The sequence below is a fragment of the Paenibacillus mendelii genome, assembly GCF_024498075.1.
Classification (GTDB): Bacteria; Bacillota; Bacilli; order Paenibacillales; family Paenibacillaceae; genus Paenibacillus_Z; species Paenibacillus_Z mendelii.
Genome location: NZ_JANHOF010000006.1, coordinates 115,343 through 173,013, shown reverse-complemented (window position 1 = coordinate 173,013; position 57,671 = coordinate 115,343). Strand labels below are relative to the sequence as shown.

Sequence of the window (57,671 nt, the reverse complement as noted above, 5' to 3'; positions counted from 1 at the left end):
ATTATCCCGGTCCGCTCCGTTGATGTAAGCAAATTCCGCGAACGGGATGTTGGAATCAGCGAAGATCAGATGGAGCGCCCAAGGCTGAAGCCCTCCCGCATGAGGAATAACCGGGATGTGCATGGCCGAAGCCATCGCCGATATCTTCTTCGCTTCGGTAATCCCCCCGCACCAACAGATGTCCGGCTGCAGGATCTCGGCACCGCGCACTTGAAGCAGCTGCTGGAAGCCGTATCGGGTATATTCATGCTCTCCGGTGGCGATTGCGCTATGGGTTACCTTACGGTTCAGTTCACCATAGCCCTCGTAATCATCCGGCGGGAGCGATTCTTCAATCCACTTCACGCGATAAGGGGCAAGGCGTTCCGACATTCGGACGGTATAATCCACGTTCCATGCCATATAACAGTCGAGCATAATTTCTTTGTCCGGCCCCAGCGTTTCTCTTGCCTGCCGGACGAGATCCACATTCTTGCGCATCCCTTCTTCTCCGGAAGCCGGGCCGTATGGCATAGCCAGCTTCTGTCCGAGAAATCCCCGTTCCTTCGTCTTATCGAAGTCATTGCCGGTTACATACGCCTGAACCCGTTCCTTTACGGGGCCGCCGAGCAAACGGTATAACGGTTCATTCCGCGCCTTCGCGCACAAATCCCACAGAGCAAGATCGACGGCGGACATCGCCATGACCGGAATCCCCTTCCGGCCGTAAGGGAGCGCAACCCGGAACATGACGTCCCAGTGCCGCTCTACCGCAAACGGACTCTGACCGATGAGAAACTTGCTAAAGTGCTCCTTGATAATCGCTGCGCCGGCCATGCCTCCGGTGCTCTCGCCGATGCCGGTTATTCCCTCGTCCGTCTCCACCAGGACGATGATACGGTTTCCCATACCCAGCCAGGAGGAGCGCTTGGCAAAATACTCGGGATATCCGGACATCGGATTTGCAATAACAGTCTCTGATAGCCACGATCCCTGCTGCTTTTCTACCGCCTGTCCCTTTGGTTCTTCTTTGACAACCTCAGGCTTAGGCGGTTCCGCATTCTTCTTCTTACCGGTTACGAACACTCTCACTTGCGTGATTTTCATGATCGTTCTTCCTTTCCGGAAACTATTATTTGCGGTTTAATATAGCAAGCAAATTGACGGCAATTGGATCCGGAGGAATAACCATCCCCCCATAAAGTCCCGTCACGCTATTATGGGTATCTGCATAGCAGTCATCGAGCAGCCCTTGATTGTATAGATCCAGCGTCCATGGCAAATTATGCGGCCGCCATTGGTTGTCGCGGTGATCCACCATCCAGCGGAGCGCCGCCACGGTAATGCCTTCTTGGAAACGGTGCCAATCGATCTCGGTGTCCCATTCATTCCAATCGATTCCGAGCGCCTCGGAGGAAGCGAAGGTTTCCAGTACCTCCCATTGTACATGATCCCGCACCCAGTTGGCGAAATACCAGTCGCTTGAACATAGACAAGGCTTGGTGTTATACATCATCGGAACATCCTTCGGCTGCCACAGATGCGTGAAGGGAATTAAGCAGCGCAGCCAGTAAACCGCCTTGGCCTTATACCTCTCGTCGCCGAACGCCCTGAAAGCCATTGCGTATGCGTTCGCAGCATGCCCGGCCGCTAGCAGGTTCGGGCTGTGAAGCGGCGTCTCCCAGAAGTCGCCGCCTTCAGGCCGGCGCATCGGCATGCAGAACTCGAGCGCCCGTATGGCGGCTTCTTTAAACGACTCTTCGCCCGTCTGCTCGTAGAGCGCGATTAAATCGGCAGCCGGCGTGATCGTAATATCAAGCGCCGTGTCGCCTGCAAGCCCCATCGGCTCCAAGTATTCACGCGCCACGACAAAGTCATCCTTCATATAGTGGCGGCCATCCGGATCGAATGGGAACGCGCCGTCCTCGCGTTGATGGCTCATCAGCTTATTGCCCTGTTCCAGCAGCTTCTCGCGGGCCATTGTCGACGCTGCACCCACAATTCCGAGCCGATGATGCGGCTTCCGGTAGCCGGTCTGTTCACGGCACCAATCGACGCGTTGTTTCAGCGCCGCCGCTGCAGGCCTGTCCGACCTCGTAGCCAGATAAGCTTCAGCGAATCGCGGCTCGGCCGGGCTGCCGCTTCCCGGATGCTGAGCAAAGCCAAATCCTTTGCCCTCTACCCAGAAGCGGTTAGCATAAGCGTTCGCAATTCGGTCCAAAGCGTCCTCAAGCGGCCATCTTGGGGCTGGCGGTTCCGGCAGCTCGTTGCGCTTCACCCAATCCGTAACAGCATCCAAGCTGCTGCCCTCCGACAAGAATACCTCCCCTTCAAATTCAACGACCTGATCGGGGTGCAGCTCGAGAGGTGCAGCTGCTTCCACCTGATTCTCGCCATTCTCACCAGAAGCATCCGGTATCATTAATCCCATCAAATGATTGTTCATCCGGTCGATGAAGTTCGGGGATGCGAAGACCGGCTGCTGGCGGTGAATGCGGTAATTGAACCATCTCGTCGCATCCGAGTTCGGATTCCACGACAGGCCCACGGCTAACCCCTCGTGGCTGATCGCCATGACGGGAATAGAGACCTTGTTCGGGTGCGGAACCGTCCGCAATGCCCATGGATCCTTAAACCAGTCGCTTCCGCTGGACCATTCATCGCCTTCGAGCCATTCGACACCCGGCAGTATCCCGTCTGTTTTACTGCTGCCATAGGAATCGGCGCCGGCTTTGATCCAAGGCCCGCGGCAATATTTGGCGAATAAATTCGCTTTGGCTATCAGCTTGAATTGATATTGCAGAGGTGCTTTGCCCGGAGGCAGCGTAAGGACAACCTCGCCTTCCATGCATGGCTCCTGAAACGGATAACGGATCCAAGAATCGAATGAAGTACCGCGCAGCTTATCCTGCACGACCAGCGACTTCACGCGTAACGTCAGACGCTCCCCGAATGCCCCGCTCTCCCTCTCGATCGTGTCGGCTTCCAGTCTCATGGGCATCTCTTGGTCGCGCAGCATCAGCTCGCCAAAATGTTCAATGACCGCGGCGAACTTACCATCCGGCGAATAAATTTCGCCCCATCCCCAGCCTGTAGGCCGCTTATGAATCTCTAAACGCATCCCATCGTTCTCGATTACGATTGACTCTCCTGCGTATGCGGCATGCCTGTAACTTGGCATTCTTCCTTCATCCTCTCCGGTACCCTAATCTGATTGCCTGCCCTAGTAACCCAACCCACTTATACCTACGCGCTGAAGAAACAACTCATGCCTGGCTTGGACCATCCCTGGCGAAACCCGCCCTCTCAGCGGGTTGTTCGGCGGTCTTGTTGCTGCGAGAGTAACCAGTAACCCGCGACAACAAAACCGCCGGCCGCACGCTACTCCTGGCCTGAGATAGACGTTGGCTCGCTTACTTGAATGCCGCCGCTGCCACCAGATCCGATCTGGCCCGTCATGCGGACCGTATCACCCAGCTGCTCGACCTGAACATCATGAAGACCATTACCTGTCCATTTCAGTCCGCTCGGCATCACCGCCTCATAGCGAACCTGACCATTATCCTCCGTGCGCCAGCTTGCATGGATATCTCCCATAGGAGTCGGAACAACGCCCTCTACCCATGTTACTCCGCTTACAATGGTCGGGCTCAATGTGACTACTCCGGTTCCAAGATTGGCGACGTTGACGCCAAGCACCTCGCTGGTCAGCAAATTGGTCGGTGACGCTCCCCAGCCGTGCGAATGGCTAACCGGGATCGCATCCTGCAAGTATGTCGGCGTATGACCCTGGTACGGGCTTGGTATTGTGCAGAAGGGCAGCTCGGGATCAAACGTTTCCCACCATGTTTTTGCGCCTCTGTCCAGCATGGCTCCCCAGTAATAACGAATTTGTTCGACCGCTTCGCTGGCAAAACCGTGGTTGAACAGCGTTTCCAGCACAATGTGGTAGAAGAACGCCCCTCTGATGCGCGGCAGCCGTCCCGTCAAGTAGACGTCGCGAATGAATTCGGCAGCCTCGTCGTCCTCGGTAATGCCGGACCAGACAGCGGCAAAGTTCGTCTGTGCGGTAACGCTGCCGGAAAGTCCCTCATCCGTCATGCAATCCGCGAACAGCTTGCTGCCGGGAATACGAAGACGGTCGCGGATGGCAGCACGAAGACGCACAGCTTTACGGCTGAACTCCGCGCCTCTTTTCTCGCCGAGCACGTCCGAGATCTCAGCCGACAGCTTAAGAAACTTGTAATAGAAGCAGGAGATCGCCGTTACCCGGTCCTTCCGCTCGATATCTTCCGACCAATCGATAAAGCACCACCAGCCGTTCCTGTCTGCCCGGCTGAACAGGCCTTCCGAATCCTCTTGGGCGGCGAACCATTCGGACAGCTTCACGATATTCGGCCAAACCTCTTGCAGGAAGGATACGTCGCCGTTGTATGCGTAATATTCCTTCACGCCGTACAGCCAATGAGCGCAGAAATCCGGCAGCACGAATGTATTCTTCTCCGGACCCGTTCCCGGGATGGAGCCGTCCTCATTCTGATTGCGCGCGCTTTGCAGCAAGCTCTTCCGGACGATGGCCGTTTCGCCGAACACCTGATAAGCAACCTTCGCCATGACCACCGCATCGGCAACCCACAGCGCTTTCTCGCGAAGAGGACAGTCTTCAAAGTGGTCTTGGCTGTTCACCAGCGTCGTATATTTGCCTGTTTCCCAAATTCGGTCGAGCAGCTCGTCGCTACTGCGGAAGCTTCCATGCTCCGGGAACGGATAATGGACGAACCGCAGATTCAGCTCTTGAATCGTAATCGGCTGCAGGGTAGACTGAACGGCCAGCTTCAAATAACGGAAGGCACGGCGTCCGAATGGAGAGAGCCGGTTGGTCCCCTTCTTGAGCATGAACGTATCGAGCAGCTCCAGCTCCAGCGCCTCCCCATAGAAGAGCTGCAGAACGCCGCCTTCCGGCGCCTCCACGACGAGCTCCGTATACCCGACAACCTCGCGGTCGAAATCATACGTAACCTGCGGATAGGAACCGGGAACGGAGGCATCGATCGTCAGCCCCTTATTCTGCGGCTCAACGTCAGCACCTTCCAATAGTGAATCAGCCGAGCTGATATGGCCCAGGAAAGCTTCGCAGCCAATGAGCGCCTTCGGCTGGCGAAGGCTTTCCTTCAGGCGTGGAATCTCCCTTGGAAGGAGCCGCGGCCATGGTGAATCCAGCTGCTCAGCTTCAGCAACGACGCGAGCGGCCGGCCATGCCGCATCGCTATAGCTTGCCTGTTCCCAGCCGTCCTCTGCCGATGCCAAATAAATTTCCCGGAACCCTCCCCAGTAATGCTGGCGGCTCGTGCCCGCCACCCATCTCGGCGAACGGCGGCATTTCCAGTCTGCGCCGCTGGCGATGGTTATATCGGCTTGGGCCGTATCGCTGTTATAGATGTCGAGCTGGAGTAAGATTCCCCCCGGTCCCTGCATCTGGTTGGTTACGATTCGTTCCGTGCCAAAGTTGTATGCCGTAACGGCTATAATGTTATCGCCCGACTGTAAATAAGGAGCTGCGTCATAGCTGTCAAAATATTTCCACTGATTGTCGCTGGGAGATGGACCTCTTCCCACTTCCTTACCATTAATAGAAAGCTTATAATGCTGATTGGCTGTTATTCGAATATCCGCCTTCGCTGCGGGCGAATCCAATTGAAATGTCTTACGCGCCTCGGCATACACATTGTTCTCCGATTCATGTCCGGCTGTCCAAATCCACTGAGCTTCCCAATTTTTCAACCTTATCACCCTCCCGGTACAATAACTATCAATCTTTCTTATTATGTATACTTAATGATAAATGCATATACTTTAAATGTCTATTGAAAGATTGCAATCTTGGAATAGTATTTAGACGTATAATTCCACCTTATCCAGATCGTTAAGACCGTACAGCCATATGACGAGGTATATAGCCGTGCAAGAAAGCCGCCCCCAGAAGCATGCTCCCGGGGGCGGCTTTAGAATGACTCATTATTTTTACATATACGGAACATCTTAACGCAGCCCGGAGGGTGCCGGGAGCTCCCGTTTCCATACCAGTCTCGGCGCTCCAAGAAGTCCTGACGGAAGCAGAACATCGGCCTCCGAGAATGACGCGCCTTCCGTCACCCAATTGTCCGGTCCATAATGCGGCGTATGAAGCGGCAGTTGGTGGAGCGGTCCGAATGTATTGCGGCGCGTAAGCACCATGTCGAACTCCGCTTCTCCTGCAGCTAGATCCGCCTCATAAGGCTGCCACGCCATCATGGATGCTTGGTCTCCGAACCTCATATTGATGCAGGCTGCATCGAAGGAAGGGAAGGCAATGACAGCTTTCCCGCCTCGGCCGGAGTCGTCGCCGCCGATTGCGTCAAGAGCCTGCTGCAGCTGCTCCGCATCAAGCTTATACGTCACCGTACCGCCATAGAATGGAAGTCCTTGTTTGGTGATGTCTCCCGCATTCAGGCGTTCAGGAAGCCTCTCGATGGTTCGAGTCGTACCCTCGGTCCGGACACCGAAGTTTCCGAGCAGGTACATGGCCTCCAAATCAAAGCCAGGGTGGAACTCCAAGGATACGTCCAGCTGATTCTCGCCAGCCACAAGCACGCCAGACGGAATAACGAGTTTGACAAAGCATGGGTCGATCCACTCTTCATCGTTCACTTGTGTGCCCAACGCTTGACCATTCAGACGGATGTTCAGACGCTCCGGCCGTTCTACCGCCAAGTAAACGCTGCCCTGCGGCAATTCATCTACGTTAAGGGTAAAGCGCAGTGCAAGCGGCGTACCCTGCTGTACCGTTTCCTGCATGAATTTTTCTCTGTACCACGGTTGTATCATATCACCGGCGCGATAAGGCATCCCTAGCTCCCGGCGGATTGCCCGGTCTGCTTTCAATATTTCGAGCGGCGCGCTCCAGCTGCCGCCGTCGATCTGATAGGCCGCCCGATCGAGCACATACACATTTGGTTCGTTCAAACGGTAAGCATAGGAGCCGCTTAGCTCAGCCGTCTTCGTCTCTTCATACCGGATCAACGAAGGCAGTGCCTTGGCTGCGGCAGCTTCCGGCGAAGCAGCGGTACGAATCACATACACATGCTCGCCCGTCGGCGCAAAATCGGTCACGAATGCGGGTATGCCGCCTTCGCTCGCGTAAGGAACCGCCAGTCGTTCGCCTGTTGCACAGAACCATTCCTCTACAGCGGCGGCTGACTGACGAATCACGATCTCAACGTTCCGATGCCATTGTTTGCGGTTCATGTTCATGATAACGGCATATAGATTGCCTTCATCTTGACGGACCTGTACGAAGATATCCGCAATCGGCTTCCCTGTTTGCGCATCCCGCACCGTTACAGGCAGCTCGATTTCAGAGGACACCGCTTGAACCAGCTCTCCTTGCACGAAAGGCACATGCGTGGATCGGCGAGCCAGCTGCTCGGCCGCTTCCGATGGAACCGCATCGATATAATGCGGAGCTTCGCCGGCCACAATGACCGAACCGCCCGCTTCACGGAACGCTTCCAGCAGACGCAGGGTCGTTGCGCGCATCGTTGTCATGCCCGTCACGAGCACCGTCCGATAGACCGCTTCGCCGACACGCAGAATCGCCTTGCCGTTCTCATCGCGCTCGATGCTGCTAAGCCGGGACATCATCTCCTCGTCGCCGTAATCGAAGTCGATTTGTGCGCCGGAGAGCCAATGGAACGTGGTCTGATAATGCCGCTCCAGCTCGATAACAGCAGGCGACTGTGCGCCAAGACCGCGCGACCAGCCCGGATAGATTTGGCACCATACGCTTTCCACTGGATTCAAGACCAGCAGCTCACATACAGGCGTCCCCTGCGAAAGAATGACCCCTAACCGCGAGAAGTAATCCTCCAGCCCTTCATATTCTCTCCACCAGCCCGATTGACGGAAGATGCTTGCCGGATAGTCCCGCTTCGCCTCGCCCTCCATCGAATACCAGGATAAGTGATGGCAGCGAACATTAATGCCGAACAGCGCCTGCCAATCGCCCACGGCTTTATGCCCTTCCAGCGGCATCTGCCAGCCGGTGCAGCCGTACAGCTCCGAGAGCAGCCATGTCTTGCCGAGCTGGCGGGCTGCCGAAGAAAGCTGCTTCACGATCCAGAAGTTCATGTTGCCTTCTGACAGCACGTCGACACCTGGATAATCCATATGCTCATAATAGCGCATGACCGAGCCAATCATGGCCGATTGGGCGGCTAAGCTGTCTTCGTGAAGCACATGTCCCGTTAATTTCAGATTATGATTTCTGCACCATTCCTGAATCGGTTTCGCGAAATTATCGTGGAACATATCCTGCAGGAGGTCTGTGTAATGCCATTTGACCGGCGAAATGCTTCTTCCCTCAGGCTGCAGGAACAGTTCAGGCAGGAGAGGCACCAAATCATAGCCGTATTTCTCCTTGAACTTGTCAAATATCGTATACGTCCATGGCGCAAGCCAATGAGGATCGGCGTTGTTCCCCCCAAAGCCATCCATCAACGAGCCCCGGTGCGGCTCATCGGTGAAGATGCCTTGAATGGCGCGGCCAAAATGTTGTTCTGAGTTCAATTTATATTTCTCATGCGTTAATTCCAGAAATCGGTCTACCGCTTCCCGGTTCATCGTATCCAGGTACGTATAGCCGTTATAGAAGCTTTCCTTCTCCTGCTCCTCAATGGTGAACAGAAGGATTTGCTGCCCTTCCAGCGCTTGGGTATCGCCGGCAATATGCTGCCACTCCTCGGCACTGCTCAGCTTGCGGCAGTCCGTGTAGGCTAATCCGTCCAGCTTGCATATGAATGCGGCAACCGCTTCCGGGTTCCATTGAAATTCCACAGCCGGAACAACCCGCAGCCGGATATACTTCAGTCTATATTTGGGCTCCTCCGTAACAAGTCCGCCCGCTGTGCCGCTCGGCCACCGGTCTTCATCGTATAGCCAAGCCTCCATGCCCAGCTTCTCCGCTTCTTCCGCACAAGCATTGATCAGTTCAAACCATTCCTCACCCAGATACTCGGTCTGCAGGCCTGTACGGGAATGCATGAAGAAGCCGCCAAATCCCATCTCTTTGAACATGTGAATCTGGCGAAGCAGCTCTTCCTTCTCCAGCCTGCCGTTCCATGACCAGAACGGCTTTCCCTGGAAAGCGGGAGTTGGTTGTTGAAATTGTTCTAACAATTTACGATCCATCGTCTATTCTCCTCTTCTCTCGTTCCGGTAAGGACCGGTTCGACTGGTCTTTGCTCCGTATTTTGAAGTATATACCATGACGTTTTACGTATACATTATAAAACTATAATATACTTTTTTAAAGAGTTTTGGTGAAAGTTTTTATCCGTTCCACTGTTTAATGCAGGCAAGAAGTGTTAAGTGAAAGCTGATATTCGTTCTAACTCGAACAGCGGAAACTCGAGGGTTCTGTAACGGTACGGAGGAGCGCGGCAGCGGGGTACGTTGGCGGGAGGCGCCGCTGTAACGCCCTTTCCCGGCGTTACGGCGGAGCACTGGCCCGGCAGCCGGGATCCGAGCTGTAACGGTACAAAACGGCGTACAGCTCGGCAGGACTGCGAATTGCCTAGCTGTAACGCCCTTTTCCGGCATTACAGCGACGGAGCGCTGGCCCGGCAGCCGGATCTGCGGGCTGTAACGGTACAAAACGGCGTTACAGCTCAGCGCGACTGCGAATTGCTTAGCTATAACGCCCTTTTCCGGCGTTACAGCGGCGGTGCACTGGCTCGGCAGCCGGATCTGCGGGCTTTAACGGTACAAAGCGGCGTTACAGCTCGGCACGACTGCGAATTGCTCAGCTGTAACGCCCTTTTCCGGCGTTACAGCGACGGAGCGCTGGCCCGGCAGCCGGATCTGCGGGCTGTAACGGTACAAAACGGCGTTACAGCTCAGCGCGACTGCGAATTGCTCAGCTGTAACGCCCTTTTCCGGCGTTACAGCGGCGGAGCGCTAACCGGGCAGCCGGATCCGCGGGCTGTAACGGTACAAAACGGCGTTACAGCCGCGAAGCGCTGACCGGGCAGCCGGATCTGCGAGCTGTAACGGTACAAAACGGCGTTACAGCTCGGCGCGACTGCGAATTGCTTAGCTGTAACGCCCTTTTTCGGCGTTACAGCCGCGGAGCACTGGCCCGGCAGCCGGATCTGCAGGTTATAACGGTACAAAGCAGCGTTACAGCTCAGCGCGACTGCGAATTGCTCAGCTGTAACGGTACAAAACGGCGTTACAGCTCGGCACGACTGCGAATTGCCTAGCTGTAACGCCCTTTTCAGGCGTTACAGCGACGGAGCGCTGACCGGGCAGCCGGGATCGCGAGCTGTAACGGTACAAAACGGCGTTACAGCTCGGCGCGACTGCGGATTGCTTAGCTGTAACGCCCTTTTCCGGCGTTACAGCCGCGGAGCGCTGACCAGGCAGCCGGATCCGCGGGCTGTAACGGTACAAAACGGCGTTACAGCTCGGCACAACTGCGAATTGCTTAGCTGTAACGCCCTTTTTCGGCGTTACAGCCGTGGAGCACTGGCCCGGCAGCTGGATCTGCGGGCTGTAACGGTACAAAGCGGCGTTACAGCCGCGGTACACAGTTGGGGCAGACGAAATTCCAGCTGCTGCAGCAAGATGCTCACCAAACCACAAGAAAAAGCGTTCAGACCCTGCCAAATGGCAGTTGTCCAATCGCTCTTTCTCGTGGCCGATCTATTGATAAGTCGGTTTTTCGACGGTTCATCGTCGGTTCGTCAGTTCATCGTCGGTTTCTCGACGGTTCTACGACGGTTCGACGGTTCATCGTCGGTTCGACGGTTCGTCGGTTCTTCGCCGGTTATTCGCCGATCCATTCAATCTTCAATCAACCGGCGGCATTTTAAACGGAATAGGCACCGGTCGATGTCGTAATCTTCGTAGTGGACACTTCGACCTCGGAAGGAGCAGCCGCTGGGTCGCCCTGCTGCAGCTGGTACATCTGATAGTACTTGCCGCCGCGCGCGATCAATGTGTCGTGGTTGCCGCGTTCCACGACTTCACCGCGGTCGAGGACGAGGATGAGATCCGCGTTCTTAATCGTAGACAGCCGGTGGGCAATCACGAATGTCGTTCTCCCTTTCTTCACTACCTCGAGCGCATCCTGGATCATAGCCTCGGTCTCGGTATCGATATTGGACGTCGCCTCATCCAGAATAAGAATCGCTGGGTCGAACGCAAGCGCCCGTGCGAAAGAGATGAGCTGGCGCTGGCCTGCCGAAAGCGTGCTGCCTTTCTCGATGACCGGTTCGTCGATCCCCTTCGGCAGATTCTTCAGCACCCGATCGGCTCCGACATCCTTCATCGCCTTCTCTACGCGCTCGCGGGTGATGGACGGATCATCCATCGATATATTAGAAGCAATCGTTCCCGTAAACAGGAACGGATCCTGCAGCACGATCCCCATATGCTCCCGCATCGTCTGGCGCGGCATCGTGCGAATGTCAACGCCATCGATGGTTACGCGTCCGCTGTCGACATCATAGAAACGGAATAACAGATTGATGATCGAGCTTTTGCCCGATCCTGTATGCCCGATCAGTGCAACGGTCTGGCCCTGCTTGGCTTCGAACGAAATCCCCTTGAGGACATTCTCTCCTTCGTTATAAGCAAACCACACATCCTCGAAAGTCACATTGCCGTTGTACCGCTTCATGTGCTCGTCGGATACGTCCTCGCCCTTCTCGTCCAGAAGAACGAATACCCGTTCTGCCGAGACGAGCGCCGTTTCCAGGTTAGGCAGTTGGTTCACGATATTAACGATCGGTTGGAACAACCGGTTCAAGTAATCGACGAAGGCGTACAGCACGCCAAGCGATACAATCGCCTCCGGGCCGGACAGCGAGCCGCTGCCGAAATAATAGATGAGTGCGACGTAGGCTGCGTTCCGGATTACATTGACCAGATTGTGGCCGGTCCACGCATTCAGACTAAGCAGCTTACTCTTGAAATTGAAGTTCTCTACGTTATAATTCTCGAACTCCTGTTCCATCTTCTTCTCTTTGCGGAATGCGCGGATGACCGCCATCCCTTGAATCGTTTCATTAATGCGGCCGTTAATTTCGCTTAAGGTCGAACGGATAATCCGGTTATACCGCTTGGCAACTTTACCGTAGAGGATAATCCAGATGACCAATACCGGAAGGATAAACAAACAAATCGTAGCGAGCTTCACATCGAGGATGAACAGCGCCGCGAAGATCCCCGCCATATAAATCGTACCTGTAAAAAAGTTCGCAAGCACCGTCACATACAGCTCACGGATCGACTCGGTGTCGTTCGTAATCCGCGATACAACCTTACCTGCTGGTAAATTGTCAAAGTACCGTACCGGCAGCCTATTGATGTGCCCGAATACTTCGTTACGCATATTGCGGATAATGCGGTTTGCGGATGCCTGCAAATAATAGCGCTGGCCATAAGAGAACAACGCCGACAGCAAGACCAGGCCGAAGTAAAACCAGCAGAGCTGCAGCAGCCCGCCGATCTCCGGCTGGAAGAACCGGTACAGCTCTCCCTTGCTCAGCTTTGCAGCTTCGTAAGAAGCGGATTCCGTGCCCTTCGTAATGGTAACCTTACCGTTCTCTCCAACGGTCCGAACCCCATCGAAGGCAATCGATGACGGAACGAAATAATAATCCTGGTTAACCTGAAGCACCCTTACTTCCGGGCCGCGGGCTTCTCCTTCTTCAAAATGATCGGCGCGTTTATACGCACTGCCTTGATACTCCACAGCATGTTTATCGTCCGCATCCGCTCCGTACCACGGCTGCTCAATGCCCGTTATATGAACGTCGATCAGCCGTTTCGCGACCAGCGGTCCCGCTAAATCCGTCGCAACCGCGACAGTCAGCATGAGGATCGCAATCAGCAGCGGTCCTTTAACCCGCATCGCATAACGCACGAGCCGCTTAACCGTCCGCTTCGTGTCCGCCGGCGGGAGATCATGATCCGGATCCCCTTGTGCCAGCTCTAATTCCAATTCCTTTTCCTTTTCCTTGCTCACGTGCCTTCACCGCCTCTATTCGTCCGCCGCTTCAATCTGCTGCCGCACATATTGCTCACTGTACCAGCCTTCTTGCCGCATAAGCGCTTCATGTGTCCCTTGCTCTATAATTCTTCCTTCATCCAACACGAGAATCCAATCGGCGTGCTGGACGGCGGACAATCGATGTGTCGTAATCAATGTCGTCTTACCGGCGCGTTCACTGCGGATGTTGGCGATAATCTCCGCCTCTGTCCGCGCATCAACGGCGGACATCGCGTCGTCCAGCAGCAGAATGTCTGGATCTGCGATAAGTGCTCTTGCGATGGATACCCGCTGCTTCTGTCCGCCTGATAACGCAACGCCCTTCTCTCCAACCAGTGTCGACATGCCGCTCGGCAAGAAGGTTAAGTCCTTCTTGAATGCCGAGGCCGCAATCGCGCGATCCAATTCCGCATCCCCCGCTCCGTCGCGTCCGAATAGAATATTATTCTTAACCGTTCGCGAGAAGAGGAACTGCTCCTGAGGCACATAACCATACCAGGACTTTAAGAGATCCATCTCGATCCGGTCGATCGGCGTACCCGCAATCGCAATCTGTCCTTGGCCGAGCGGATATTCCCTCAGCAGCTGCTTGATTAGCGTCGTCTTACCGCTTCCCGTCCGTCCGACGATGCCCAGCGTCTGGCCGTGCTGCAGCGCGAACGAAACATCGGTTAAGTTATCGACAGACGAGGATGGATACCGGAACGTCACATTCCGGAACTCGATCTGCCCTGCTGCTGCGACAGGCACAATATCCACCGGATCCGGAACATCCGGTTTCGCTCCGAGCGTCTCATTGACGCGATCCAATGAAGCGTTGCCCCGCTGCATAATGTTAATCATTTCGCCAATGGCGAACATTGGCCAGATCAGCATGCCGAGGTAGACGTTAAAGGCGACCAGGCCGCCAATCGTCAGCTCGTTGTGATAAACCAGATTAGCTCCGTAACCGAGGCCAATCAGGTAGCTGGCCCCGACAAATATTTTGACTGTCGGTTCGAACAGCGCATCGATGCGAACGACGGCAATATTTTTGCGCAGCACATCATCGGTGACTTCCGCGAACCGTTTCTCCGAAGCTCTCTCCTGCACATAAGCCCGGGTAACCCTTGTACCGGAGATCGTCTCAAGTACACTTTCGTTCATCGTTCCGAACGCGTCCTGCGCATCAGAGAACCGGTTATGGATCCGTTTGCCGTAGATCGAGACCAACAGAGCCATGAATGGGAGCGGCAGGATCGAGACGAGCGTCAGCTTCCAGGAGACGAACACCGACATCGTCACGAGCAGCGTTGCCATCCATAACGTCGAATCGATGAAGGTGAGCAGACCGAAGCCGGCTGTCATCGAGAGGGCCTGAAGGTCGTTCGTTGCCCGCGCCATCAGGTCTCCCGTCCGATTCCGCTCATAGAAAGACGGGGTCATGCGCAGAAACTGCCGCATTAATTTGGAACGCATCATTTTCTCAACGACGAATGCCGCTCCGAACAGCTTATACTGCCAAATGTAAGATATCGCATAGGTCAGTATGGTTAGAATGGCAAGCTGCAGCAGCGTTGTGGTCATACTCCCCCAAGTCAACGTGCCAAGTTGAATGGAATCGATCGCGCTTCCGACCATCATCGGCGGAAACACTTCAAGGATGCCGCAGATGATCAGCAGTGTGATCGCCACGATATATCTCTTTTTCTCGAGCTTGAAAAACCAGCCCAGCTTATGCAAAACCGCAATCATGAGGTTCTGTCTCCCCTCTCACTCTCCAAAATGTAGAAAAAAAACAAAGCACACCGCTCTAGAGACGGTGTGCCTTGGTCCTGCTTTATTAAAAAAAGCGCACGTCACGAGGATTCGTGACCTGCGCCTTGATTACATTACATCTAAGAACATTACCGATGCGACAGATCAATCGCCGGTTTGTTCGTCAAGGAGGCCACGACATGTATGCAATTGTACGATCGTTTGACGAAACTTTTCGGCAATTTGACGAATATTCGCATTAAACATGTCTAAGTCACTCCCTTTCTTCATCTGGCTTGCAATTCGATACTTCGTAAGTTAACACGCGGGACAAACCGTTGTCAACCCTATTAATGGTAAATTATTATGCCAATATCACCCTAATTATGCAGATTCGCTTCACTTCAACCCGCGCCATCTATTAAACCTTCACCAAGCCATGCGGGTCGATGACGAATTTTTTGGAGGCGCCTTTATCGAACTCAGTGTAGGCAGCAGGTGCCTCCGCCAGCGAAATTTTCGTCGCGTTAACCGCTTTGGCGATTTGCGCTTTGCCGCTGAGAATAGCCGCCATTAGATTGCGGTGATACTGCATGACCGGCGTTTGACCCGTTACGAACGTATGGGACTTCGCCCATCCGAGGCCAAAACGTATTTTGAGCGTGCCGATTCTTGCATCGTCATCGACGGCCCCAGGGTCGCCTGTTACATAAAGTCCGGGAATACCCAGACGTCCGCCAGCCCGGGTGACCTGCATAATCGTATTCAATACCGTAGCAGGTGCTTCGCCATGCGCATGGCCGTGGCCGTGCGCTTCGAAACCGACGCAATCCACAGCGCAATCCACTTCGGGTTCACCGAGAATCTGCTCGATCTGTTCGCCCAAGTTCGGATGCTCCCGCAAATTGACCGTCTCGCACCCGAAGCTGCGCGCCTGCATCAGCCGTTCAGCATTCAAGTCGCCTACGATGACGACCGCCGCACCCAGCAGCTGGGCTGAATGCGCGGCTGCCAAGCCGACCGGACCGGCACCGGCTATATACACCGTAGATCCTGGCTTAACACCAGCGCTTACTGCGCCATGATAGCCCGTCGGGAAGATGTCCGAGAGCATCGTGAGATCGAGAATTTTCTCCATCGCCTGCTCTTTATCCGGGAACTTCAGCAGCTGAAAGTCCGCATACGGCACCATCACATATTCCGATTGTCCGCCGACCCAGCCGCCCATATCGACATAGCCGTAAGCCGAGCCCGGTCTGTCGGGGTTCACGTTATCGCAGACATGCGTGTTGCGCTCCTTGCAATTCCGGCAGCGCCCGCAGGCAATGTTGAACGGAACCGAGACGAGGTCCCCTTTCTTGATGAACTCCACGTCACGCCCGACTTCAATGACTTCGCCCGTTATTTCATGGCCTAATACGAGACCGCTCGGGGCTGTCGTACGGCCTCTTACCATATGCTGGTCACTGCCGCAAATATTCGTGGTCACTACTTTTAGAATAACGCCATGGTCGCATTTGCGCCCTACGTTCAACGGGTTCACACCTGGTCCGTCCCGAAGCACCAAATCCGGGTATGCAATATCCCTTACCTCCACCTTGCCTGGTTCCACATAGACGACTGCCCGATTGTCCATCATTCCTTCACTCCTCGTTCTGGGATAGGCCAAACGTAAGCGTATTCATGGATCGTAAAAGATATAGGACTATAAGTGAAAAACGACAGAATTGCCCTGCCTCTATTACCGCCACTATTATACAGGGGTTGTCCTCGTTTTTTCCAGTATCTATTTTGCTGAAAATTCATGTGATCCTGCTGGTTCTGACATTGATTTCGCCGAATCGATCCGCTATAATTTGGTCCATTATCCACTTAGCTGAGGACTTGGTCAACAAGAAAGATACGTACGAGGAAAGGCAGGTTATAGCCGTATGGCTCTTGGGATAACAAGGCAAGAATTGAACCAATGGAAAGCCGCGGTCTCCCGTGGAGAGATCGCTTTTCTCACCCATTATTGGTTAGACAACCGCTTTCCGAATATTCGTACCGTTACCAAAGTCGGGTGCTCCGACCTGGATCGCTTATCTGGCTGGTGCTGGGACAACGGGCTCAATCCTACGTATATTCACCATCGCCAGGACTACCCCCACTTCGACCTGCTCGGTTCCAAGCAGCTGGAAATTCTGCAGCGCGAAGGACTGCTTTCCCATATCGAACGGTTTCGATTATAGAAATGCAAAAAAGCCCGGGTCATCCCGGGCTTCTAAACTAGCCTTCCTCCAAAATAACGGTCTCCAGCTCGTTGACGAACCGTCGCAGCTTGGCGGCGATTTTCCGATTGATCTCGCCTTTCTCATAAAGCGACTCCACATAGTCACGCTGCCCCTGCACCGCATTGATCTGAAGATCAAGCTCACGCTCCTCCGTTAAACCTTGCTCATTCGAAGAACCTGACCCATCCCGCAGCCCTTTCTCCTTCACAGCCTCTAGCTGATTCGCATGTCTTTGCTCCCTGCAGCCCTCCTCGGTACTGCTTACTCTTGCCTTGAGCAGCTGGTAATGAGCGATGACGACATCAGCGGCCGTTCGATTCTGATCATTTCGCGAAGCTTGAACGGCTTTGAGGGCTGCATCTGCCATGAACGATTTGGCTTCCAGCGCACTTAGCCTGTCGGGGCAGCTCGAAGCATCGGCACCATTCCCGGTAACGGCGAACAGGCTGGATACCAAGCGGCGCACCTCTGTCCATGAGCTTATAAATTTCTCGTCCAAGCGCTCGACTAACAGCACTTCTGTCCGGTCGATGATATCACCTAGCTGATCCGCCAATTCCGGCGATAATTTTCCCGCCTGCTCCAGACGATCCAACTCCTCGCGTTCGGCCCGAAGTCCCACTATGCGGAGCTCCGCCTCAAGCCGGCGCATGAAGCCATTCTCGCGCCTCTCGTCTACGCGCTGCAAGCGATGGATCCGCTCCATGAACTCGGCAACCATTGAGGAGATTTGAGCCGAATCCTTGCCCTTCATCGCCCGCTTCAGCCGCTCTACACCCGCGCCGACCATTCCTTCGAAAGCCGCCTTCTCCGCCTCCTCCGGCCCTTCCGAAGCTTTCAGCAGAAACGGAAGAACGACGCTTGCGATAATAAGCGACAGCAAGATGACTCCCCCCGCCAGAAACAGAATCAAATCCCGCTGCGGAAAGGGCTCCCCATTCTCCAGAAGGAATGGAATCGACAATGCGCCGACCAGCGTTACCGCGCCGCGCACGCCCGACAGTGACGTAACGACTGCAGCCCGCAAGGTAGATCCGCGTGAGATGAGCAGCAGCCATGCAAACCGGATGACGATTAATAACGCGGTAATGGCCACAACGTACCCGATGACCTTCAAATTATCGAATGCTGCGCTTTGAAAGACGGTGTGAAATAAACCTGGAATAACGGCGCCCAGAATCACGAAGACCAGGCCGTTCAGTACGAATATGACGACTGACCACGTGCTGGCCGATACTACCTGCAGCTTGAAATGCGGCGAGGCGGTCCGATCCTTCTCGATGGCATGAATAACGCCCCCGGCGACAACGGCCAGGATACCGGATAGACCGAGCTCTTCACTAATGATGTAAATAAAGAATGGCGTTAACAGCTGCAGCAGCATATGCGTCGTAACATCCTCCATCCCAAGCCGGCGGAGAACCACGCTCAAGCGAATGATCAAGAAGGCGAGGATGGCGCCAACCAGCAGCCCGCCTACCGAAATTAGGACAAAGCTGCCTGCGGCCTTCGGCAGCGAGAACGAACCCGTCATGGCCGCGGCAAGCGCAAACTTGAACGCCACCAAGCCGGAGGCGTCATTCATGAGCGCTTCCCCTTCGAGCAGACGAAGCACCCGCTTGGGCAGGCGGATCCGTTTGGCCATCGCCCCGACGGCGACGGCATCCGTCGGAGACAGAATAGCCGCCAACGCAAAGGAGGCGGGAAGTGATAGCGACGGAATCATCCAATGAATCGCATACCCCGCCACGAGAACCGTTGCAAAGACAAGTCCCAGCGCCATTAGCAGAATAGGTGCGCGAAGATTCCAGAGCTCTTCCCGCGGCGTTCGCTTGCCGTCATTAAACAGCAGCGGAGCGATAAACAGGACGAAGAAAACCTCCGGCTCAAGCTCCAGATGAATGCCAGGCGGGACAATGGCAACGATCGCACCCAAGGCCATCTGAATGAGCGGAACGGGGATAACGGGGAGAAAACGATACAGAACGTTGGACAATCCAATAAGTGCAATAAAGATGAGTACGATCAACAATAATTCCATCTGTCCAACTCTTCCCTTCGTACCAGAACTCTCTTTTACCTTTTTACCCTTTCCTCCCCGATATGATACAGCGAATCTCTATCCATGTTTCAATATGGGTAGGATGGCCGCTAATCCCGCTCCCGGCGTCCATAAATTCAGATTTCATAGCTCTGTGCCTATTTATGTGACAACGAAAACAAACCTTATACAAAACATTGACAACAGCTTCTTACAAGTGTAATGTTCTTATCAAGCGATAACGAAATAACCTTAATGGATGGGAGGAATATGCGATTTCTAAGGCGGGAAGCAAGAATGCATCTCAAGAGACGCGCGCCACTATCATCAAGACCGCCAAGAAGCTGTTCATGGAGCTTGGCTATAGAGCTGTTTCCACCAGGCAAATTGCCGATGCCTGCGGTTTGACGCAGCCTGCCCTGTATCATCATTTTTCCGATAAGGAATCGCTCTATGTGGAGGTTCTGCAATCCGTTTGCATAGAGACGCAGCATGCGCTGGAGAGGATCATTAAGCGTGAGCAGCACATTCGGGACCGCCTCGTCCAAATTGTCTATTTCATGATGGTCAACCATCCGGATGATCTGGGCACGATGTTTCACGATATTCGGCATGAGCTTAGCGCTCCCTCTCAAGCCATTCTTCTGCAATGCTGGCAGGAAGCCTATCTTTTTCCTGTAATCCGCGTATTCGAAGCCGGACAGCAGAGCGGCGGGCTGCGCGATCCCCGTCAATTCGGCACGGATGCAGCCATGTCCGCCCGATTGTTAATGGGGCTAATCAGCCAATCCCTTCAGCGTCCGCCAGTCCCAGGCCAAAGCCAAGGACTAGGCCCGAGTGTCACCAAAGGCTTGGAGCAGCAGGCAGGCACGCTAGTCGATATCCTTCTGTATGGATTAGCATCGCCTGATGATCGTTGAAATCCGTCAACTGCGGATTTTGCGATTCATGCCGCCCTCAGCTTATCAGTTGATAAGGAACTTCTTGACTTGCCATTCCACTAATATTGCGGAGGATGAGTATACCATGTCCGTAGGACCGTTCGAGAAATTTGCCCAAGCGGTGGGCGGAAACAAAGGCAAGTGGATCACGCTGGCCGTATGGCTCGTGCTAGTTGCTTTGCTGAATGTGCTGCTGCCGCAGGCGAACTCGCAGGAAGACAATACGATGAGCAATTTTGATTCCAGCAAGCCCTCCGTTCAAGCCGAGATGCTTGCGGAAGAACAATTCCCATCGGGCTCCGGCTTTCCCGCCCTGCTGACCTGGTATCGCCAGAGCGGCATTACCGACGAGGACCTCTCTAATATTCAGAAGCTGTCGCAGGAGCTCGGCGCCAGCCCCGTGCCTCATCAGCAGTTCGTCGTCCCCTTTGATCAGATGCCCCTCCCTGCGCTCAAGCAGCAATTATCGGAGGATGGCACCACAATCGTACAGACGGTACTGTTCGATAAGTCGGTCGAGTCCTCCGAGCTCAAGCTTGGATTAGAGGCGATTACAGCCAAAGCCGAGGCCATCTTCAAGGTCGATCCGACCCAGGTCAAGCTGGGAGATGCAAATCAGATCGCTGTCCGGATGACCGGGCCCGTCGGCATTGCTGTGGATGCGAGCGGATTGTTCAGCAGCGCGGACGTATCACTGCTTATCGCCACTGTGCTGCTCGTCTTGATTTTCCTGCTGCTCATCTATCGTTCACCGGTACTGGCTCTAATTCCGCTTATAGCCGTTGGCTTTGCATATGGCGCTACGACACCGCTGCTCGGTTGGATGGCTGAACAAGGCTGGATCGCCTTTGATTCACAGGGTCTGTCCATTATGACCGTTCTGTTATTCGGTGCCGGCACCGACTACTGCCTGTTCCTCATTGCCCGCTTCAGGAGCGAGTTGAAGGAGGAAGGCAGCAAGCTGACCGCTCTTAAGCGGGCATTCAGCGGCTCATCCGGTGCCATTGCCATGAGTGGATTGACTGTCGTCTTCTCACTGCTCGTGCTGCTGCTCGCCCAATACGGGACGATTCAACGGTTTGCCATTCCGTTCAGTCTGGCGATCCTCATTATGATGATTGCAAGCTTGACGCTGGTCCCTGCCTTGCTTGGCATATTCGGGAGAATGTCCTTCTACCCGTTCGTTCCGCGGACGAAAGAGATGCTGGTGGACAGAGCGAAGAAGAAAGGGAAGCCTGCTCCGGTATTCACATCGAAGCCGACCTTCGGCGATCATCTTGGTAACAAGGTTGTCAAGAAGCCATGGACGATTACGATCATTACCCTGGTCGTACTTGTCATCGGTGTCGGATTTGCCACACAGATCAAATACACGTTCGATACCCTTTCGTCCTTCCCGGCCGACACGCAATCCAGAGAAGGCTTCTCCTTGATCGCGGATCATTTTAATCCAGGTGATCTGGCGCCGGTGCAAGTGATGGCGCAAACCGAGGGCAAGGCGGCTGATGTAAAGGAAAAGCTGGCTGCACTGCCGTTCGTGAAGGTTGTATCGGATGCCCGCGAGGGGGAGAAGGATCCTGCCCTGCTTCTATATGAGGTACAGCTGGCGGATAATCCTTACTCCATCGCCGCGATGGACAGACTGCCGGAGATTCGCAGCACGGTGCAGGCGTCCCTGGAACAAGCCGGCGTCGCAGAAGCGGCAGATAAGGTTTGGATTGGTGGCCAGACGGCCGATCAATTCGATACCCGCGAGACGACAAGCCGCGATGCGCGGGTTATCATTCCCGTCATTATCGTTATGATTGCTCTCCTGCTGCTCGTCTATCTGCGCTCGATCGTTGCCATGGCCTACTTGATGATAACCGTTCTGTTATCGTACTTCAGTGCACTTGGCTTAGGCTGGCTCCTGCTTCACTATGGCTTTGGGGTGGATGCCATTCAAGGGCTTATCCCTCTGTATTCCTTCGTATTTATCGTTGCGCTTGGCGAGGACTACAACATCTTCATGGTATCAAGCATCTGGAAGAAGAGCCGCGTGATGCCGCTTGCCCAGGCGATTAAAGAGGGCGTGTCGGAGACCAGCTCTGTGATTACGTCTGCCGGGCTCATTCTGGCCGGTACATTCGCCGTGCTGGCTACACTCCCTATTCAAGTGCTCGTACAATTCGGGACGGTAACCGCAATCGGCGTCCTGCTGGATACGTTCATCGTAAGGCCGTTCCTCGTCCCTGCACTGACGGCTATTTTCGGAAAGCGGGCCTTCTGGCCGGCCAAATACGAGGAGCCGACGCTGCAGCCCGATCGGAGCTGATCTGGAGCTAGGTCGAGAGCTTGAGCGGGTGTCCCGACGTACATTGCGGCTGCGGCCCCGCGTTATAATGAAGAGCCTTCGAGCCCACTATATCGCGGGTTGAGGGTTCTTCTTCTGTGCGCGCAATATACGATACGATGTGCTGTTCGGCGCATCGTTGACCGCTATGGCTGCTCATTCTTGCGGATGACGTCGAACAAGTGAAATAAATGCCATGAATGTACGACGAGTCACAAAAGCTGCAGCAGTGAAATTGCTTGGCTACAAGCCGCTCTAGCATTGACAGCGGAATGAACAATCGCTTATTCTAAGGCCGGGCATCAAAGGATTAGAGATCAGGGAGGTTGGATCGGTGATTAAGGCGGTTTTATTCGATTTCGACGGCCTTCTGCTGGATACGGAGACGACAGAATTTCATTCGTTCCGGCAGTTGTACCGCAGCTACGGACAGGATATCGGGATTGAGGAATGGAGCGGATGGGCCGGGGCGGTCGGCGTACGGGAGAAAGCGTGTCTCCGGCTCGAGGAATTGCTCGGGGAACCGCTCGCTCGCGAGGAAGCCATGCAAGTGCAGCAACGCATGTACGGGGAATTGATCGCCGGGCAGCAGCTGCTTCCCGGCGTCATCGACATGCTGGAGGACGCCAAGCGAATTGGGCTGAAGATCGCGCTGGCCAGCAGCGCCACCTCCGAATGGGCTGTCGGCTATATTCGCCAATACGGCATCGACCATTACTTCGATGTGTTCCAGACAAGGGACGGTGTCGGCCGGGTCAAGCCGGACCCCGAGATTTACCTGCGCGCGCTGGATCGGCTGGGCGTATCGGGCCACGAGGCGATCGCCTTCGAGGATTCCCCGATCGGCTCTCAAGCCGCGACGGCCGCCGGCATTCATTGCGTCGTCGTCCCAAGCGCGATTACGAAGGGCTGCGTATTCAATCATGCCAAGCTGCGGTTGAACTGCATGCTCGACATGCGGCTGGAGCAGATCATCGCGTCCGTCACCGCCGTCGCGTAAGGCAAGACGGCCGAACGCCCGCCAAGCCGGTTTCGGCTTGGCGGGCGTCTTTACGTCTTCCCGACAGATCGATTCATCCCGACCTAAGTGAACGGCCCCCGCTGAATATCAGTCGAATCTTTAGAGAGAACCAGTCTGATCCCCATGGCTAGAAGGTCAAAAAAAGCCCGAACAATCGCATCGCGACTCTTCGGGCTTTCGTCCGTATTCCATTCGATTGCCTTACACCTTGATGCCGTAGAATCGCGCGGCGTTGCCGCCATATACGTCGGCGCGTTCCTCTTCGCTCCAATCCCCTGTCAAGCATGCCTCAAACAATCCCACGGTTTGGTCATAGGTCGCGGATAGCGTGCATACCGGCCAGTCCGATCCGAACATGACCCGTTTCCTGCCGAAGGCCTCAATGGCCCGCAAGGCGAATGGTTGAATCCCCTCGTTCGTCCACGGCTCATCCAGTGTCCCGGGTACCATGCCGGACAGCTTGCACATCACATTCGGGAACGAGGCGAGCTGCTCCATCTGAGTACCCCACGGTTCCAACGCACCTGATGGAATGTTCGGCTTCGCCAGATGATCCACGACAGCGCGCAGATGCGGAATCTGCTCCAGCAGCTGCACGAGAAAAGGCAGATGCCGCATGTTCGCCTGCAAATCGAGAGGAAACTGTGCATCCGCCAACACGCGCAGATTCTTCACGACGATGTCTTGAAGAATCCATTCAGATGGCAGATCTTGAATCATCGGCCGGATTCCGACGAAGTAAGGATCCTCCCGAAGCCGCAGCCACACCTGCTCGAAATCCGGAGCAGTCAGATCCACCCAGCCAACGACGCCTGCTACGGTCTCTTCCTCTCTGGCGATGCCAAGCATAAATTCGGTTTCGGCTACAGTCGGGGCAGCCTGTACAATTATGGTCCTATCAATGCCGTGGGACTTCAGCAGCGGCTTCAAATCCTCCGGCATGTAGTCGGCATATAATCGTTTTACGGAAGGCTGCAGCCATCCGTAGTCGGTACGGGAGGTCAGCCAATAGTGCTGGTGGGAATCGATCTTCATCCTATTTCCTCCATGTTTTTACTTTTATCCTACCATGTAAGGCAGCCCATGAGAATACATCTTACGCTAATCAGCTCGAAGCAGATGTTGAGCGGTCCCCGTCGTTTAGAATACAAAGGGACTGTCCCAGATCATTCCCTCTTTGCATTTTATATCGATCATGGTTATGGGGATGCGCTCCTACAGGCGATACATCCTCTCATTTCTTTATCGATGGTGGAAGAGGAAATCGAACAGGGGTGGTGCGGGAATATTCCCTGCGCCACCCCCTTACTAGTATACAAACAGCCTTATTGTTCGGCAGCCGGATGCCCGAGCATGTCCGCAAACGCCAAGTAATATAAATAATGGCCATAATCATTCGGATGGTTAATGTTGTTAAGCAGGAGACTCTCCGGCGTCTTGCCTGCTGCAAGCTCGCGCTCCCATACCGCAGTCACGTCTGCTACGCCCAGCCCGTATTCGATGCCCAACTGCCTGATGACGGCCGCATATTCACCGGTTTGTCCGCTAGTGTGGCGCCATAGCGGATTGGGTGCGCACGGAGTTACAAGTACGATGTCGCTGCCGGCTTGATCGCGGAGCACTTCAATCATGCGGCGTAAATTTTGGTCAAAGTCTGCTAACGGAACACCATTGCCATGCTCAAATTTATTCTGGTCGTTCATGCCATAGCCGATCGTAACGAGGTCGGGATTAAGGGGCAGCAGATCTTCCTCTACCCGGCCCGCTCCGCCATCACTGGCCTCGCCGCCAATCGCCTTATTAACGATGCGGATGCTCCCCTTCGGATACAGCCGCTTGAGATGGTCGGCAAACCGATGGAAGTAGGTGAACTTGTCCTCGCTTGCTTCGCCTCCGGTGCTGATGCTGTCGCCATATACCGCATAAAGCACTTCTTCACCGGCTTGCAGCTTACTCGCAATACGCTTCAGTATATCTGCCTGGCTGCCGCTGGATTTCTGCTCAGCATGTCCCGTTTCCTGCCCGGAATCATAGGAATATCCGGCATACACCGTATAATTCCGATTGCTGTAATCCTCAAATAAGGTATGGTTGAAATCTTGAATACCGCATAAGACGTGCTTCGACCAATCGGGAATCCGGCTCTCGGCTGTCCGGCCGATTAACCCGTTCTCATAGTCGACGATGTAATCCACGCCTTCCTCGTACAGTACCCGGTCCGGATGCAGCGCATCCGCATGACTGCTGACTTGAACGGAATCGCTTTTGTTGGGCAGATGCCTCAGCTTCAATAATTCCTCGCTTACGAATACGAACGATTCAGCCGTTTGTCTCCTCATTGTCATCGACGAACCTTCTCCTCTTCCGATGGCATTCATGGCTTCTTCGTCTGGGCGACACTTGTTGCGGTCTGTTTGGCGTCACCCAGCGGAATTTAGCCTTCACTTCTCCAGTCTAGCACAATGCCCAGGAAAAATTCGGATTTTTCCAAGATCAATTTCCATGCCTCCGCGCCCTGACTAGCCGGCAGAATATGTGTAATCAGCGGAGTTGTTTGCAGCCAGCCTTCCCGAATGCCCTCAAGCGTCCCATCCATCCGCTCCTGTGACCAGCCGGACGGGGAATGCAGCGTCATCTCCAGCGGCCGCAGCTCCTGAATATCAACCATGCCCGTCGTCCCGAGGAAACCGGCCGATACGAGATGGCTGTTATGCTGCATGGCAGGCATCAGCTGACGGAACGTATCCATGGCACCGATCGAATCGACAACGACCGCAATGTCGCGCCGGTCCCCGATCGCCTCCTGAATCGACTGCTTCCGGACATTGACCCCGCGTATTCCTTCAGGAAGAAGGGCCAATCTGCGATCATGGCGGCCGAGCAGCAGCACCTCCGCACCGCGGTGGGCAAGCGTCTGAGCCGCCCATTGGCCGACCATCCCGTCACCGATCACGACGGCGAATTCCCCTTCCTTGATCGTCGGACGCATGCCGCAATTATAGCCAACCTGCGTCAGAACGAGCCCGCTGTACGCGATCGGGTCGGCGCCTTCGGGAAGCTTCCATACTTGGCTCTGGTGGGTGACGGCCGGATTCACATGCCCGCCGTGGTCGAAGGCCATTCCTTCGACACGGCTGACCGATGCGAATACCCGGTCGCCCGGCTTCAGATCCCGCACTTGATCGCCGACGCTGCGTACGATACCGACCTTCTGATAACCCGCAACTTGAGGGAAGGGCAGGATGTCCTCCGGACGTGTCACCTGCTCACCCGTCACGCGTTCCCCCTTCAGGAAGGAGGATTCGGTACCGTTGCTAATCCATGAATATTCCAGCTCGACGGTGACCTCCTCGGGTCCTGGTGAGGGCACTTCGACATCCTCGAAGCTAACTTGATTTACATCCGTAAACACGACGGCTTTCGCTTTCATAGAGAACCTCCTGATTCAATTAGGATTGGATTAAAAATCGGTCGGAGGAAACGCATACACTTTAATCGCCTCTTGTCTCCGAAGAAGTGCAACCGTCTCTCCATAATTGCGAAGAGGGACATGGTGAGTCTGCAGGCATTCCGTGTTCAAGCCGCGGTTCGCAACCAGATCGAGCAGAAGCGCCTGATCCTCTGGGCCGAATTTGCGGTAGCGGTACGATTCAAGCCGGGTGCCCAGGAACCATAGATGCTCCCCGTAACGAACCTCGCCCTTCAGCACCCCGAATACGATCAGATGCTTATCCACGCGATCCAGAAGCCCTTGGACGGAAGGAGCCGCGCCGACACAATCATAGCCTAATTCAAAGCGTTGATCGCCCAGATCATCCACATGCACCGCATGGCCAATGCCCAGTTCGTTGACGTAGGCGATGCGATCCCGGTTGATATCGATGGCCGTTACGTTCGCCCCGAGCAGCCTGGCTGCTTGAATCGCCAATAGGCCTGCCGGCCCTAAGCCGGATACGAGCATCGACTTGCCCTTCAGGTCGTCGAACTGCAGCAGCCCGATCATCACACATTTGAGCAGCTCGAAGGAAACGGCCTGCTTCCATGACACGTTATCCGTCAGCTTGATCAGCTCATCCTCACGGTAATTCAAATATTCGGCATATGACCCATTGCCGCTCAGATGCTCAAGTGCGGCAACCCGGTCGCCGACCTTGAGCGATTGGACGTTAGCGCCGACAGCCGTGACGGTTCCAGCCATTTCATGCCCTGGAAATCCCGGAGGAAGCGGATAATCCGGTTCACGGTCAGCAACGAACATATCTTTGCCTGCCATCATGCTCATGTCCCAGCGGGGACAGGTCGATACAATCTCAATACGGACCGCTACTTGATCGTCTTGAAGCTCCGGCTGTGGAATATCGATAATTTCGAAGGTTTCTTTACCAAGAATTTGCAATGCCTTCATACCATCAACGTCCTCTCATATTTGGATTCATATTCTTTTTCCTGCATTCAGTGTACAATAAGGATTGTCTAACGTCTTTGCACGACATGTTCCAGTATGTCATCATGAGGTCTTTATTTTCCAAGTCATCCTGAGGGATTTCACAATATTCGATTGAACAATATTGACTTTTCATCTCACGCATTGGAGGGACTCTGTTGAAAATTCGTGTATGCGGTGCGGGTACCCAGGTTCGGTCGGACGATGTATGGGCAGGCGGTGTCCATGCCGCCAACTATGAAATGCTCTATATCGTCTCCGGCAAAGCAAGATTCCATTGGAACGGGCGTGTTTGCATCGCTGAAGCGCCTGCCATGTTCCTGCTGCCGCCTCTGACACCGCATCAATTGGAAAGCATCACGACAGAGGTCAAATACCGCTTTCTCGAGATAACGGACATCGAGGATAGCCCGTTGGATCGTCAAACGATGGATGAATGGAATGAACTTCAAGCTCATAACGATATCTATTCCAGAACCGTATTGGCTGCCGCCATATTGGAATCCTTCGACTGGATCTATCACCTGCACCTTACCGGCGAAGCCCGTCTTCATCCCGATCTGGAGCAGGTGTGCTTGCTGGAGGTGAGCAAGATTTACCGGCTGATTGCATACACCCTTAGCAGCTCACCCCTGCCGGCAGGCAATCCGGATCAAACGGCAGGCCGGGACGTCGAACAAACCGTTGACCGGCTCGTCGACTTTATGGAGTGGCGCTACAAAGAAGAAATAACGCTAACCGCGCTTGCAGATCTGGTCCACCTCAATCCTTCGTATCTCATTCGCATGTTCAAGAAACACAGAAAGGTCACACCCTTCGAATTTTTGCGTGATTTGCGCTTGAAGGCCGCCGTCAGCCTGTTGTCGGGAAGCAGCATGCCCGTGCAGGAGATCGCTCATGAAACCGGCTTCGGAAGCGTTCATTATTTTTGCCGGCTGTTCAAGCAAACCTATGGACAAAGCCCAGCAGAATGGCGCAAGCAGCTGCGGAAGGGTTAATATTCTTTCCCTGAAGCAGCGGGCCTTAACTAAGGCTGCAGATCCGCGAGCTGGCGTTGAGGCTATAGGATCCAAGAGCCACAAAGACCGGCATTCCAAGGAATATACTCCCTTGGAATGCCGGTCTTTCGCCTAGCCGATGCGATATTAGCTACGTATCTGCGATTCCCTGCCAATCGAACAAAATAAACAGCTCTGGATATTTGCCGTCGGCGAGATCGTTATACACCTCATTCACATTGCGCGGGGAGACTTTACGGGTGAAGACGGATAAGTCGGTTAACCCCTCGGATAGCCATCTCATCCCCTTATGCAGGTCCGTAAAGATGCTGTGCGGTTGAAAGTGTCCAGGGCGCAGCGGAATTTCCCACTCCCATCCGCTGCGGATAACCACATATTGATGGAAGATAACCGAGAGCAGCTCATGGGCGTAATTATCCGTCCGACGCTTCCAAGGGACACCAATAAGCACGACCTCTCCTTTAAGCCGGGCAAATTTGGCGCCGGCCAGAACGGCAGCTTCATGGCCCGAGCACTCCAGAACGAGCGCCGCCCGGCGATTGCTCCACGCGGGATCATCAATCGGAGGCTCGGCATAGACATGCTCAATTCCGGAGGCCCGTGCGGCCTCCTGACGTCTTGCATCCGGATCGCAGATCATCACTTCATAGCCGCAGCGCTTGAACAGATGCGCGGCAAGGAAGCCGACCGGTCCGGCACCGGTAACGAGTACAAGCTCGCCGGGTCTGGCAGCCGTCGTCATTAGCGTGGTCATGCTCACATTCAATAACCGGGCAAGCACACCCTGGTCGGGATTCAATCCATCCGGGAGCCTAACGGTATCCCCTGCCGGGACATGCTGGCTGCTCTGATGCGATCCCATGCAGAGCACATGATCGCCTACCGTCAGATCGGTTACGCCTTCGCCCACCTCATCGATCCGGAATACAGTGGCGTATCCCGTACGGCGGGGCTCCTCCAGCTCCACCATGAATCCCGACATCAGCTCGGTTCCGGGACTTATTAAGGAATAAACGGATTGGCCGCGTACATGTCCAGGCTCACACCGCTGAATGCCAGGCTCGCTCACCAGCTCCGCCTGACGATTACCATTGATTTGGACTGCATAATTCATTGTGCATACCCGCCTTTACTATAGTTTATTGGCCGTCCACAGCACGCTTCTTCGCAGCATTTCCCTGACTTCCTCGACTTCATAAGCCGCCCGGTCATGCCCAAGCAGCGTCTGAAGCACCCGCCCTCTGCGATATCTCGTTGTCCACGCCAAAGGTTCGTGCTGCCCTGTGTTTACGGAGTCCGCCCCATAGAGCACATGAACGCCCTCACTATTCTCTGCGCCTTCTAGATGACTGGCCTCTTGCCGGTAGTAGAGCTCATCTTGGATGTCGAAATCCGACAATCCGCTCGTAATCGGATGCTCGCGATCGGTAATTTCCACCTTAAACGAACCATAGTGGTCATGCGCGCTATCGCCATGATGGTTCCATACATGCGGGACCAGCTTCCGGTATTCCGGCCAATCGGAGCCGCCTGCTTCCGGCAGCGAGAAGTGGAAGGCGCCATTGGAGAAGTGCAGCACGACCAGGCCGCCGCCTCTCTCCATGTGCGCGATCAATGCGGACTTCGCCTGCTCGCTCAGGCCCAAGGGGTCTTTCCAATTGCAATAATTCAGCACGATGGTGTCGAATTCGGACAAATCCCATTGTCCAAGCGCATTCGCATCCAATGTCAGTGCCGCCGTTATGCCGGGATTCTCGTGAAGCGCTTCCAATATAAGCGGAGTCGTCTCCTCCCAATTATGCCACTTATGCTCGTCATTGCCGGCCAATACCAGCGCCCTGACCGTATGCTCGGATACAACCGCCCGGCCATCGCTGCCCATTGCCGCGAATGCCTGGTCAACCACCTCATCCGCATAGAATCGGCTGTGGATCCCGCCTGCGGGAATCGCGAAGCCCGCCGCCCATAACAGCGCTTGAAGGTGAATCCTTCGGAAGCCTTCATCCTCCCAGAGCGAGTAAGAATGCCCTGCGGTCGTCACGAAGGAGCGTCCACCGTTCTTCCGTTCAAGCGTCCATCCCACAAGGTTTGCCTCCGGATGATCACCCTTCAGCTCCGGAATCGTCCAGATCGGGGTCCGTCTAGGATCATCGGGGATCATCCTCAGATGAAAATAAACCTCGTCCTGGAGCGCAATCGTGTCCGCTACTCCGGTACAAACTGGATGCTCCCGGGAAGACAGATCAAGCTGGCTGCCCAAATCGATTTTGGAATACCAATTCCGCTCGCCCTGCTCATCCTCCCATTCGAAATATCCGCCTGCCCATTCCAGAACGGACTTCCCTTCCTCCCTGGTGAAGAAGGTGGAGAAATGCAGCAGGATCAGACCGCATCCGCGGTCCATCAGCCTCTTCATGAGAGACATCCGCTGCTCGGTGGCCACGAACGGAACATCCCGATAGAGCTCACCGTCTCTGCCATCTGTTACAAACAGCAGCAAATCGGCATCCTCCAGCACCTCGTCGCGCTCCGGCCATCCCCCGCTTACCGCATGCACCTGCAGCCGGTCACTATAAATCGATTGGTCGAGCAATACCTTGAGCAAGCGCACCGTCTTATCGTACTCATGCGCCCCAGGTCCATGACTCGGTTCACCGGCAATCAACACTATTTTCTTCACGTTATTCAATTCCACATTACCGTCCCTTTCACTCATGAAATGGCTTCCTCTAATTTGTACCAAAATTACCGGGCAATGAACATGATTGCACGTATGAATATATATCTGAGAGTCCAATCGCGGCCCTGCCGATTTTTTAGGATGATGTTTGGGACGGGTCCATGGTAAAGTATAGGCGGGGGGTGTAATCATGCAAAACTGGGGCGATCTGCTAACGGTACCGATACGGCTGGAGCACTTAGACGTGGGATGCGGAGACAGTCCGCATGAATGGATTCATAAGAAGACCGTTCCCTTCGGCATCATTGCTCAAGCCGTCGAAGGCACCTACATCGTACATACACCCGAAGGAAGCCAGAGGGCAACGAATGGGGGCGTGTTTATTGCACCGGCCAACCTTCCCCTGGAAATCATCCACAGAGCTCAAGATGGAACGGACATTATGAAATTTCGTTTCGTCCACTTCCGCTTTACCTATATGGGTACGATCGATCTGTTCGATTTATACGATCTGCCCACGCAGACCGATGAGATAACAGACCGGATATACGGCGATATCATTCAGCAGATGCTGGACATTAAGGAGCAGGAGAACGGTCTCTCCATTGCCTATTGGGCGAAGAAGAACGAGCTTGCCTATCGGCTGCTTGCCGTTCTGCTCGAGTCCTCCGTCCCCAAGGAGAAATACGCCTCCCGGGTTGCTCTGCTGAAAGAGCTGCAGCCTCTGCTCAGCTATATCCATCTTCACCTGCAGGAGTCCTTGGATATCGATCAGCTGCTGAAGGTATTCCCTTACTCCCGTTCCTCGCTCTTCATGCAGTTCCGCAATCTGTTCGGCCAAACGCCGATGGAATACATAAAGACCGTACGATTGGACCAAGCGTTTCTTAAGCTTTGTTCCACCTCGCTAACCGTAGCGGAGATCGCGGAGACAACAGGCTTCTCCAACAGCTTTCATTTTAGCCGAGAATTTAAAGCCCGTTACCATGTCCCCCCTACATTGGCCCGCAAGGAATATCGACACTGGGAAGAAGCTACGACATCATCTTGAACCGAATGATTGGGATAGTTGCTTCTATGCAAAAAAAAGCTCAAGCAGAGAACGGCAATCACCGTTTCTCGCTTGAGCTTGTCATAATCTGATTACGTACACAGTAGGAACAAGCGGCTTGCGCCTTCCTCTTGCGTCGTAGTTTAATTCTTCTATCGCTGCCCGACCTTAACGGCAAGATTCTCGATCAGCTGCTGCAAAATCTTCAGGCCATTCGGATCCGTGAATGCGCCTGACTCGTCGAATTTCAAATGAGCTTGGGACAGCTGGAATTCCGGACGGTTGACAGGGTCCATATTAAGAGCAAACAGCAAGTTGCGCAAGTTAATTTGAGCACGGGCGGTGCCGCCCATCCCCATCGTCGATCCCATGATCGCAATCGGCTTTAAGGCCAGCGGAGTTTGGACGATGGGGCGGGATACCCAATCGAGCGCGTTTTTCAGTACGCCCGAGATTTGTCCGTTATACTCCGGCGTACTGATCAGAAATCCGTCTGCAGAACGGCAGAGCGCCGCAAACTGCTCTACCGCAGCAGGCAGATTGCTCTCGTCGTCCTGATTATAGAGTGGAATTTGCGATATATCGGCAAGCGTGAATTGATAGTCTTTGGGTAGAAATTGTTGGGCTTGTTGTAGCAGCAGGGTGTTATGTGAACCCTTACGCAAGCTGCCCGAAATACCGACGATATGTTTTGTCATTGTGAACGCTCCAATCTCATCATGTTGTTATTGTACTCGTTATCCCTTTAGTTGTGCTCTTCGCCCCAAGCCTTCTGCAGAGCTTCTAGAAAAACCTCGCTCGGCTGAGCGCCAGACACCGCATACTTGCGGTTAATGACGAAGAACGGAACACCTTTAATGCCAAGCTGGCTGCCTTCTTGTTCATCGGCTCTTACATCCTGAGCATATTGATCACTGGCTAACACCGCTGACGCTTCATTCCGGTCGAGCCCAATTTCGGCCGCTAACTGAGCCAAGGTTTCCCGGTCGCCGATATGAGACGAGTCGGTAAAATAGGCTTGGAATAACCGCTCTTGCATTTCAGCACCCTTCCCCTGCGCAGCCGCATAATGGGTCAGGCGATGGGCGTCAAAGGAATTGGTGGGAATCATCGTGTCGAAGTGGTAGGTGAGCCCCACGGTTTGCGCTTGCGAGGCTACATTATCGTTAGCCGCCTTAGCTTGTTCGAGACTCATCCCGTACTTGGACGCCAGTATCTGATCCATAGAGAGTCCCGGATCTTTAGGCGCATCAGGCCCCAGCTCGAAGCTGCGGAAGACAACCTCCACATTGTCCTTGTGCGGGAATTGCACCAATGCATTCTCGAACTTGCGTTTCCCGATATAACAGAAGGGGCACAAGTAATCAGACCAAATTTCAATCTTCACTCTATCATCTCCTTGAAACCATTCTACAACTTGAACAAGTATAGATTAGTGTAACTCATTTGGTTGCAGTTAAACAAGTTGTGCGGAGGTCGGGAGTTCTCACTCTAAAATCTGATTCATCAAATCATTCTCCTCGATGAGCAGGTCCAAGTAGAGTGATAATAAATAATTCATATCTTTCAAATGATGGCCGGTTATTTCCGAGATTCGATTCAGCCGGTAGTTTAATGTGTTCACATGAATGTGAAGCATGGAAGCGGATTGCTTGGGATTGCAATTGCAGGACAAGTAGACCGAGATGGTTCTTATAAAATCGCTCTTATGCTCCTGATCATGTTCTCTGAGCAGCGCTACGTAAGGATTGGGATAATCATTCGTCTTCTTGTGCTCTATGATCAGGGGGAGATGCATGAGAAATCCGAGATCATCGTAGTGCCATATATTCCGGGTATGGTAGGGCAGCATCCTCTTGATCGTTAAGACGGCATTCACCTCTTTATAGGCAATAACCGCACTTGTGTATCGTTTGAACGCCGCGCTGCAGCCCGCGAGCGTGACGATCAGCTCGTAGTTCTCTTCTATTTTTCTGGTGAAGGATTCGATAAAGGCGGAAATGAGCTTCTTGCTGGCATGCGGGGAAGTAAGCGAGAATAATCCGATGGCTTGATTGCCATCCGATGAGAGAAAAGACAAGCGCACTTGAGAGAGCGACGCGATCATGGAACGGATTTTGTTCAGAGTCTCGGCATTCAACGGCTTATGGAACGCGAATATAATCACGTAATAGGAGTCAGGGAGCACGATCGACAGCTTCTCTGCATCCTGTTTGATGACCGATTCGGATGACGTATAACCGGTGAGCAACTTCCAAAAGAATTCATCATGCGTCTTTTCCAGCTTGGTTTTGCGGCTGCGCTGCTTCAACAGATAGAACTTCGCTGCCTCCGCAGCCTTGGCCAGTAAGGCCTCCGCATGGTCTTCGTTCAAGCTGCCGGAGTCTACGACCCATATATAACCAAGAATCATATCCTGATTCTTAATGCAGATCGCCAGCCGCGGCCCTAAGCCGACCTCCATCAGAGCCGGAATCCGAACCGCCTGCGATGAGGTTTCGAGCAGATGCATGACGCCTTTCTTCCGTAATCCGGCGATGACGGTATCGGGCACCCGTCTGCCGACAATGGTCGCAATTCGTGCCGGATCGCTCTCGTATTGGTGCGAGCTGTAGGCGATGACATTATGATTGGCATCTTCGATCGTTAATTGGGATTGAACCATTTCGCTCAAGGCATCCGCTAACGATTCCAAGCTATCGAATGAACGTTCAAAAGAGGTATCCGGTCCTGTCATCTGTCTTTTCTCCCAACGAGTAGTATGTATTAAGCTTAGTATACTATGCTTCATAGGGCTAAATCACGGCAGGGAAACATTTAATGGTAGCGCCTTGGCACACGGCTGCCGATCGTGCAGACGACCTCATAATTTATCGTGCCCGCAAGCCTTGCAATATCATCGATGTTCACATTCAACGGCGCTAACCCGTCACCGATGACGACAACCTCGTCACCCGCCTCGCAACCCGTTACAACAGCGGTTACATTCACTATCGTTTGATCCCTGCCTATCTTGCCGGCAATCGGCACCTTCATTCCGTGAATTGCGACCGTTTCAACCTTGGATAACCACAGGAATAATCCATCCGCCCAGCCGATGTCCAAGGTTGCGATAACAGCTTCTGGAGTCGGCCGATAGCTGCAGCAGGCGCGGCTTACGGGCTGAGAAGCGGATATTCGTTCTAGTGAAGTTATCCTTGTCTTCAAGCTCATCGCCTGCACAAGCCGAATCCCGCCGTGCCGATTCTTCATATATTCACTTGGATACAAGCCATATAGCGCGATCCCGACCCTTACCATATCCAGGTGCATCTGCGGAAACCTCATCGTCCCCGCACTATTACAGCAGTGCTTCAAGGCAATCGGGATGCCCTGCTCCTCCAAATAATCCGTAATCGACCGGAACCGCCCGAATTGCTGAAAGGTATACGACTCGTCCTCCTCATCTGCATTCGAAAAATGTGTGAATACGCCTTCCAGCCACACATAAGGATGCCTCTGTGCCGGCTTGGCTAGAGCCAAGGCTTCCTCCCGGGTCCGGACGCCTAGCCGCGACATGCCGGTATCGATCTTCAAATGAATGATTGCGGTCAGCATCAAATCAGAAGCTTGGACGATCGTTTCGTCAATAGCTTCACGATTATAAACAGTCATCGCAATGTCATTCATGATCGCTTGTCTAATCGAACGTATTGGCGTACAGCCCAGCACCAGGATAGGCGCTATAACGCCGGCATCCCTAAGCTGCAGCGCTTCGTCCAGAAAAGCAACGGCCAAGTAATCGGCCCCTGACTTAAGCAGGATTGCAGCCGCTTCCACTGCGCCATGGCCATAGCCATCTGCTTTGACTACCGCCATAAGCTTCGTGTTTGGTCCTAGCCGTTGTTTGAACTGCAAGGAATTATACGCTATGGCTTGCAGCGAAACCTCCGCCCATGTATCCCGGCAGCAATCGATATCTAATCGGTCGTTCAATTCCAGCATCCCCTCATCCGCTTCTGGAGCATGTATACGGGAAACAACAGGCAGCCGTCCACTGGAAGACCGGCTACCTGTTCGTTAATTTCCGTATCTTCGGTTTCTTAGCTAGCCGCTGTATGCTGCTCCAGGGCTTCGTCGAACGGCGTGAAAGCTGTGCCAAGAGCAGAAGCTACAGCGGCGCATGTGATGCTGCCGTTAGCCGTGTTAACGCCGCTTTGTAATGCGCCACTATTCGTCACGGCTTGAACGACGCCCTGATTCGCAATCTGCAGCGCATACGGCACCGTTACGTTCGTCAACGCAATCGTCGATGTTCTCGGCACCGCACCTGGCATATTGGCAACCGAATAATGGAGCACCCCATGCTTGACGAATACCGGATTGTCATGGGTGGTTACCTTGTCGATCGTCTCGACGATGCCCCCCTGGTCGATCGCCACATCCACAATAACCGATCCGGGCTTCATTGTTTTGACCATGTCCTCCGTAACCAATCTTGGCGCCTTGGCGCCCGGAATCAATACGGCTCCGATCAACAAATCCGCTTCCGATACGGCCTTGGCGATATTGAACGGATTCGAGATCAGCGTCTGAATTTGCGAGCCGAATATATCGTCCAGCTGCCGCAATCTGTCGGCGGACAGATCGATTATCGTGACCTCAGCACCCAGTCCGATCGCCATCTTCGCCGCGTTGGTGCCTACGACGCCCCCGCCGATGATGCTTACCTTCCCTCTGCTCACGCCCGGCACCCCTGCCAATAGGATCCCTTGGCCGCCATTCGATTTCTGAAGATATTGAGCGCCAATCTGAATGGACATCCGGCCGGCCACCTCACTCATCGGCGTCAGCAGCGGAAGCGTGCGGTTAACCGCAATCGTCTCATAGGCAATGGATACGACTTTGTCATCTTGAAGCGCCTTTGCCAAGGCTGGCTCAGCTGCCAGGTGCAGGTAGGTGAACAAGATCAGTCCTGGACGAAAATAGCCGTATTCACTTGCAAGCGGCTCTTTAACCTTCATGATCATCTCCGAGGCGTGCCACAGCTCAGAAGCTTGATCAACAATCTCGGCGCCCGTTAGACGATAATCTTCATTGGTGAATCCGCTGCCAATTCCGGCATCCTTCTCGACGAGTACGCGGTGGCCCGCGTTGTTCAATATCGTAACTCCGGCTGGCGTTATGGCGACCCGGTTTTCATTGTTCTTGATTTCTTTAGGAATCCCTATAATCATGTGGGCTATCTCCTTTTTGTTCTGGTTTAGATTCGTCATTTCCTTATGTCAGAAATCATAACATACGATTTGCGATTTGAATTTGGTTAAAAAATGAAGTTGAAATTAACGTTTTGTGTTTTTGCACAATGGGGGAAGCAGTCGTTTTGCTAGTGCCGTGGAAATAAGAACACTTTGGAGGTGGGGGGGCATACGGAGACGATGTGAATGCGTTTCACTGATCCGCGTAAAAGTCTACCTTCGTGACGCGCTGCGGTGAGGCGACATTGGGATGCTGGCTAGGGCGGTGGCTGCTGGGATGGCACGGCGGCAGGCTCAGGCCGCTGATACGGTAGAAAAGGCCGTTACAGCGGCTGTGGCGCCGGCGGAATGCGAGCTGTTACGCCGGCGCCACAGCTGCAGCCGGATCCCCTGGCGGGACCCGGCGCATGATCAATAGAGAAGGCCTGTCGCATTACATGCCCATCCCTCAATAATAAAAGACCACAACGCGAGAATTCTCACATTGTGGTCTGATCACTCAACCAATCACTCACTAATTCACGGTGCTTGAATCCGGCGTCTCAACTCCATCGCCGGGACCGGATCGTTACACGTCATTACCGTGACGCCGCATCCGAGCGCATGATGGACCTGCTGCTCGTTATCCGGACAGTAGCACCATACCTGCAGCCCCTGGCCGCGGAAATCCTCTACTAATTTCGGCGTCATGCCAGCCATATGGAAGGCTACCGCCCACATTTTAGAATAAGTGCCATTCTCGCCAGGAACGAAATTCGACATTACTTCTCCAGGAAAGCCCTGTGTTCTCACCTGATGCGTATCATGGAAGTAAGCAATAATGTCAGCATCGAAGCAGGTGAATACGCAGCGCGGCAGCAAGCCGTATTCGTTCAGCATCGCAACGGCCGCATCCGCAATCTCCTTAGCCTGCTTGCTGCTCTTCACTTCAACGTTCAGCAGCACATCCGGATAAGACTTCAGCAGCTCGCAGAGCTCTTCGAAGGTTGGGATTCGCAGCCCTTCGAAAGGCTTGCCGAACCACCCTCCGGCATCCAGCTGCTTAAGCTCGGCGAGTGTATGATCACTCACGAGGCCGGTACCGTTCGTTGTACGATCCACAGTCTCATCATGGATTACCATAATGACACGGTCTTTAGAGAACCGGAGGTCAAACTCGAGCATATCCACGCCCAGCTCCAGCGCCTCCTTGAAAGCAAGCAGCGTGTTTTCCGGATAAGCGGATTTATAACCCCGATGTCCCGCTATAACGATGGAAGTCGTATCTTGAATACGTTCGATCACATTCATTCACTCCTTAAGCATTGCGCCGCCAGCTGGGCGGCGTCGCAAGTTCAATTGCATACCTACTTTAAATTTCTACTTATTGAGCCAGAATCCTGTCCGCTTCTTTCTTAAATGTATCGAGCGTCGACTTCACGTCCTTGCTGTCATACATGATCGCCTCGATCGCCGAGAAGAATTCATGCATAACCTCCGGCCAAGCGACGGCTTTATTCGTATCTACCGCATATTGCAGCTGGTCATAGGCAACCTTACGATTCGGCTCCTTCTCCCACAAGGCTTTGATCTCCGCCGACTCCACCATTTTGTTCGTGAAAGGCAGGTAGCCCGACTTCAGGATGAACTGCAGGCCGCCTTGCGGATCGGTCTCCATCCAGCGAATAAACTCCCATGCGGCTTCCTTATTCTTGGAACCGGACATCATGGCTACGTTCGCTCCACCGGTAGGATTTGCGAAAACCTCGTCTTTAGGCAGGAAGGCTGTGACATAATCAAAATCGACCGCTTCCGTCAGCCCGCCGATTGAACCGGTCGACTGATACATCATGGCGACTTTGCCTTCTACAAACATTTGGTTCGTGATGTTGCCGGAGTCCTGAGCTGGCGGGTAGTAGAGAGCGCCCGTGCTCTGCAGCTTCTTCAGCTGGTTAAATACTTTCTCGCCTACGCCATTATCCGCGAAGCCGATGGAGGTATTATCGTCGTTGAAGAACTTGCCGCCCGCTTGCGAAATCATCGCAATCGGATACCAGGTATCGTAAGGCATCGTGAAGCCATATCGCTTGAATTCGCCGTTTTCTTGGATGACCAGGGCATTGGCAACCTGATTCATCTCTTCCCAAGTCGTAGGCACAGCGAGTCCCTTCTCATCCAGCATGGACTTGTTTACATGCAGAATCGGCGTCGAGCGGTTGAGCGGCAGCGAGACCAATTTGTCATTGAAGGTTGAGTGTCCCATCAAGCCGGCCGTAAAGTCATCGGCGCTCAAGCTGGAGGATTCCAGGAACGGCGTAAGATCCTCCAGAACCTCCGAATCGGCAAACATCTGCACGTAAGCCCGCTCCAGCATGCTGACATCCGGTGCGGTATTGGCAGCAACTGCCTGCTGCAGCTTGGTTACGGTCTCATCGTAATTCCCCTGGAATGTACCGACAACCTCGATATCGGAATGCGTTTCATTGAACGTCTTGATCAGCGCATCCATATATTCGCCATTCTTGCCGCCCAAGGAGTGCCAGAACTGCACGGTCGTCTTGCCGCCTTTCGCAGGCTGCTCGTCAGCTTCCGGCGTATTCGCCGATCCGGAATTAGTACCGGAATTCGTGTTCGATCCGTTGTTTGCCCCGGCACAGCCCGCGAGCAGGCTGATGATCATCGTCAGCACCAGCAATAGCGTTACTTTGTTCTTCTTCATGTGTACGTACCCTCCACTGTTTTAATTAAGTTTATTGGACAGGAATTCAGCCGTTATTTGATCCCTGAATAAACGAATGCTTTGACGATTTGCTTCGAGCAGAACAGATAAACGATTAGAATCGGAACGACCAGAACCACGTTACCGGCCATAATAATATGCCAGTTGCTGATGCCCTCGGTCTCCCGCAGCATCGCGATCCCGAGCGTCAACGGGCGAATCGATGCGGAGTCCGTCATAATTAACGGCCAGAAATAATCATTCCAGTGGCTGACGAAGCTGAACAGCGCGACCGTAGCGAGCGCAGGCTTCGCCATGGGGATCATAATGTTCCACATGATCTTGAACTCGCTGGCATTATCGAGCCGGGCCGCCTCAACGATCTCCTCCGGGATTTGCATGAAATATTGACGCAGCAGGAAGATGCCGAAGGCATTGGACATGAACGGAATAATTTGCGGCATTAACGTCTTGATCAAGCCCCAATCGGCCATCATCATATAGACGGGAATGAAGGTGACCTGACCGGGAATCATGAAGGCCAGCAGGATCATGCCGAACAGCACATTTTTCCCGATAAACTTATATTTCGCAAAAGCGTAAGCCGCCGGTATCATCACGAGCATCTGAATGACAATGATCGAGGTCGTCACGATGACGGAGTTTTTGGCATAGGTGAGGAATGGGCCTGCGCTCATTGCTTCTATAAAGTTCCTCCACTGCGGCACGGCTGGAATCCATGTCGGCGGGAAAGAGAGCGTCTCCCGGAAGGTCTGCAGCGAGGTCGAAATCATCCATAAGAACGGGAAGATGAAAACCATCAGCATGGCCGCCTTGAGCACAAGGCCCACCGCAAACCTTACATATTTGAATTCAAATGTTTTCAAGTCGAATCCCCTTCTTCTGTGGTCTTATTAGCCGCCTCATTGATAATGGACCTTCTTCGAGAGCAGCCGGAAGTAGACGAAGGTCAGCAGTCCGATAATCGCCATCAGCACAACGCCGGTCGCAGCCGAGTAACCGATGTTCGTCGTTCGAAAGCCGTAGATGTAATAAACGATCGTGTTCGTGGCGTTATTAGGGCCGCCCCCCGTCATCACTTGAACGGTATCGAATACTTTGAAGGAGCCGATCGTCATGATGACCAGAATAAAGAATAATTGCGGCGAGATGATCGGCAGCGTTATCTTGTAGAACACTTTCCACTTGCTGGCGTTATCCAGTGCAGCCGCCTCATAGATCGATGGCGATATGCTCTGCAGCGCGGCAACGATAATTAAGACGTAATAGCCGATACCCTGCCACACCGAGACAATAATGACGGATAACAGCGCCGTCTTGGAGCTCTGCAGCCACTGCGAAGGCGGCAGGCCAAGCGTCTTGAGCACATAATTAAGGAAGCCGAGGTTCGGTTCCATCAACCAGAGCCAGACGAGTGAAATCGATACGATCGATATAATATGAGGCGTGAATATACCGGCTTGTACGATGACATTGATCTTACTTTTCTTATTCAGCCAGACGGCAATGAGCAGCGAGATGAACATCGTCAGCAGGACGACACTGGCGGTGTAGATCATCGTGTTCGAGAGCGCTTTGTAAAAGTCCGCCCGAGTGAAGATCTGCGTGAAATTATCCAGTCCGATAAATTTGCTCTTGTCCTTGTTCATCAGGTTGTACTTGAAGAAGCTGAGATAAATTAGGTAGAGAATGGGATAGATAACAAAAGCGAGAATACCTGCCATCGCTGGCGCAATCATCATATAGGGACGGAGCTGGGCCCATCTGCTCTGTTTATCCATTCCGCTTCCCTCTCAGCGCCTCCATGTAGTCGCGATACCGGTGATGGTCTTCATCTATGCGCTTGCCATCCGCCCCGAAGAAATACATCTGTTTGGCGGCAACGCCGACGTGAACCTCTTGATCGACCGTGAAAAGATCCTCGGTGCATTTGATCATGAACGCGTGATTCGCCCCCCGTACTTGATAGAGCGTCTCCGAACCGAGCATTTCTCTTGTAGCAATTCTGCCGCTGATGGAAAAATGCTCATCGCCCGCCTCATCGGCCAATACCGCGCTCTCCGGACGAAATCCGAAACGAACGCCTTCAACGCCCAGCTCGCCGACATTCATCGGCGGAACGCCTATGAACTGCGCCGCGAACAGGTTGCTCGGCTTCCGGTACATGACATCCGGCGCCGCTTCTTGCTGGATGACGCCTTGATTCATCAAGACAATCGTGTCCGCCATCGACATCGCTTCGACTTGATCATGCGTGACATAGACAAAGGTGGTACCGAGCTTCTTATGCAGCTCGATGAGCTCGATGCGCATCTGCGCACGCAGCTTGGCATCCAAGTTGGAGAGAGGCTCGTCCATAAGAAATACCGCGGGTTTCTTCACCATCGCCCGTGCCAAGGCGACACGCTGGCGCTGTCCGCCGGATAACGTGGACGGCTTGCGGTCCAAATAGTCGTAGAGACCGACCGTTGAGCTGATCGTTTCCACAAGTTGATTTCGCTCCGCCTTGCCCACCTTGTTGTTCTTCAGACCGAATTCAATATTGTCCCGCACCGACATCGTCGGATAGATGGCATAGTTCTGAAATACCATGGCTACGCCCCTCTGTCCGGGTGCAATACGGGTGACATCCCTGCCGCCGATCAGTACTTTGCCCGAGGTTTGCGGGTCGATGCCCGCAATCATGCGAAGCAGAGTCGTCTTCCCGCAGCCGGAAGGACCAACCAGTACGGTGAATTTTCCATCCTCGATCTTCAAATCCAAATCCTTAATGACAACGTTCTTCTCGAACGTCTTCGTAACGCGCTCGAATGCAATGGACGCCACGAACAAACCTCCTCGCTATTTCAACTGCATAACGATTTGAATCTTGCTGGGACTCAAACCGTGTGTATCGTCATGCCGCTGTCCCGCAGCATTTGAAGATCCGGCCCCGCGGCTTCTTTTCCCGTAATAAGGGTATGAATGGCGCTGTTTGGCGCTACTGTATGAAGGGACAGCTTGCCGATCTTGCTATCGTCCGTAACAACGATAATTTCCCGGGCTGCTCGGATCATCCCCTGCTTAGCCGGAACGAGCGCGGCCTCCGGGTGCATCAGGCCGTGCTGCGGATGCAGCGCCGGCGTGCCGATGAACGCTTTCAACGCATGCAGCGACCGGAGCACGTAATCCGTAAACATCCCATTGAGCATATAGCTGTTCGGATACAGCTCTCCTCCGGTCAGAATGACTTTAATCCGCGGCGCATCCCGCAGCTCGGCCGCCACGTTGATATCATTCGTCACGACCGTGATGTTGGAACGATGTACCAAATTTTTGGCAATGTGCAGGGTCGTCGTTCCGGAATCGATAATGATGTGATCCCCGTCCTCGACGAGGCTGGCGGCCATCCTGCCGATTCTCATCTTCTGATCCACGTTCTGGGACGACCGTTCGTTGAACGAAGGCTCGTCATGGGTCCACTGCTCCACAATGACCCCGCCATGCGTCCGCTTCAACGTCCCTTCCTGTTCAATATCCATCAGATCCCGCCGAATAGTCGCTTCATGAACGTTGAACTCCCTTGCCAACGTGCTGACCGTTGCTGTCCGGTGCTGTCTCACATAATCAACAATGCGCATCTTTCGTTCGGCCGCTAACATCCAGATCCTCTCCACTCCACTCTTGCATTCATCCGCTTACATGCGATCATTCCATTCATCGTTCGCCCTTAGCAGGGTATACCGATTAGGCCGGACACGATGCGCTTCCTGTAAGCTGCGCCTAAGCAGATCCTGATCTACACCGAGCTCCTCCACGGAGAGAGGTCCGCCGACTTGTCTGAGCAGCTCCCGCAGGGCGGCTTCTTCCGGAATCCGGCGTATTTCGTGTTGAATATCCTGCCAGTTCGCAGCGATCCGGGAAGCCTGCTCATGATGCGCCGCTCCCATCGTCAATCTGGTCTCCTCCAAGCCTTCAACGGCAATCCGATGATACAGCTTGCTGATTTCCATACAAGCCACGCCGACCTTAGCGCCGTGCAGCAGCTGCCGCTTGCCGCGCCGGATATAGTCCATTTCCCAATAATGGGACAAATGATGCTCCGCACCTGAAGCCGGATGCGATTGTCCGAACAGCAGCATCGCCAGACCCGATTCGATTAATGCGACAGTCAATGTGCGTATGCCGTCCTCTTGCCGTGCAGCAATACGATCGACCTGCTGCACGCAACGCATGAGGGCGGATCTCGTTATGTCTGCAGCGGCCTGCATATAAGGCTCATCGGCCGTCATGGAACCAAACTTCCAATCAAACAGCGATGTATACTTGCCGAGCATGTCGCCGAATCCGGCGGCTACCAAGGCTGGTGGAGCCTTCATCAGAATGTCGACATCGGCAAAGATCGCGTCCGGACCGATCGCCGCTATGGTGATCTTCTCCCCCCGAACGAGGATTGGAGCCCCCTTCGAATTGAATCCATCGACAGACGGAGCCGTTGGCACGGATAGGAACGGGATCCGGGATGTATAGGCTGCATACCGGACAATATCGTGCAGGGTGCCTCCACCCACGGCGATTACAAGCTCCGCATCTGCTTGCTGGATATCCAGAAGCAGTTGAATCAGAGAGGCCTCGTCGGCCAAGACGTCACCCAAGCCATTGGGCTTTATGATCGTTACATGAACGGAGATCCCGGCTGCCGATAAATATGCCTCCAGTATTTTTCCAGCTGCTTCGTAGGTGTTCGCATCGGCCGCAACTACCGCTCTATGGTATGACTTGCTTGCCAGATAAGGAGCAACTTCCTCCAAGGCGCCGGATTCAATCCGGATGAGATCCAGCTCCACTCGCTTGCGGGTCCTCTCATCGAGTCCGGCAGCCAGCTGTTTAATATTCGCTAACAGATCAGTCATGCAATCGTTCCTTCCTGCTTCTCTTAGGCTGCCAATTCAGTTTCATTCCAGCTGGCGGCGAATATATGTGCATAAATGAACATAATTTCACGAAATAATGTTCATTTGTGCGCTTTTCTATTCATATTCAATATAAGCATGCAATATTACGCGAATGTCAGCGTGACATTGAGATCATGTAAACGAACCCCTCCAAATCGATCCAGGAGCCAAAAAAATAGAAACAATGCCCGGAACACTGACACACTGCTGTCAGAGATAGCCTTTTATAATAAAACCTATAAAGAAGATTCCTATGATCTTCTGAATTCGAATAGAGAGAGGATATACATTCATGACCACACCACAAAACAAAATCGGAGTCGTAATCGCCGGACTTCTGCTTGCCATTCTGATGGCCTCGATGGACAACACGATCATGGCAACCGCGATGGGAACGATCATCGGCGAGCTGGGCGGACTCGACAAATTTATCTGGGTAACCTCCGCCTACATGGTAGCGGAAATGGCGGGAATGCCGATCTTCGGCAAATTGTCGGATATGTACGGACGCAAACGATTCTTCATCTTTGGGATCATCGTGTTCATGCTTGGCTCCGTTCTATGCGGGACGGCGGAATCCATCATTCAGCTGAGCATCTACCGCGCCATCCAAGGGATCGGTGCAGGCGCATTAATGCCGATTACGTTCACCATCATGTTTGATGCCGTTCCACCGGAGAAGAAGGGAAAGCTCGGAGGGTTGTTCGGAGCCGTGTTCGGCATGTCGAGTATATTCGGTCCGCTGCTCGGCGCCTACATAACCGACCACATCGCTTGGCAGTGGATCTTCTACATTAACTTGCCGATTGGACTGTTGTCTCTCCTGATGATTATGTTCTTCTATAAGGAATCCCTTGAGCATTCGAAGCAGCGGATCGATTGGTGGGGAGCCGGCTCGCTCGTTTGCGCGATCGTCTGTTTCATCTTCGCGATGGAGCTGGGCGGCAAGCAGTATGAGTGGGGTTCTGTACAAATTTTGAGCCTTTTTGCAGGATTCGTTCTATTCACCGCGCTGTTTCTATTCGTCGAAAAGCATGCCGAAGAACCTATTATCGAATTCAGCATGTTCCGCAGACGTCTCTTCGCAACAAGCAATGCACTGGCGATGTTAAGCGGCGCGGCGTTCATTACGGCTTCGGTCTATATTCCAATCTTCATTCAGGGCGTATTGGGCGGCACCGCGACTAATTCAGGGCTCGTACTGCTGCCGATGATGCTGGGCACCGTCGTCACGGCAACCGGCGGCGGCGCCTTGATGAATAAGCTGCCGTACCGGACGATCATGATCCCGCCGCTGCTCCTTCTTCTGGCAGGACTTGCGCTTCTGACCACTTTATCACCAGATTCATCGCGCTTACTGCTCACGATATACATGATTATGATCGGCCTTGGAATCGGTGCATCCTTCTCGGTGCTCAGCAACGCAGCCATCCATGGATTTCCGATTACGCAGCGGGGAGCGGCAAGCTCTACACTAACCTTCCTCCGTTCCTTCGGCATGACGCTGGGCATTACCATATTCGGCATCATCCAGAGCCATTCCCTGGCGCGGAATTTGAAGGACGCCTTCTCCGGCAGCGATCAAGCCGCCATGCCGCAGGGTGTAGATTTCAGCAATGCGCATATGCTGATGGATCCCGCGGCCCGCTCCCAAATTCCCGGGAAAGCGCTCGGTACCATTTCGGAAGGACTCTCGTCCTCTATCGTCGTCACGTTTGCCTGGGGTCTTATCCCTGCGGGGTTAGCATTGGCTGCGGCATTCTTGATGAGCAAGGAGAAGCTGGACCCGGCTGCAGAGTCGGAAGGCTACGCAGCTTCTCATTAAACGCTTCATTATCAATGCCATCCCCTACAAGCAACGATTAACCTCATTAAGATAGACAAAGAGGCTCCTCCGCAAGCAGCATAAACGCTTGCAGAAGAGCCTCTTTCCGTAGAGAATCTCCATAACCCATAACCTTAGAAACGCAGAAGAAGCCCCGTCTTATCATCCTGATAACGGCCTTCCTGACGTTCCTCCTCAAACAAGTGATCGATGTAAGCTTGCAGCCCCTGCTCTTTCACCTGTTGATACACCTGCTCCGACTTTATGCCCGGTCGGTATAAGCCGTCCGAATGCAGCAGCAAGCCTTGAATTTCTGATCGGCTAACCTCACCGAATTGGATATAATCGGCTGCCTCCCTCATCCCGTTCGCCACCGAATAGCCTTGGGGCGTGTTCGTCATGCTTCGCACGAATTGGGTAAGCAGCGGATCCCGAAGGAACTCCTCCTCTTCAGGCATCTCGACCTGCTGATCGCGAAGCTCCTGGCGATAGCGCGCCGCTCTCTCCCCAATGCCCTCCACGGAATCATGGGTCAGCGCCTCTATTCGCCCATCCTTGTATTCAGCAACAATCATAGAATCGCCCAATTGGGCATACTGGATCGCGTCTCCCTTGATCCAGACAGCAGCAACGCAGGTGGACCAGTATTCGTACCTGCGGGTCATATTTACGCCGGCTTCGAGCATCCGATTCCATAATCCTGCATTCGCAGCTATGACCAGCTCCTTTAAATCCTGCGTTGAATCGGTTGATCCGCCAGCCGACTCAAAGAAGGCTTTGAAATGCTGTGCCGCCAAATAAGCAGCGTTGTGACCGTCGCTGCTCCGATACTTGCATACCGGCGTGACGCCGTCCATCACGCCAAACAGCCCCGTCTCCCGGGTGGTACTGTATGCATCCTCGCATTCTCTTTTTCCCGGACTTGGCAATTGATATGCTTCTACGAGCATCGTGTTATGCCCCTTTCTTCGCTTGCGAACGCCTTCATAATAAACATCCCCTGCTTCAATAAACCTACCGCTATACCATATGACAGTTCATTGTACCTGTCCAGCATTATCTAGTGTAAAAAAGAGGGGCGAAATGAATCGCTCCCTCTTCCTGTTTCGTATGCGCACAGCGGGTAATGGTCCTGCTGATTATACAGCAGCGGCCTCTGGTTGCTGCGATTTGGTCGAACGGTGAAGCGATACAAAATAAGCGATCGTGATCGCCATGAAGAGGATGGCGAACACGCCCAGTATCGCGGCATTGCTCCACATGGAATGATAGTCTCCGCTCGAAATAACATCCTTGAATCCGGCAACCGAGTAGGTCATCGGAAGCCAAGGCGTTACTTTCTGCAGCCAATTCGGAATAAGCTCCAGTGGGAACGTGCCAGCCGAGCTGGTCAATTGGAAGATCAAGATGATGATGGCAATAAACCGGCCCGGATTCTGAAGCGTCGTCACGAGCAGCTGAATCAACATCATGAACGTAATGCTGGTCAGAACCGAGAATAAGATGAACAATGGAACACTCGTCACATGCAGATCCAATAGAATGAGGAGGGCCGCATCCGCAATAAGCGCTTGAATCGTACCTGCCGCAATTAGCGTCAGTGCTTTACTCCAGAACCAGCTCAGACCGCTTGTCGGACGAATCGCCGGTTCTCGTACCGAGTATACGATCGTGATGAGCAAGGCCCCTACATATAAGCCAAGCGATAAGAAATACGGAGCGAAGCCCGTTCCATAGTTCGGCACTTCATTCACTTTCTCCACATCGGATTGTACCGGATCCGCGAACATATCGTACATGGAATCCGTCACGTGAAGCGCTGATGTCTGGGCGGAAGCGTCACTAAGCTTGCCGGACAGCTCATGCGTACCGTCATCGAGCTGGAGCAATCCCGAGCTTACCTGCTGTGCGCCATCCTTCAATTGCTTCGAGCCATCCACGAACGGGGTCACATTATCCTTCAAGAGGTTGAGCCCCTGGTGAAGCTCGACAGCGCCTCCGGCCAGCTGCTTCGCGCCGGCTGCAAGCACAGCTCCGCCGTCCTTCGCTTCGGCAAGCTTGCCGCCAAATTGGTTAAAGCCGCCCGTCAATTGCTTGGCTCCTGCGGCAACCTGCTGTCCGCCTGCTTCCAGCTGTTTACTGCCTGCCGCAGCGTCCTTCAGCTTGCCGTCGAAGCTGGCCAGTCCCGCATTCAACTTGCCAAGCCCCTCATGCAGCTGATTAGCTCCTGTACTTAATTGTTCCTGCGCCGTCTTGGATCCCGTTAACCCTGTGGCCAGCTGCTTGCTTCCGGCCAGCAGCTTCTGAAAGCTCTCGTCCTCGGCAAGCTGCGCGTTTGATTGCGCAAGCTGTTCGAGCCCTTTGGCCAGCTGCGCTGCACTCTCTTCCAGCTTGGCGGCTCCGGCCTTCGATTGATTGAGTCCGGCATCCAGCTTCTTGGCTGCTTCCTCAGCCGAATTCGAGCTGCTTGCCAGCGTCCCGCTTCCGGCGGACAGCTGGGATAAGCCATCACTCAGATTCTGGGAGCCTGTGCGCAATGATTCCGCCCCATCGCCCAGTGCCGACGCACCTGCGGCTAGCTTCTGCTGGGCGGCAAGCAGCTGGCTTAATCCTCCGGCCAGATCGCCTGCGCCCCCGCTGAGCTTGGTGCCGCCCTGGTCAAGCTTGGCGCCGCCTGCTTCCAGCTTGACGATCCCTTCCTGCAGCGACAAGGAGCCGGCAACCAATTTGCTTAGGTTCTGCTCAATTTGAACTGCGCCGTCCTTTGCTTTGGCCGTACCGTCGGCAAGCTTGCCAGCGCCGTCGCTCGCCTGCCCGATTCCATCGACCAGCTGCTCCATTTGTTCGAATACGGTTCTCGCATAAACCTCCGTAATTTCCTTGTTCAAGGAGGACTTCATCGTCTCAACAGCCGTGTTTCCGATCTGGGAGGCTAGAAAGTTGAAGCCTTCATTCGGAAGAAACGTGAATTTGGCCGAGGTTGGAGAATCGGAAGTCAGCGTCGTTGTTTTCTCCGAGAAATCTTCTGGTATTTCAATGGTCATATAGTACGTATTGTCTTCCATCCCCGCCTTAGCTTCATCCTTGGACACGAAGTTCCATTTGAACTGGGGATTTTCCTTTAATTTTTCCACAAAGTCATCGCCGATATGCAGAGATTTCCCATTAAAATCCGTTCCTTTGTCCGCATTCACAACGGCTACCGGGAGATCCTCCAGCCGGTCATAGGGATCCCAGAACGCGGCCAGAAACATCGCCGAGTAGAGTACCGGAACCAGCAGAACCCCGATCACCGAGATGAGCACCTTACGATTGCTTACGATAGACGACAGCTCGCTGCCGAATTGCTTAACACTTCTTTTCATCTGGTTATTCCTCTCCTATTAACCAATTGACCGTTTAAGTCAAACAGTCAATCTTGTTTGTAAAAAAAAGCTTCTCTTTTTACGAAGCCAGTCCTTCCTGCAGGTAGAAACGAAGCAGCTGGGCAACCTGATTCTTGTTCAGCGGTTCATGCGACTTCTTCCAGTCGGCGGTTAACGCAATGAACAGCTTCAGCATCACGAATGCGGTCATCTCTGGATTGCAGGGCTTTATTTCGCCTTTCTCCACCGCCTGCTTCACCTGCTGCTGTATGTAACTCACAATAGCAGTCTCCATCTGCTGAATGCCCTCATGCGCCATCTGCGTGCTGATTTCCTTCACCTCTTGAGAGAGCTTAATAGCCAGTTCATGCTCCTCCCGAAAATCAAGCAGCCGATCCAGCACCAGATTTAAATTGTCGAAGAACCGGCGATTCGGATCGACGACCGCTTCCGCAATCCCCTTCATCTCTTGGATAAGACGGTTCATGATTTCCTGGAACAGCTCTTCCTTGTTCGTGAAGAACGTGTATATCGTTCCTTTGCCAACGTTGGCGATCTTCGCTACTCGCTCCATCGTAGTGGCCTTATAACCGAATAAAGCGAATGATTTCGACGCCGCTTCTACTATAAGCTCACGACGGTCAATTGCCATGTCACCGCTCCCTTCAATACCATATGACTGTTTTGTTCATTTGGTCATTTTGTGGAATGGATTTATTCTACCACGATCCTTTTCATTTAGCAATCCTTTGCGACAAGCTAATTTTATCATCATAATCCAGCCAAGAAGCATACCTATGTACACAAAAAAGCTCTTAACAGCTGCATTTCACCTGTTAAGAGCTTTTCATCGCTTACCTGCTGCCAGAATTTATTTAGAACATAAACTTTCTCATGTAATCGATCGTAAATTGCACGCCTTTATCGCCGAGCTCACCGTTCCAGACATGCGAATGCGGCTCAATGCTAAGTCCGCCGGAATAGCCTGTACCGTATAGTATCGCCATGAACGTTCCCCAGTCCGTCTGGTCCAAGCCAGCCGGCGGATCATCGAACCTTTGCCCGTCGATAATAACGGAGCCCTTGATGTGAACGTGGCGGAAGCGGCTTCCCCAATCACGCGATTCCTTCAAGTAATCGCGGCCGGCATAGCGGGAATGGGAAGGATCGAATTTGATGCCCAGCTCCGGTAAGTGGCCGTGGATGATCGTCCAAGCCAGCTCATTGTCCACGAAGTTATTCCAATGACAGTTGTAAGCCGCGATCTGTACACCCTTCGGCGTCCCATATTCGATCAGCTTCCGAAAATACTCAATCGCCAGCGTGGCGTTGTCATAATAGGACAGCTCTTCGATATAATTAACGCCGCATACGAAATTCGGACACTCAAGCTCGGCCGCCGTATCAATGAGCCGGAAGGACGCTTGAAGCTCCTCTTCGACGATGCCCTCCTTGCTGATCCGGTCAGTCCCCCATCTTCCGATCGAAGCGACCTGCACACCGGTCTGTTCACTGGCTTGCTTCAATGCCGGTACACTCGACAGGAACGCGTCGATGTCACTGCCGATGTTGATGCAGAACTCCAGAAATTCAAGGCCCTTGGCGTGTGCTTGATGGAAACTAGCAGCCTCAGGTGATGCGATGATACCCAGCTTCATGCTTCATCCTCCCTTTCTTAACCTGCAGAGGTAGACGTTCGCCGCTGCCATTACGTACCACTTTACCTGCTTGGATCGATGAAAGATATGCCGGAACTAGCCGATTTTTTATTCCATCGTGGCATCATTTTCTGAAAATGCCCCTTTCAATAAAAGAGGGTCTGCCGCGGGCAGATTTCACTGCTTACGGCAAACCCTCACGAGTATGCGTGGCGCCTATAGTTTGAAAGAAACGAATTTGATCTCGGACATTTCCTCAGTCGAATATTTAATCCCTTCCTTGCCGATCCCGCTCGTCTTGACTCCGCCATACGGCATTTGATCGACCCGGAACGAAGGAATGTCATTGATAATGACACCGCCGACTTCAAGTCTTTCTGCCGCGTCGAACGCTTTCTTGATCGAAGTCGTATATACGCCGGCTTGCAGGCCGTAATCGGAATCATTGACGAGATCAACCGCTTCATCCCATGAATCATACGCATTCACGGTCACAATCGGACCGAAGGCTTCACTGCAGGAAACCAACAGATGCGAAGCCCCGCCCGCGATAATAGTCGGCTGGAAATAGCCGCCCTCCCGTTTGCCGCCGCAAGCGATCGACGCTCCTGCTTGCTCGGCCTCCATTACCCAGCGCTCGATGCGCTCCGCTTCGCGCTGATGAATCAAGGATGAAATATCCGTGTGCTCGGAACGAGGATCACCGAACACGAGACGGCCGGCCTTTTCCTTCATGAGGCTTAAGAAATGACTGAACAATTGCTGCTGGACATAAACGCGCTGTACCGATATGCATACCTGACCGGCGAAATTGAAAGCTCCTTCCACGCAGCGCGCGGCAACCGCCTCCAAGTCCTCTGCGCTATCGATGATGACGGCAGAATTCGAGCCCAGCTCAAGCGTAACGCGTTTGAGGCCGGCCTTCTCCTTAATTCCAAGCCCGACTTCCGCGCTGCCCGTGAATGTAATCATTTTGACGCGGGCATCCTTGACGAGAAGATCGCCAATCACGCCGCCGCTGCCTGTGACTACGTTCAGCGCGCCGGCCGGCAAGCCGGCTTCCTCGAACAGCTTCGCGGTCATGATCCCGCTAAGAGGCGTCTGCGAAGCCGGTTTCAGAACAACCGTATTCCCAGCTGCGAAAGCCGGTCCCAATTTGTGGGCAGTCAGATTGAATGGAAAGTTGAACGGTGTAATGGCCGCAATCACGCCAAGCGGCTCCCGCTTCGTGTAACCGAAGCGACCTGCTCCGGACTTAGCCGCATCCAGCGGGATCGTCTCCCCATGAATACGCTTCGCCTCCTCGGCAGCGAATTTATAGGTTTCGATCGTCCGCGCAATTTCCGCTCTTGCGGCCTTTAACGGCTTGGCAGCTTCATCCGCCAATAGAAGCGCGCATTCTTCCAGTCTCTCTTGGAATAACTGAGATACCTTCTCCAATATTGTAGATCTCTCCAGGGAGGTAAGCCCCCGAATCGTACGGGCCGCTTGTGCAGCGCTCGACAAGGCAGCTTCTACATCCTCTTGGTCTGCTAACGGAACCATTGCGATTCGCTCTCCACTATACGGGGAACGCAGCTCATAATGCTGTTTGCCTTCCACCCATTGCCCGCCGATAAACATCTGTTTCGTCGTCATTGTGAATGTTCTCCTTAAACCGTTTTATTGACCTGAATATGCTTTCTTATAAATGCCTACTATTTTCTCATACGTTAAATTGTATGGCGTATTGGACAACAGACGCTCAACCTTGGACGCTTGCTCAGCCAGAACCGGAAGCGAAGCTTCATCAACGCCGAGCTGCTTGAGCGAGGTGGGCAGATCCAGCTCATCGAGCAGACGGTACATATATTGAACGACTGCATCAAGCGCCTCATACGGCTGCTTGTCGAAATCGCCCAGCTGCAGAAGCTTCGCAACCTGTACCATTTGCTCCGTACATGCTCTTCCCGTCACCTCGAATACATAAGGCATCAGCAGGGCATTCGCTACGCCATGCTCGATATGATACTTGCCGCCAAGCGGATAAGCCAATGCGTGGACAGCGCCGACTCCCGCATTCGCCAGCGATACCCCAGCCAGATTACTGACCAGGCTCATACCGATTCTAGCCTCCAGATTGCCGCCATGGTGAACGGCACGCGTGATGTGCTGCGGGAAAATCTTCATCGCTTTCTCGGCATACATCCGGGTCATCAGCGTTGAGCGCACGGCGATATACGATTCAATGGCATGGGTGAACGCATCGACGCCAGAGGCCGCGGTTACTTTCGCCGGGCATGTGAGCGTTAGCAGCGGATCTATAATCGCCACATCCGGCAGGAGCGCCGGGCTCACTAATCCACGCTTCAGCTCCTGCTCTTCGTCGCCAAATATCGCGTTCATCGTCACTTCCGCTCCGGTCCCCGACGTTGTCGGCAGCAGAATGCAAGGTATCGTTCTGCTCTCGATAACCGATACTCCGCTCAGGTAGGCGGCAAGATCCGCCTTGTCCAGCAGAGCAGCCGTCGTCTTCGCGACATCCATTGCGCTGCCTCCGCCAATACCGACGACGAGATCGCAGCCTTCCTGCTGCAGCATTCTGACCGTGCTTTCCAATAAGTTGAAGGTCGGCTCTCCCTTGATCTCCGTGAAAACCACCATCGGAATCGACAGCGGCTGAAGCAGCTCGATGACCTTCTGAACTAACCCCGCGCCTTCGACTCCCTTGTCGCTGATGAGCGCAAGCTTAGTCGCCGGTCTGTGCTTGATTTCATCCGGCAAGGTTAGAAGGGCGTTTACGCCAAAACGAACTGCCCCCGGCATGCGAAAGTCATGATGTCCGATTGTTGACATGATTAATTACCTCCTGATGGGTTTTGTGAGCCAAGCTTTTTGAATCCTATGAGCATTCATGCTTCTATGTAAAATATAGCTTTGTAAGCGGTTTAAATAGTTTCCACATACCGGCTTAAGCTGTATGCACTCCGATTAATATGTCATTGTATACGTATTCATTTATAACTAAATTAGTACCTATCCTTTGTACGATCTAATTTCGGTTTTACCGACTTTTAAGCGCGTTCCCGTTCTGCTAAAAGACAGTGAACAGACTAGATTACTGTTCATTGTCTATTTAGGGGCATCCATTATAACTCCTTATGCACCCTCACTGCTCGAGTGCTGCCGACGTATTGCGGACAATAATCTCCGGCTCCAGATTCGCTGACACTTTGAGCGTCTTATCATCTGTATTCATTAGCTGGATTAATTTCTCCAGCGCAAGCGACGCCATTCTCCGGTGCTGCTGGGAAACCGTCGTGAGTTGAATAAAAGGCTTGGCAGAGTAGCTGATATTGTCGAATCCGATAATTGATATATCTTCAGGAACCCGGATTCCCAATGATAAGGCGGCTTCCATCAGTAAGAGGGCGATTTGGTCATTTGATGCAAAGAAAGCAGTGGGCCGTTCTTCATCCTGCCATGGGGTTTGCAAAAAACGCTGCAGACCAGCCACTGTCAGCTCGCCATCGTAGACATAATCCTGCCGGAAAGGCAGGCCTTGCTTTTTTATCGTTTCATGATACCCATTCAACCGGTCGTACAGCGTAGAGTATTTGGTATTTCCGGATATATACGCGATCTTCTGATGACCGAGGTCCAATAAGTGTTTCATCGCAACTCGCGCACCCTTAACATTATTGATGACAACATAGTTGCAATCGTCGCGATCTAACCTCGTGTTGTACATAACCAATGGGAAGCGCTTATCGACCAATTGCTGAACGTTCGTATCGAATCGCCCAACGGAACCGATTAACATCCCGTCTACCCGTTTGCCAATCAAGGTCTGAATGGCCTTCCCCAGGTTCTGATCGCTGTGATCGGTATCGGAAATAATGACATCGAAGCCGCTCTCTCGGGCTTCGCCAATAATGACTTTGGCCGTTTCCGAGAAGAACGGGTTCGAGATATCACCCACAATTAAGCCAATTGTCCCCGTCTTTCGCATATTCAGGCTTCTAGCTACCTGATCCGGCGTAAACCCCATCTCTTCAATGGCTTGCAGTACTTTCTCACGGGTGGATTCGCGCACGAAAGAGTAGTTGTTTATGACTCGGGAGACTGTTGCTTGGGAAACGCCTGCTTTTTTGGCAACGTCATTCGACGTGACTTTCTCATTCATAAGAGTGTGAGTTCCTCCTTATTGTGAATACGTATTCATTACTTGCTATAAACTTTATCACACCAAATTCACATTGCAAATTTATTTTTTCTATAAATAATAATTTTACAGTGAGCCTCATTAATGGCCCGAAAATAGCCCCCCAAAATGGCCTGCTGGCACTATCAAAATTTATGAAAAAAGAGGCCGTGCACACACGGAAACTACACCCATTGTTAGAAAAACGGTACGCCCCTTTTCCGAAAATCAAGGCAGCTGCAGCATTCCTGCGCATGTCTGCGGGCATGATTGCCCTCCAATCTCTTGATCTAGACATTATGAATCCCCGTATTGTAAACTGTATTCAGAAACTGGAGAGCGGAATCTATTAGCCGTTCTTCTTGTACAAGGAAGGAGGACCAGTCACATGAAACCGCAAACAACCAGAGTGAAATCTGCCGATCGTGTGATGGATATTCTAGAATTGTTTACAGGAGCTAACGACACTTACAACCTATCCGATATTGCCAGGCTGCTAGACATGCCCGCGAGCTCCACACACCAGCTCCTGCATAACATGCTTTCCCGTGGTTATTTGGAAACGGACAGCTCAGGCAAACAATTCAGTATCGGCTATAAAATATTCGAAATTAGCAGCATGTGCAGTAAAAACACGAATCTGGTCACGGAATTCGAGACGATTGGCGGAAGAATGGCCGAGGAAGTTAACGAAGGAATCATGCTCGGCATTCGCGCAGGTGATCAATTGGTCTATGTCTCACAGAAAAATCCGCCAGATCCACGCCGGTTCGCCATTCAATTCTCACAATCACTGCCGTTATATGCATCCGCTTCAGGCAAAATGATTTTGAGCGGCCTTTCCGAAACCGTTGTACGGCGTATATATCCACACGAAGAGCTTCAACCGCTAACGAACAAAACAATCTGCACCGTATCGGAATTGCTGACGGAGCTCGAGACAATCCGGAGGGAAGGGATCTCTTACAATCGCGGCGAATCGGTTGAAGGCATCAGCTGCATCTCGGCCCCCATCTATAATTCTTTAGGCGCCATAATCGCCGCTGTCAGTGTATCGATTCCCGACTTTCGCAAAACAGAAGAGATTTGGAACCGTTCGTTGAATTGTATCCGGGAAGGCGGACGTTTGCTTAGCAGTT

44 protein-coding genes (2 of these 44 running past the window's edge) are annotated in these 57,671 nt (G+C 53.3%); 10 read left to right on the top strand and 34 right to left on the bottom strand.

Annotated elements, in window-relative coordinates; translation table 11 throughout:
- The 4 genes from NNL21_RS20300 to NNL21_RS20285 all read right to left on the bottom strand — a co-directional run.
- Positions 1 to 1,086: the 5' portion of an enolase C-terminal domain-like protein gene (locus tag NNL21_RS20300; RefSeq protein ID WP_204819792.1), read on the bottom strand. It extends 123 nt beyond the left edge of the window; the window shows 1,086 of its 1,209 coding nt (coding positions 1–1,086); its start codon is at positions 1,084 to 1,086; its stop codon lies off the left edge, out of view.
- Positions 1,087 to 1,111: 25 nt separating this feature from the next.
- Complete coding sequence (locus NNL21_RS20295; protein ID WP_204819791.1) at positions 1,112 to 3,160, bottom strand: hypothetical protein; 2,049 nt, start codon at positions 3,158 to 3,160, stop codon at positions 1,112 to 1,114.
- 200 nt (positions 3,161 to 3,360) lie between these two features.
- A complete protein-coding gene (locus NNL21_RS20290; RefSeq protein WP_373567583.1) occupies positions 3,361 to 5,769 on the bottom strand; it encodes an alpha-L-rhamnosidase-related protein in 2,409 nt (802 codons plus the stop codon).
- Between the two features lie 249 nt (positions 5,770 to 6,018).
- Entirely contained in the window at positions 6,019 to 9,204 is a 3,186-nt protein-coding gene (locus NNL21_RS20285) for a glycosyl hydrolase (RefSeq protein ID WP_204819789.1), read from the bottom strand.
- A 264-nt stretch (positions 9,205 to 9,468) separates the two neighbouring features.
- Here NNL21_RS20285 and NNL21_RS20280 point away from each other — a divergent pair, with 264 nt between their 5' ends.
- Positions 9,469 to 10,038 (top strand): hypothetical protein, encoded by a 570-nt coding sequence (locus NNL21_RS20280; RefSeq protein ID WP_204819788.1) that lies wholly within the window; start codon positions 9,469 to 9,471, stop codon positions 10,036 to 10,038.
- A gap of 183 nt (positions 10,039 to 10,221) precedes the next feature.
- On the opposite strand, the gene NNL21_RS20275 is transcribed toward NNL21_RS20280, so the two are convergent.
- The 4 genes from NNL21_RS20275 to fdhA form a co-directional block, all read right to left on the bottom strand.
- On the bottom strand, positions 10,222 to 10,683 hold the full coding sequence (locus tag NNL21_RS20275; protein ID WP_204819787.1) for a hypothetical protein: 462 nt from the start codon (positions 10,681 to 10,683) through the stop codon (positions 10,222 to 10,224).
- Between the two features lie 202 nt (positions 10,684 to 10,885).
- Positions 10,886 to 12,934, bottom strand: coding sequence for an ABC transporter ATP-binding protein (locus tag NNL21_RS20270; RefSeq protein WP_204819977.1), 2,049 nt, complete (start codon positions 12,932 to 12,934; stop codon positions 10,886 to 10,888).
- Positions 12,935 to 13,063: 129 nt separating this feature from the next.
- Positions 13,064 to 14,806 carry an ABC transporter ATP-binding protein gene (locus NNL21_RS20265; protein ID WP_204819786.1) on the bottom strand — a complete coding sequence of 581 codons (1,743 nt, stop codon included), beginning with the start codon at positions 14,804 to 14,806 and terminating at the stop codon, positions 13,064 to 13,066.
- Positions 14,807 to 15,230: 424 nt separating this feature from the next.
- Positions 15,231 to 16,448 (bottom strand): formaldehyde dehydrogenase, glutathione-independent, encoded by a 1,218-nt coding sequence (gene fdhA / locus NNL21_RS20260; protein ID WP_204819785.1) that lies wholly within the window; start codon positions 16,446 to 16,448, stop codon positions 15,231 to 15,233.
- 292 nt (positions 16,449 to 16,740) lie between these two features.
- Here fdhA and NNL21_RS20255 point away from each other — a divergent pair, with 292 nt between their 5' ends.
- Positions 16,741 to 17,040 (top strand): hypothetical protein, encoded by a 300-nt coding sequence (locus NNL21_RS20255; protein ID WP_204819784.1) that lies wholly within the window; start codon positions 16,741 to 16,743, stop codon positions 17,038 to 17,040.
- A gap of 37 nt (positions 17,041 to 17,077) precedes the next feature.
- On the opposite strand, the gene NNL21_RS20250 is transcribed toward NNL21_RS20255, so the two are convergent.
- Complete coding sequence (locus NNL21_RS20250) at positions 17,078 to 19,123, bottom strand: Na+/H+ antiporter (protein ID WP_204819783.1); 2,046 nt, start codon at positions 19,121 to 19,123, stop codon at positions 17,078 to 17,080.
- Positions 19,124 to 19,398: 275 nt separating this feature from the next.
- Here NNL21_RS20250 and NNL21_RS20245 point away from each other — a divergent pair, with 275 nt between their 5' ends.
- From NNL21_RS20245 to NNL21_RS20235, 3 genes are all read left to right on the top strand, one after another.
- Positions 19,399 to 20,043: a TetR/AcrR family transcriptional regulator gene (locus tag NNL21_RS20245; RefSeq protein ID WP_309145342.1), complete on the top strand. Its 645-nt coding sequence runs from the start codon at positions 19,399 to 19,401 to the stop codon at positions 20,041 to 20,043.
- A 106-nt stretch (positions 20,044 to 20,149) separates the two neighbouring features.
- Positions 20,150 to 22,378, top strand: a complete 2,229-nt coding sequence (locus NNL21_RS20240; RefSeq protein WP_204819781.1) for an MMPL family transporter — start codon at positions 20,150 to 20,152, stop codon at positions 22,376 to 22,378.
- A 352-nt stretch (positions 22,379 to 22,730) separates the two neighbouring features.
- On the top strand, positions 22,731 to 23,396 hold the full coding sequence (locus NNL21_RS20235; RefSeq protein ID WP_204819780.1) for an HAD family hydrolase: 666 nt from the start codon (positions 22,731 to 22,733) through the stop codon (positions 23,394 to 23,396).
- Positions 23,397 to 23,618: 222 nt separating this feature from the next.
- Here NNL21_RS20235 and NNL21_RS20230 read toward each other — a convergent pair whose 3' ends face one another.
- From NNL21_RS20230 to NNL21_RS20215, 4 genes are all read right to left on the bottom strand, one after another.
- Positions 23,619 to 24,452, bottom strand: coding sequence for an amidohydrolase family protein (locus NNL21_RS20230; protein ID WP_204819779.1), 834 nt, complete (start codon positions 24,450 to 24,452; stop codon positions 23,619 to 23,621).
- A gap of 290 nt (positions 24,453 to 24,742) precedes the next feature.
- Positions 24,743 to 25,762 carry an SGNH/GDSL hydrolase family protein gene (locus NNL21_RS20225; protein WP_204819778.1) on the bottom strand — a complete coding sequence of 340 codons (1,020 nt, stop codon included), beginning with the start codon at positions 25,760 to 25,762 and terminating at the stop codon, positions 24,743 to 24,745.
- 89 nt (positions 25,763 to 25,851) lie between these two features.
- Complete coding sequence (locus tag NNL21_RS20220; RefSeq protein WP_204819777.1) at positions 25,852 to 26,847, bottom strand: alcohol dehydrogenase catalytic domain-containing protein; 996 nt, start codon at positions 26,845 to 26,847, stop codon at positions 25,852 to 25,854.
- A 30-nt stretch (positions 26,848 to 26,877) separates the two neighbouring features.
- Positions 26,878 to 27,822: a zinc-dependent alcohol dehydrogenase gene (locus NNL21_RS20215; RefSeq protein WP_204819776.1), complete on the bottom strand. Its 945-nt coding sequence runs from the start codon at positions 27,820 to 27,822 to the stop codon at positions 26,878 to 26,880.
- A 197-nt stretch (positions 27,823 to 28,019) separates the two neighbouring features.
- Between NNL21_RS20215 and NNL21_RS20210 the strand changes: the two genes are divergently transcribed.
- A complete protein-coding gene (locus NNL21_RS20210) occupies positions 28,020 to 28,859 on the top strand; it encodes an AraC family transcriptional regulator (RefSeq protein ID WP_204819775.1) in 840 nt (279 codons plus the stop codon).
- A gap of 151 nt (positions 28,860 to 29,010) precedes the next feature.
- Here NNL21_RS20210 and NNL21_RS20205 read toward each other — a convergent pair whose 3' ends face one another.
- Positions 29,011 to 29,994 (bottom strand): zinc-dependent alcohol dehydrogenase, encoded by a 984-nt coding sequence (locus tag NNL21_RS20205; protein ID WP_204819774.1) that lies wholly within the window; start codon positions 29,992 to 29,994, stop codon positions 29,011 to 29,013.
- An 18-nt stretch (positions 29,995 to 30,012) separates the two neighbouring features.
- Positions 30,013 to 31,596 carry a ThuA domain-containing protein gene (locus NNL21_RS20200; protein ID WP_204819773.1) on the bottom strand — a complete coding sequence of 528 codons (1,584 nt, stop codon included), beginning with the start codon at positions 31,594 to 31,596 and terminating at the stop codon, positions 30,013 to 30,015.
- 154 nt (positions 31,597 to 31,750) lie between these two features.
- Between NNL21_RS20200 and NNL21_RS20195 the strand changes: the two genes are divergently transcribed.
- A complete protein-coding gene (locus NNL21_RS20195; RefSeq protein ID WP_204819772.1) occupies positions 31,751 to 32,611 on the top strand; it encodes a helix-turn-helix domain-containing protein in 861 nt (286 codons plus the stop codon).
- 152 nt (positions 32,612 to 32,763) lie between these two features.
- Here the strand turns inward: NNL21_RS20195 and NNL21_RS20190 are convergent, their stop codons facing one another.
- The 5 genes from NNL21_RS20190 to ald all read right to left on the bottom strand — a co-directional run bounded on the left by NNL21_RS20190 (position 32,764) and on the right by ald (position 37,827).
- Positions 32,764 to 33,309: an NADPH-dependent FMN reductase gene (locus NNL21_RS20190; protein WP_204819771.1), complete on the bottom strand. Its 546-nt coding sequence runs from the start codon at positions 33,307 to 33,309 to the stop codon at positions 32,764 to 32,766.
- Between the two features lie 47 nt (positions 33,310 to 33,356).
- On the bottom strand, positions 33,357 to 33,998 hold the full coding sequence (locus NNL21_RS20185) for a DsbA family oxidoreductase (protein WP_204819770.1): 642 nt from the start codon (positions 33,996 to 33,998) through the stop codon (positions 33,357 to 33,359).
- Between the two features lie 99 nt (positions 33,999 to 34,097).
- Positions 34,098 to 35,348 (bottom strand): PucR family transcriptional regulator, encoded by a 1,251-nt coding sequence (locus NNL21_RS20180; protein WP_204819769.1) that lies wholly within the window; start codon positions 35,346 to 35,348, stop codon positions 34,098 to 34,100.
- Positions 35,349 to 35,428: 80 nt separating this feature from the next.
- A complete protein-coding gene (alr, locus tag NNL21_RS20175; protein ID WP_256555354.1) occupies positions 35,429 to 36,586 on the bottom strand; it encodes an alanine racemase in 1,158 nt (385 codons plus the stop codon).
- Between the two features lie 107 nt (positions 36,587 to 36,693).
- Entirely contained in the window at positions 36,694 to 37,827 is a 1,134-nt protein-coding gene (ald, locus tag NNL21_RS20170; RefSeq protein WP_204819767.1) for an alanine dehydrogenase, read from the bottom strand.
- Between the two features lie 298 nt (positions 37,828 to 38,125).
- On the opposite strand from ald, the gene NNL21_RS20165 reads away from it, so the two are divergent.
- A complete protein-coding gene (locus NNL21_RS20165) occupies positions 38,126 to 38,266 on the top strand; it encodes a hypothetical protein (protein WP_204819766.1) in 141 nt (46 codons plus the stop codon).
- Between the two features lie 101 nt (positions 38,267 to 38,367).
- Here the strand turns inward: NNL21_RS20165 and NNL21_RS20160 are convergent, their stop codons facing one another.
- From NNL21_RS20160 to NNL21_RS20130, 7 genes are all read right to left on the bottom strand, one after another.
- Entirely contained in the window at positions 38,368 to 39,132 is a 765-nt protein-coding gene (locus tag NNL21_RS20160; RefSeq protein ID WP_204819765.1) for a glycerophosphodiester phosphodiesterase family protein, read from the bottom strand.
- 79 nt (positions 39,133 to 39,211) lie between these two features.
- Entirely contained in the window at positions 39,212 to 40,546 is a 1,335-nt protein-coding gene (locus NNL21_RS20155) for an ABC transporter substrate-binding protein (protein ID WP_204819764.1), read from the bottom strand.
- A gap of 53 nt (positions 40,547 to 40,599) precedes the next feature.
- Entirely contained in the window at positions 40,600 to 41,433 is an 834-nt protein-coding gene (locus tag NNL21_RS20150; protein WP_204819763.1) for a carbohydrate ABC transporter permease, read from the bottom strand.
- A 36-nt stretch (positions 41,434 to 41,469) separates the two neighbouring features.
- Complete coding sequence (locus NNL21_RS20145) at positions 41,470 to 42,348, bottom strand: carbohydrate ABC transporter permease (protein WP_204819762.1); 879 nt, start codon at positions 42,346 to 42,348, stop codon at positions 41,470 to 41,472.
- A complete protein-coding gene (locus NNL21_RS20140; RefSeq protein WP_204819761.1) occupies positions 42,341 to 43,393 on the bottom strand; it encodes an ABC transporter ATP-binding protein in 1,053 nt (350 codons plus the stop codon). The genes NNL21_RS20145 and NNL21_RS20140 overlap by 8 nt, the downstream gene beginning before the upstream one ends.
- 53 nt (positions 43,394 to 43,446) lie before the next feature.
- On the bottom strand, positions 43,447 to 44,208 hold the full coding sequence (locus NNL21_RS20135; RefSeq protein WP_204819760.1) for a DeoR/GlpR family DNA-binding transcription regulator: 762 nt from the start codon (positions 44,206 to 44,208) through the stop codon (positions 43,447 to 43,449).
- A gap of 36 nt (positions 44,209 to 44,244) precedes the next feature.
- Positions 44,245 to 45,459 (bottom strand): sn-glycerol-1-phosphate dehydrogenase, encoded by a 1,215-nt coding sequence (locus NNL21_RS20130; RefSeq protein WP_204819759.1) that lies wholly within the window; start codon positions 45,457 to 45,459, stop codon positions 44,245 to 44,247.
- Positions 45,460 to 45,793: 334 nt separating this feature from the next.
- On the opposite strand from NNL21_RS20130, the gene NNL21_RS20125 reads away from it, so the two are divergent.
- Positions 45,794 to 47,326: an MDR family MFS transporter gene (locus NNL21_RS20125; protein ID WP_204819758.1), complete on the top strand. Its 1,533-nt coding sequence runs from the start codon at positions 45,794 to 45,796 to the stop codon at positions 47,324 to 47,326.
- Between the two features lie 134 nt (positions 47,327 to 47,460).
- Here the strand turns inward: NNL21_RS20125 and NNL21_RS20120 are convergent, their stop codons facing one another.
- From NNL21_RS20120 to NNL21_RS20090, 7 genes are all read right to left on the bottom strand, one after another.
- On the bottom strand, positions 47,461 to 48,276 hold the full coding sequence (locus NNL21_RS20120; RefSeq protein WP_204819757.1) for a protein phosphatase 2C domain-containing protein: 816 nt from the start codon (positions 48,274 to 48,276) through the stop codon (positions 47,461 to 47,463).
- 189 nt (positions 48,277 to 48,465) lie between these two features.
- Positions 48,466 to 50,691: a YhgE/Pip domain-containing protein gene (locus NNL21_RS20115; protein ID WP_204819756.1), complete on the bottom strand. Its 2,226-nt coding sequence runs from the start codon at positions 50,689 to 50,691 to the stop codon at positions 48,466 to 48,468.
- 79 nt (positions 50,692 to 50,770) lie between these two features.
- Positions 50,771 to 51,343 (bottom strand): TetR/AcrR family transcriptional regulator, encoded by a 573-nt coding sequence (locus NNL21_RS20110; protein ID WP_204819755.1) that lies wholly within the window; start codon positions 51,341 to 51,343, stop codon positions 50,771 to 50,773.
- A 223-nt stretch (positions 51,344 to 51,566) separates the two neighbouring features.
- The gene (locus tag NNL21_RS20105; protein ID WP_204819754.1) at positions 51,567 to 52,349 is read right to left on the bottom strand and encodes a sugar phosphate isomerase/epimerase family protein; all 783 of its coding nucleotides are present in this window, start codon (positions 52,347 to 52,349) and stop codon (positions 51,567 to 51,569) included.
- A gap of 216 nt (positions 52,350 to 52,565) precedes the next feature.
- On the bottom strand, positions 52,566 to 53,987 hold the full coding sequence (locus NNL21_RS20100) for an aldehyde dehydrogenase family protein (protein WP_204819753.1): 1,422 nt from the start codon (positions 53,985 to 53,987) through the stop codon (positions 52,566 to 52,568).
- A 24-nt stretch (positions 53,988 to 54,011) separates the two neighbouring features.
- The gene (locus NNL21_RS20095; RefSeq protein ID WP_204819752.1) at positions 54,012 to 55,184 is read right to left on the bottom strand and encodes an iron-containing alcohol dehydrogenase; all 1,173 of its coding nucleotides are present in this window, start codon (positions 55,182 to 55,184) and stop codon (positions 54,012 to 54,014) included.
- A 313-nt stretch (positions 55,185 to 55,497) separates the two neighbouring features.
- Entirely contained in the window at positions 55,498 to 56,514 is a 1,017-nt protein-coding gene (locus NNL21_RS20090; protein ID WP_204819751.1) for a LacI family DNA-binding transcriptional regulator, read from the bottom strand.
- 406 nt (positions 56,515 to 56,920) lie between these two features.
- Between NNL21_RS20090 and NNL21_RS20085 the strand changes: the two genes are divergently transcribed.
- A protein-coding gene (locus tag NNL21_RS20085) for an IclR family transcriptional regulator (protein WP_204819750.1) crosses the window boundary here: on the top strand, positions 56,921 to 57,671 show its 5' portion. The gene runs 2 nt beyond the window's last position; the window shows 751 of its 753 coding nt (coding positions 1–751); it begins with the start codon at positions 56,921 to 56,923; only part of the stop codon is in view: it crosses the right edge, with 1 base visible at position 57,671.

Coding starts and splice junctions, on each gene's coding strand:
- NNL21_RS20115 (WP_204819756.1), bottom strand. CDS start 50,691: ATGAAAAGAAGTGTTAAGCAATTCGGCAGCGAGCTGTCGTCTATCGTA.
- NNL21_RS20130 (WP_204819759.1), bottom strand. CDS start 45,459: ATGACTGATCTGTTAGCGAATATTAAACAGCTGGCTGCCGGACTCGAT.
- NNL21_RS20285 (WP_204819789.1), bottom strand. CDS start 9,204: ATGGATCGTAAATTGTTAGAACAATTTCAACAACCAACTCCCGCTTTC.
- NNL21_RS20200 (WP_204819773.1), bottom strand. CDS start 31,596: ATGAGTGAAAGGGACGGTAATGTGGAATTGAATAACGTGAAGAAAATA.
- NNL21_RS20180 (WP_204819769.1), bottom strand. CDS start 35,348: ATGACAGGACCGGATACCTCTTTTGAACGTTCATTCGATAGCTTGGAA.
- NNL21_RS20265 (WP_204819786.1), bottom strand. CDS start 14,806: ATGATTGCGGTTTTGCATAAGCTGGGCTGGTTTTTCAAGCTCGAGAAA.
- NNL21_RS20215 (WP_204819776.1), bottom strand. CDS start 27,822: ATGAAGGCATTGCAAATTCTTGGTAAAGAAACCTTCGAAATTATCGAT.
- NNL21_RS20155 (WP_204819764.1), bottom strand. CDS start 40,546: ATGAAGAAGAACAAAGTAACGCTATTGCTGGTGCTGACGATGATCATC.
- NNL21_RS20110 (WP_204819755.1), bottom strand. CDS start 51,343: ATGGCAATTGACCGTCGTGAGCTTATAGTAGAAGCGGCGTCGAAATCA.
- NNL21_RS20240 (WP_204819781.1), top strand. CDS start 20,150: ATGTCCGTAGGACCGTTCGAGAAATTTGCCCAAGCGGTGGGCGGAAAC.
- NNL21_RS20090 (WP_204819751.1), bottom strand. CDS start 56,514: ATGAATGAGAAAGTCACGTCGAATGACGTTGCCAAAAAAGCAGGCGTT.
- NNL21_RS20125 (WP_204819758.1), top strand. CDS start 45,794: ATGACCACACCACAAAACAAAATCGGAGTCGTAATCGCCGGACTTCTG.
- NNL21_RS20250 (WP_204819783.1), bottom strand. CDS start 19,123: ATGGAATTATTGTTGATCGTACTCATCTTTATTGCACTTATTGGATTG.
- NNL21_RS20225 (WP_204819778.1), bottom strand. CDS start 25,762: ATGACAATGAGGAGACAAACGGCTGAATCGTTCGTATTCGTAAGCGAG.
- fdhA (WP_204819785.1), bottom strand. CDS start 16,448: ATGATGGACAATCGGGCAGTCGTCTATGTGGAACCAGGCAAGGTGGAG.
- NNL21_RS20195 (WP_204819772.1), top strand. CDS start 31,751: ATGCAAAACTGGGGCGATCTGCTAACGGTACCGATACGGCTGGAGCAC.
- NNL21_RS20100 (WP_204819753.1), bottom strand. CDS start 53,987: ATGACGACGAAACAGATGTTTATCGGCGGGCAATGGGTGGAAGGCAAA.
- NNL21_RS20255 (WP_204819784.1), top strand. CDS start 16,741: ATGGCTCTTGGGATAACAAGGCAAGAATTGAACCAATGGAAAGCCGCG.
- ald (WP_204819767.1), bottom strand. CDS start 37,827: ATGATTATAGGGATTCCTAAAGAAATCAAGAACAATGAAAACCGGGTC.
- NNL21_RS20120 (WP_204819757.1), bottom strand. CDS start 48,276: ATGCTCGTAGAAGCATATCAATTGCCAAGTCCGGGAAAAAGAGAATGC.
- NNL21_RS20205 (WP_204819774.1), bottom strand. CDS start 29,994: ATGAATTATGCAGTCCAAATCAATGGTAATCGTCAGGCGGAGCTGGTG.
- NNL21_RS20295 (WP_204819791.1), bottom strand. CDS start 3,160: ATGCCAAGTTACAGGCATGCCGCATACGCAGGAGAGTCAATCGTAATC.
- NNL21_RS20270 (WP_204819977.1), bottom strand. CDS start 12,934: ATGCGGGTTAAAGGACCGCTGCTGATTGCGATCCTCATGCTGACTGTC.
- NNL21_RS20230 (WP_204819779.1), bottom strand. CDS start 24,452: ATGAAGATCGATTCCCACCAGCACTATTGGCTGACCTCCCGTACCGAC.
- NNL21_RS20135 (WP_204819760.1), bottom strand. CDS start 44,208: ATGTTAGCGGCCGAACGAAAGATGCGCATTGTTGATTATGTGAGACAG.
- NNL21_RS20220 (WP_204819777.1), bottom strand. CDS start 26,847: ATGAAAGCGAAAGCCGTCGTGTTTACGGATGTAAATCAAGTTAGCTTC.
- NNL21_RS20145 (WP_204819762.1), bottom strand. CDS start 42,348: ATGGATAAACAGAGCAGATGGGCCCAGCTCCGTCCCTATATGATGATT.
- NNL21_RS20165 (WP_204819766.1), top strand. CDS start 38,126: ATGGCACGGCGGCAGGCTCAGGCCGCTGATACGGTAGAAAAGGCCGTT.
- NNL21_RS20190 (WP_204819771.1), bottom strand. CDS start 33,309: ATGACAAAACATATCGTCGGTATTTCGGGCAGCTTGCGTAAGGGTTCA.
- NNL21_RS20105 (WP_204819754.1), bottom strand. CDS start 52,349: ATGAAGCTGGGTATCATCGCATCACCTGAGGCTGCTAGTTTCCATCAA.
- NNL21_RS20095 (WP_204819752.1), bottom strand. CDS start 55,184: ATGTCAACAATCGGACATCATGACTTTCGCATGCCGGGGGCAGTTCGT.